Here is a 57671-nt window from a genome sequence, read left to right as displayed (position 1 = left end):
AATTCGCCCTTGTGATCGATCACACACGGGCCGCCCGGGTGGGCGACCAGAAAATTCCGCGCAAAGCGAACATCAACGCGTGTCGGCGACATGGTCTCAGACAGGAAGGGTGACGCGCATCACGAGGCCACCCCCTTCGCGAGGCTGAGCGACGATGTGACCGCCGTGCGCGCGGGCCACCGACCGGGCGATCGACAGGCCTAGGCCCACACCCTTGTCACTGCCGGTGCGCTCGGTGCGCAGCCGCCGGAAAGGCTCGAAAAGATTGTCGACCTCGTACGCGGGAACGACCGGTCCCGTGTTCGACACGATCAGGACCGCCTGGCCGTGCTCCGCCTCGGTGACGACCTCGACCCAGCCGTCCTCCGGCACGTTGTACCGCACGGCGTTCTGGACGAGGTTCAGGGCGATCCGCTCCAGGAGGACGCCGTTGCCCTGGACGATCACCGGATGCCTCTCCCCGCGGATCTTCACGCCCTTCGCGACCGCCTCCGCGTGCACCTGGTCGACGGCCTGCGTGGCGACCTCGGCGAGGTCCACGGGCTTGCGCTCGACGATCTGGTTGTCGCTGCGGGCGAGCAGCAGCAGGCCCTCTACGAGCTGCTCACTGCGTTCGTTCGTGGCGAGCAGAGTCTTACCGAGTTGTTGGAGTTCCACGGGTGCGCCCGGATCGGACAGATGCACCTCCAGGAGGGTGCGGTTGATCGCGAGCGGGGTGCGTAGTTCGTGCGAGGCGTTGCCGACGAACCGCTGCTGGGCGGTGAACGCGCGTTGCAGCCGTTCCAGCATGTCGTCGAAGGTGTCCGCCAGCTCCTTCAACTCGTCGTCCGGACCGTCCAGTTCGATACGCCGGGACAGATCCGAACCGGCCACCGCGCGCGCGGTGCGCGTGATGCGTCCGAGCGGCGACAGCACCCGGCCCGCCATGGCGTAGCCGAACGCGAAGGCGATGACGGCGAGACCGAGGAGGGCCAGCAGGGAGCGGCTGAGCAGGTTGTCCAGGGCGTGTTGACGCTGTTCGTTGACGCAGTCGTTCATCGCGCTGTTGAACACGTCGGGCGAGGCCTTGTCGGGCAGGTTGCACATGGTGCTCGTGACCTTGCCCTCGGTGATCTTGAACGGCAGCTCGCTGCCGACGTTCAGCGCCTGCGCCGCGAGCAGGTAGATGATCGACAGCAGCAGGATGCCGGCGATCAGGAACATGCCGCCGTAGAGCAGCGTGAGCCGTATGCGGATGGTCGGGCGCAGCCAGGGGAACGGCGGCTCGGGACGGGGGTCCCAGGTGGGCTTGGGAGGCGCCGTGGGCGGCGCGGGAGTGGTGGCCACGGCGGATCAGATCCTGTAGCCGGAGCCGGGCACGGTGACGATCACCGCGGGCTCGCCGAGCTTGCGGCGCAGCGTCATGACGGTCACACGGACGACGTTGGTGAACGGGTCGGTGTTCTCGTCCCAGGCCTTCTCCAGCAGCTGCTCGGCGGAGACGACGGCTCCCTCGCTGCGCAGCAGCACCTCCAGCACGGCGAACTCCTTGGGCGCGAGCTGGACCTCCTTGCCGTCCCGGAAGACCTCACGCCGGTTCGGGTCGAGCTTGATCCCTGCGCGCTCCAGGACAGGGGGCAGCGGCACGCTCGTACGGCGGCCGAGGGCACGCACGCGTGCCGTCAACTCGCTGAAGGCGAAGGGCTTGGGGAGGTAGTCGTCGGCGCCGATCTCCAGGCCCTCGACGCGGTCGCTGACGTCTCCGGACGCGGTCAGCATCAGCACGCGGGTGGGCATGCCGAGCTCGACGATGCGGCGGCAGACGTCGTCACCGTGCACGAGGGGGAGGTCGCGGTCGAGGACGACCACGTCGTAGTCGTTGACCCCGATGCGCTCCAGGGCGGCCGCGCCGTCGTACACGACGTCGACGGCCATGGCCTCCCGGCGCAGTCCGGTGGCCACCGCATCGGCGAGCAGCTGCTCGTCCTCGACGACGAGTACGCGCACGTCGCTTGTCCTTCCTCTGTCCACCGGCGCGGCGCGTCTTCGGGCGCCCCGCGGGCAGGTCTGTCACGGATGAGGGCTCCATCCTGCCCTTTTCGGCCATAAACCGGCTGTAAGGCGGGTGGGGCGCCGAGAGTCCCGTGCACGGGACCGGGAATGCCGGATTTTCTCGCCGGGTTGAGGTTTCCACGGAAGAGAGCGGGGGGAGGACGGCTTTACACCCCGCGATCACGCTCTGCACGTGGCAAGCCACCTTGTGGTACGTCCAACCGCTTCCGCAGAGCGGGCGTGGGTGTCCGGCACCGTCGCCGCCCAGCCCGGGCAGCGCTGGGCGGCACCCATTCAGAGACGTGATCGCCCCTTCCGATCGGCACACCCCCGTGCCACCCGACCCACGACCCAGGACGAGGGGGCGCAGCATGGACGCATTCACGGCAGGACTTCTGCAGCGCATAAGGGCGACCGAGACCGACCTGACGCGTGCTCGCGAAACAGGTGACGACTTCCTCGCCGAGGTCGAGCAGGCCGAGCTGGACGACCTGCACCGCCTTGCCGCCGAGCACGGTGTGGAGGTCGGCGCGGGCGCGACGCGCGTCTGATCCGTACGCAGGACAGCGGGGCCCCGGTATCGATCCAGTACCGGGGTCCCGCTTCGTTTTGGTTCTCTGTCGCCGTCCGATGCGCCGCGTTCCGTCGGCGGGCCGACGGCGGGCCGCCGAGGGCCCGCAGTTGCCGCGCGTGACGCGGGCGCTCCGGTCCGTCAGTCGTGCCAGGCCCCGAAGTCCTCCAGGAGCTGCTGGAGGGGCTCGAAGACACCCGGGGAGGCAGCCACCGCGAGATCGCCTCCGGGGCGCTCTCCGGGGCGTCCACCGGTCACCGCGCCCGCCTCACGGGCGATCAGGTCCCCCGCCGCGAGGTCCCAGGGGTGTAGGCCGCGCTCGTAGTACCCGTCGAGGCGGCCGGCCGCGACGTCGCACAGGTCGACCGCGGCCGAGCCGGAGCGACGGACGTCGCGGACCAGCGGGATGAGCCGCTGGACCACGTCGGCCTGGCGGACCTTGACGTCGGTCACGTAGTTGAAGCCGGTGGCGACGAGGGCCTGGTCGAGGGACGGCGACGGGCGGCAGGTCAGCCGCCGCTCGCCGACCCAGGCGCCGGTGGCGCGGGCGCCGCGGCCGCGAACCGCGTGGTAGGTCTCGCCGCGCATCGGGGCCGCGACGACGCCGACGACGGTCTCGCCGTCCTGCTCGGCCGCGATCGACACCGCCCAGGTCGGCAGTCCGTACAGGTAGTTGACCGTGCCGTCGAGCGGGTCGACGATCCAGCGGATGCCGCTGGTGCCCTCGGTGGCGGAGCCCTCCTCGCCGAGGAAGCCGTCGCGCGGGCGGTGCTCGGCGATCAGGTTGGTGATCAGCTTCTCGGCGGCGATGTCCATCTCGGTGACGACGTCGATCGGGCTGGACTTGGTGGCGGCGACCGTCAGGTCCGCGGGGCGGCCGTCCCGCAGCAGCGCGCCGGCGCGGCGGGCCGCCTCGTGCGCGAGCTGGAGCAGTTCGGTCTGCAGGGGCGCGGTCACGGGGCTCCTCATGCGTAGGGGCTGTCGGCGCCCGCGGCGGCGGGCTTGGGCGTGCGGGCAGGGCAGCAGCCCACCGGACACAGGTCGTGGCTCGCACCCAGGGCGCCCAGGACACACGGTGTCACCCTGCGGCCGCTCTCGGCCGCGGCGCGCTCCAGGACCAGGTCACGAACCGCGGCGGCGAACCGGGGGTCGGAGCCCACGGTGGCCGAGCGGCGCACCGGGAGACCCAGCTCGGCGGCCTTGGCGCGCGCCTCCGTGTCCAGGTCGTACAGGACCTCCATGTGGTCCGAGACGAACCCGATCGGCACCATCACGGCGGCCGGGACACCGGCTCCGTGCAGCTCCTCCAGGTGGTCGCAGATGTCCGGCTCCAGCCACGGGATGTGCGGGGCCCCGGAGCGGGACTGGTAGACGAGCCGCCAGGGGTGGTCGACGCCGGTCCGCTCGCGCACCTCCTCCACGATCAGCCGCGCCACGTCCAGGTGCTGGCGGACGTACGCGCCGCCGTCGCCGTGGCCCTCGACCGGTCCTGAGGTGTCCGCCGCGGCGGTGGGGATGGAGTGCGTGGTGAACGCCAGGTGCGCGTCCGCGCGGACCTCCTCGGGCAGCTCGGCGAGCGACCGCAGGACACCCTCGGTCATCGGCTCCACGAACCCGGGGTGGTTGAAGTAGTGGCGCAGCTTGTCGATCCTCGGCAGCTCCAGCCCCTCGCTCTCCAGAGCGGCGAGCGCCCCGGCGAGGTCCTCGCGGTACTGCCGGCAGCCCGAGTACGAGGCGTAGGCGCTGGTGGCCAGGACCAGGATCCGGCGCCGGCCGTCGGTGACCATCTCGCGCAGCGTGTCGGTCAGGTACGGCGCCCAGTTCCGGTTGCCCCAGTACACCGGCAGGTCGAGGCCGTGGTCGGCGAAGTCCTTGCGCAGCACGTCGAGCAGGGCGCGGTTCTGGTCGTTGATGGGACTGATCCCGTCGAACAGGAAGTAGTGCTGTCCCACCTCCTTGAGCCGCTCCTTGGGGATACCCCTGCCCCGCGTCACGTTCTCCAGGAACGGGACCACGTCGTCCGGCCCTTCGGGACCTCCGAACGAGAGCAGCAGCAGGGCGTCGTAGGGGGTGGCATCGAGCACGTCTGGCATGCCTCCGATCCTGCCACCCGGCACTGACATGCGAGAAACGGCGGGGTGGCGAACGAGGAGCGACGCCCGCGGGCCGCGCCGCGAGACGGCGGGACCGCCTGTTCCGGCCGCGGACCGGGGCGAGTTCAGGGGCGCACGGGGCGTGCGGAAGGGCGCGTCGCGGGCGTGCGCTTTAGGGTGCCCTAACCCGTAAGCTGTATCAGCCAGCTTCACGCCTTACCGAAGTTCGGGCCGCCCGCGGTGACCGGGGGGCCGAGCCGAGCCGACGGAGACCCCCGTGCCCAGCCCGTACCGCGCCCTGTTCGCCGCCCCCGGCTCCAAGGGCTTCTCCGCAGCGGGCTTCCTCGGCCGGATGCCGCTGTCCATGATGGGCATCGGCGTGGTCACGATGATCTCCCAGCTCACGGGGCGGTACGGGCTCGCCGGCGCACTCTCGGCGACCATGGCGCTGGCCGCCGCCGCGCTCGGCCCGCAGGTCTCCAGGATGGTCGACCGGCACGGGCAGCGGCGGGTGCTGCGCCCCGTCACGCTGTTCGCACTCGCCGCCGCGGCGGGACTGCTGCTCGCCGCGCACTTCGAGTGGCCGGACTGGGTGCTGTTCGCGTGCGCCGCCGGCATCGGCTGCGTCCCGAGCATCGGCGCGATGGTCCGGGCCCGCTGGGCGGCCCTCTACGGAGGCACCCCTCAGCTGCACACCGCGTACTCCCTGGAGTCCGTGGTGGACGAGGTCTGCTTCATCTTCGGGCCGATCATCTCCATCGGACTGTCCACGGTGTGGTTCCCGGAGGCCGGCCCGCTGCTCGCCGCCTGCTTCCTCGCGGCCGGTGTCTTCTGGCTGACCTCGCAGCGCGCGACCGAACCCGCACCGCATCCGCGCGAGCAGCACGCCCGCGGTTCCGCGCTCCGCTCGGCCGGACTCCAGGTGCTGGTGGCCACGTTCGTGGCGACCGGGGCGATCTTCGGGGCCGTCGACGTGGTCACCGTGGCCTTCGCCGAGGAACAGGGTCACAAGGCCGGGGCGAGCATCGTCCTGGCGATCTACGCGGCGGGCTCCTGCCTCGCGGGGGCCGTCTTCGGACTCCTGCACTTCAAGGGGGCACCGGAACGCAGGTGGCTGCTGGGCATATGCGCGATGGCCGTGAGTATGATCCCCCTCCTACTGGTCGGAAACTTGCCGTTCCTGGCCGTGGCGCTGTTCGTTGCGGGCCTCTCCATCGCTCCCACGATGATCACGACGATGTCCCTCATCGAGCAGCACGTACCTCGCGCGAAACTGACCGAAGGCATGACCTGGGTGAGCACGGGACTCGCGGTCGGGGTCGCGCTCGGTTCCTCCGTGGCCGGCTGGGTGATCGACACCTCCGGTGCGAAGGCCGGGTACTTGGTTCCGGCGGTGTCCGGAGCCGTCGCGGTCGCGGTGGGTTTCCTCGGGTATCGCCGGCTCAGCAGGCCGGTTCCGCAGCGGGGAGGGTCTCATGAGCACCACAGTGAGCGGGAAGAGCGGCACGTGGCGTAACTGGGCGGGAAACGTCACCGCCCGTCCCGTACGGGAGGTCACCCCCGCCTCGGTCGACGAACTGACCGCCGCCGTACGCCAGGCGGCCGAGGACGGCCTGACGGTGAAGGCCGTCGGCACCGGGCACTCCTTCACGGCCGCCGCCGCCACGGACGGCGTGTTGATCCGTCCTCAACTGTTGACGGGCATTCGCGGGATCGACCGTGAGGCCATGACCGTCACGGTCGAGGCGGGCACCCCGCTCAAGAGGCTCAACCTGGCCCTCGCGCGCGAGGGGCTGTCGCTCACGAACATGGGCGACATCATGGAGCAGACGGTCTCGGGCGCGACCAGCACCGGAACACACGGCACCGGACGTGACTCGGCCTCGATCGCCGCGCAGATCAAGGGCCTTGAGCTGGTGACCGCGGACGGCTCGGTGCTGACCTGCTCCGAGAAGGAGAACCCGGAGGTCTTCGCCGCGGCCCGGATAGCCATCGGCGCCTTGGGCATCGTCACGGCGATCACCTTCTCCGTGGAGCCCGTGTTCCTGCTCTCCGCCCGCGAGGAGCCGATGACCTTCGACAGGGTCACCGCCGACTTCGACGAACTGTTCACCGAGAACGAGCACTTCGAGTTCTACTGGTTCCCGCACACGGGCAACTGCAACACCAAGCGCAACAACCGCAGCGCCGGCCCCGAGAAGCCGGTGGGGACGGTCAGCGGCTGGATCGAGGACGAGTTCCTCTCCAACGGCCTCTTCCAGGTGGTCAACCTGCTCGGCCGCGCCGCCCCCGCCACGATCCCGTCGATCGCCAGGCTCTCCAGCCGCGCGCTCTCCGCGCGGACCTACACGGACATCCCGTACAAGGTCTTCACCTCCCCGCGCCGCGTGCGGTTCGTGGAGATGGAGTACGCCGTCCCGCGCGAGGCCCTCGTCGAGACGCTGCGCGAGCTGAAGTCGATGGTCGAGCGCTCCGCCCTGCGGGTCAGCTTCCCGGTGGAGGTGCGCACCGCGCCCGCCGACGACATCACCCTCTCCACGGCGTCCGGCCGGGACAGCGCCTACATCGCCGTCCACATGTTCCGGGGCACCCCGTACCAGGCGTACTTCACCGCCGCCGAGCAGATCTTCACCGCCCACGAAGGGCGGCCGCACTGGGGCAAGGTGCACACGCGGGACGCGGAGTACTTCTCCGGGGTCTATCCCCGCTTCGGCGAGTTCACGGCGCTCCGGGATCGGCTCGACCCGGATCGGCGCTTTGCGAATGACTACTTGCGGAGGGTGCTGGGGTCGTAGCGGTCGTGCTGGGGTCCGGCGTCGGGGTGTCGTCCCCGGCCTCCGGGGCCGAGGACGCGCCGCCGTCGGGCTCCGGCCGTGACGTCGTGCCGCCGCCGCTTCCCGGCTCGCGCGAAGCGCCCCCGTCGTCGTCGCCGGTGGAGGGGGCGGGCCCCCGGGGAGACTCCGGGGTCGACGAGGGCGAGGAGTCCGGCGACGGCGTCGTACCGGAGTCGGAACCGCCCGAACCGGAACTGTGCCCCTTGAAGGCGTCACCGACGGTCGTGCTCGTGCCGTCGCCGCTGAAGCTCTGGCCCGAGACCAGTTCGTACGTGGTGATCCCGGTCATCGTGACGCCGAAGACGAGAGCGGTGGCGACCAGCGGCCGCTTCCAGCTTCTGACCCGGGCGCGGTAGACGGTGCCCTCGGTGAACTCCCCCGGTGCGCCGACCGGCGCGGCCGCCGACACCTGTTGCGACCTCGGTCTCACCTTCGGTTGCACCGTCACCTCGCGTATCTGCTCCCCGGTGCGCTTGAAGAAGTGCTGGAAGAGCGTTCCCCCGCTGGTGGCGACGACACTGACCAGACCCGCGCCCAGGATCGTCCCGTAGACGCCGAAATAGGACGCGAGTTTCGCGGCGACCACCGCGGCGACCGCACTTCCCGCCACCTGAGGGACGCTCAGGTCCAGCCTCTTCTTCCTCGGTTCCGTGTCGGCACCCGGCTCCTCGCCGCCGACACCCGGCTTCTCACGCATTCCCGGACCTTGCCTGCCTTTCCCGTACTTGATCGACCGATCACACGAGAAAGGGACGTACAGGCGAAACGATTAGTTCCGTTTCTGCCGATTCCGTGAAGTGCGCCACGTTCCCCGGCCCCGGATTCACCGTCAGGAGCGGTCAACTAGCACCCCCCACTCGAAGTTGGGCGGCGCGGCGATCCACGCGCGTGGCCCGAATGGAGTACTGTTGCGAGCCCTGGGTCCGGACTCCCGCCAGGGTGTCCGGGGCCTTGCAGGACCGCCGGGAGGGGGCTCGTTGCACAGGGTGATGGAGTTCGTCACTTAGCGTTGCGAATAGGTAACCGTGCCATAACGGCAGCCTCGGGCCCGCGCCCGACACGCCGGGCAACTCGGCAAGGTTGTGGCAGGCTGCACCCGGGCAGGCCACACTCGACTAGCGGAAGCAGCGACGCACGTGACGTCGGCAGGCACCACCCGGGAGGTCCCCATGCCCGAACTGCGTGTCGTGGCCGTCTCTAACGACGGCACACGGCTGGTGCTGAAGGCTGCGGACAGCACGGAGTACACGCTTCCGATTGACGAGCGTCTGCGCGCCGCGGTCCGCGGCGACCGTCCGCGCCTCGGCCAGATCGAGATCGAGGTGGAGAGCCATCTCCGCCCCCGAGACATCCAGGCGCGTATACGTGCCGGCGCCTCCGCGGAGGAGGTCGCCCAGCTCGCCGGAATCCCCGTCGACCGCGTCCGCCGCTTCGAGGGTCCCGTCCTGGCAGAGCGCGCCTTCATGGCCGAGCGGGCCAGGAAGACCCCCGTGCGCCGCCCCGGCGAGAACGTCGGCCCCCAGCTCGGTGAGGCCGTTCAGGAACGGCTGACGATCCGGGGCGCCGAGAAGGACACCGTCCAGTGGGACTCGTGGCGCCGCGACGACGGCACCTGGGAAGTCATGCTGGTGTACCGCGTCGCGGGTGAACCGCACGCGGCGAGCTGGACGTACGACCCGCCCCGGAGGCTCGTCCAGGCGGTCGACGACGAGGCACGCTCGCTGATCGGCGAGTCCGACGACCTCGCGGCGCCCGAGCCGAGCTTCCCGTTCGTACCGCGGATCGCCAGACTCCCCCGTGACCGTCCGCTGGACCGCGCGCTCGACCGGCAGATGGAGCGGCCGAGCCTGCCCCCGGCCCCTCCGGAGCCGGTCGAGGAGACCGGCGACCGGGACTCGCTCACCAGCCTGCTGGAGGCGGTGCCCAGCTTCCGCGGCGACATGGTGGTGCCCGAGCGCCCGGCGAGCACCGAGCGGCCCGCCGTCGAGGAGCCCGTCACCGAGCCCGAGGAGGAGGAGCCCCCGGCTCCCGCCGCCTCGGCCGGCGCCGGTTCCGCCTACGCGGACGTCCTGATGCCTCGTTCGGTCGGCAGCCACCGCGACCGGCTCGTCGGCTCGACCGACCGCCAGGCCGAGGCCGACGGCGTCCGTCCCGGCCGCAGAGCGGCCGTCCCGAGCTGGGACGAGATCGTCTTCGGCACGCGGCGGAAAAAGCAGGACTAGTCAGGTGTACGAGAACGGGGCCCGCACCGGATCGGTGCGGGCCCCGTTCTCGTACCCGAGGCGCCGCGGCGCCCGGACGTCGTTACGGGCCGGGGTCCACCGGGCCCCGCCGTCACTGCGGGGCGGGGACCACCGTGCCCCGTTGTTCCTTCGGGCCCGGGTTCGCGGAGTACCGCCGTTACTGCGGGTCGGGGCCCACGGCGACCGGGCGGGCGTCGTCCTGGGACCACTCCGACCACGAACCCACGTACAGCGCGGCCGGGATGCCGGCCACGGCGAGTGCCAGGACCTGGTGGGCGCCGGAGACACCCGAGCCGCAGTAGACGCCGACCTCGGCCGTGGGCGTGGCGCCCAGCGACTTGAATCGGTCGGCCAGTTCGGGAGCGGGCCGAAAGAGGCCGTCCTCCGCCACGTTCTCCGAGGTCGGCGCGGAGACGGCGCCGGGGATGTGCCCACCGACCCGGTCGATCGGCTCGACCTCGCCCCGGTACCGCTCACCCGCGCGAGCGTCCAGGAGCAGCCCGGACCGGGCGAGCGCGGCGGCGGCGTCCGCGTCGAGCAACGGCCGTGCGCCGGGCGCCGGTACGAACGTCCCGGGCGCCGGCGCGGGGACCTCCGAGGACACCGGCCCGGTCCAGGCGGCGAACCCGCCGTCAAGCACGCGTACCGACGGATGACCCGAATAGCCCAGCAGCCACCAGGCACGCGCGGCGGCCCAGCCCTGCCCCCCGTCGTACACGACGACGTCCCGGTTCCCGGAGACACCGGCGGTCCGCATCGCGGCGCCGAAGACCTCCGGGTCGGGCAGCGGATGACGACCCGCGGCACCGGCCGGACCAGCGAGTTCGGAATCCAGGTCGACGAAGACGGCCCCCGGGATGTGCGCCTCCTCGTACGCGGAGCGCAGGTTGGGTCCGCCCAGCTGCCAGCGGACGTCGAGGAGGACCGGGGGGTTCGGTCCCGCGAGGTCGCTCGCGAGTTCGGGTGCGGTGATGGTGGCGTTCATGGCCACCATCCTCGCGCACGGGGTGGCCGCGTTGTCCAGGTCCGGCTACTCTGCTCCGCCGGGCAGGTCCGGTCACCGCGTGTACGGGATCGGGCACATGCTGTACAACCGATGGACACCACGCGGCAATCGCTCCGAAACGACGGGGCAACGGCAGTCCGGGCATCCTCCGGCCGTGTGCCGCCGAACGGCGGCGCGGCCAGGACGCGCGGCACGACCGGTGGTGCGAACATCGGGCACGGGGCGTGCACGTACACGACTGAGTACGCGTGTTCGTAGGCGGAAGGTGACCGGCCACCGCGAGGGGCCGAGAAGAGAGTGACGATGACCGAGGCACGGGGGTCAGCCGGCCTGAACGGCACCACGCATGCTCGGCACGCGCCCGGCGCACCCTGCTGGGTGAGCCTGATGGTGCACGAGATGGCCGCGACCCAGGAGTTCTACGGAGAGTTGTTCGGCTGGGAGTTCCAGCCGGGACCGCAGCAGCTCGGCCCCTACGCGCGGGCCATGCTCGACGGCCACGAGGTGGCCGGCATCGGTCAGTTGCCGCCCGACCGGCATCTGCCCATCGCCTGGACGCCGTACTTCGCGTCGGAGGACGCGGACCGGACGGCCGCGACGGTACGGCAGAGCGGCGGCACCGTGGGCGTGGGCCCGCTCGACGCGGCCGAGGCCGGGCGCCTCGCGATCGCCTCCGACCCGTCCGGCGCCGTCTTCGGCATCTGGCAGGTCGCCGCCCACCTCGGCACCGCGATCACCGGCGTGACGGGCACCCCGGCGTGGAACGAACTCGTGACGCGGGACAGCGAGAGCGTCGTCAAGTTCTACCAGGGGGTCTTCGGGTACGAGCTGGAGCCGACCGTCTCCGCCGACTTCGACTACGTGACGCTGCACATCGACGGCACCCCGGTGGCCGGCATCCACGGTGTCGGGAACGCCCTGCCGCGCGACCGGGGCCCGCACTGGCTGACGTACTTCGAGGCGGCGGACGTCGACGACACCGTCCGGCGTGTCACGGAACTCGGCGGTCACCTTCTGCAGGCCGCCCACGACTCCCCGCACGGACGGGTGGCTACGGTGGCGGACCCCGAAGGGGCGATGTTCTCGCTGATCCACGCCGTCACGTGATGATCAACACCGTCATGTGATCCATACGGGCGACGCCGTGGGGATCAGACCGGGGCGATCGGGAGGACGTCCGGTGACAGTGCGCTCGCGTGAGCCGTGGCGGCCGTCATACGGCGGCGGTGGTGCCGGCGGCACAGGACCTCGTAGCCGATGTTCTCCGGCTGGTTGACGTCACCGACGACGACCTGGGCGCCCTCGACGACCATCGCGCCGCCTATGGTGCGGGCGTTGTGCGTGGCGCGGGCTCCGCACCAGCACAGGGCCTCGACCTGGAGGACCTCGACCCGGTCGGCGAGTTCGACGAGACGCTGGGAGCCGGGGAAGAGCTTGGAGCGGAAGTCGGTGGTGATACCGAAGGCGAACACGTCGATGTCGAGGTCGTCCACCACACGCGCCAGTTGGTCGATCTGCCCCGGCGCCAGGAACTGCGCCTCGTCCGCGATCACGTAGTCCGCCCGGCCGCCCTGGGAGAGGTGGTCGACGACGTAGGCGTACAGGTCCTGGTCGTCCGCCACCTCGACGGCGTCGGTGACGAGGCCGAGGCGGGAGGAGAGCTTGCCCTCCCCCGCGCGGTCGTCGCGCGTGAAGATCATGCCCTGCAGACCCCGCGCCGAGCGGTTGTGCTCGATCTGGAGAGCCAGCGTGGACTTCCCGCAGTCCATGGTTCCGGAGAAGAACACCAGCTCGGGCATGGGGAGTCGGGCACCTTTCGGCAGCGGGGCAGGGGGACGGGAACGGCGACGGGGGCGGCCGTCAGGAACGGACTTGAAGGAGCGGGACCAGTTGCTCGACGGGGGTCATCGAGCCGTGGTTGCCGACCATCGCCGACTCCTTGGGCTCCCGCTCGGACGCGATGATCAGGACGTCGTCCCGGGCGGCGGCGATGACGTCGCCGAGCCGGGCGTAGACCCGCTCGTCGACGTGCGGGCCGAACCAGCCCGCCGCGATCGCCTCGTCCCGGGACGCGATCCAGAACTGCTCGCCGAGGACCTCGCGCCAGCAGGCGAGCACGTCCGCCTGGGCTCCCGGGACCGCGTACACGTGACGGGCGCGGCCCTCGCCGCCCAGCAGGGCCACGCCGGCGCGCAGCTCCCAGTCCTCGTCGAAGTCGATGCGGTGCTGCTCGTCGAACGGGATGTCGATCATGCCGTGGTCGGCGGTGACATACAGCGCGGAGCGCGGCGGGAGCTGCTCCGCGAGACGCTGGACGAGCCGGTCGACGTACATCAGCTGGCCGCGCCAGGGGTCGGAGTCGATGCCGAAACGGTGGCCCTTGCCGTCGACCTCGGCGTAGTACGTGTAGACCAAGGAGCGGTCGCCGGCGGCCAGTTGCTCGGCGGCGAGGTCCATGCGCTCCTCGCCGGACAACCGTCCGTGGAACGTGCCGCCGCTCAGCGCGATCTTCGTGAGCGGCGTGTTCTGGAAGGTGGGCGAGGAGACCTGGGCGGTGTGCACGCCCGCCGCGTCGGCGAGCTGGAAGATCGTGGGGTGGGGCTGCCACGCGCGCGGGTCGGTCCACGGGTTCCAGCGGAGCTGGTTCATCAGCTCGCCGGTCGCGGGGTTGCGCGCGGTGTAGCCGGGCAGACCGTGCGCGCCCGGGGGCAGACCGGTGCCGACGGAGGCGAGGGAGGTCGCGGTGGTGGCCGGGTAGCCCGCCGTGATCGGACGCCCCGTGCCGCCGCGCGAGGAGGCGAGGAGCGAGGTCATGAAGGGGGCTTCGTCCGGGTGGGCGCGGAGCTGCTCCCAGCCGAGACCGTCGATCAGGAAGACGCAGTTCCGGTCGGCCGGGGCCAGCTCCGGTATGGCGGCGGTCATCCCGGGCACGGACATGCCGGCGGCGAGCGTGGGCAGCACGTCGGCCAGCGATCCGGCGCCGTATTCGGGGACTGGCGCGGAGTCGATGGCGAGCGGTTCCGGGTGGTCCCAGGTGGGCAGGGCCATCAGCGGGTGACGTCCGCGGTCGCTTCGGAGAGGGACTGCGCGAAGGCGAGGGCCTGCTGCACGGTCTCCGGGCCGTCCCCCGCCTCGCTGACGCGCAGGCTCAGGTCGTCGGCCGTCGAGTTGCCCGTGTAGCCGTGGTCGGCCTCGCAGTTGGGGTCGCCGCAGGCGGCGGGCTCCAGGTCGATACGGCTGACGGCGCCCCAGCCGATGGTCAGGACGACCTCGCGCGGCAGCGTGCCCGGGGTGTACGACTCGGGGTTCGCGACGACGCGGCTGACGACGACGGACGAGATCCGGCCGAGCTTCACGGACTCGGTCGACGTCGTGGCGTAGGGGGTGGGAGACGTGGTGTCCGCGTTCTGCTCGTCGGTGTGGCTGACGATGAAGCGGTTGCCGGTGAGGACGAGCACGGTGACGTGGCGCCGCACCTCGTTCGCGTCGAACGTCGTCTCCTGATGGACCAGGTACGACCGGATGGTCTCGCCGCCGATCGCGGCCTCCACCGCCTCGGCCACGAGGGCCGGGTAGTAGCCGCTGCGCTCGATCGCCGCTCGCAGCCCCTGGGTCGTCGTACTGGTCTTGGCCATGACGTCCATCCTACGGGGGCCCACTGACTGCGAGGCACCGCTCGCGCGGGTCGGTCGTGGACGGGTCGCGTCGGACCCGCACGGCGACCGGGGAGGCCGGGCCCGTACGGGCCGGGTGAACGCCCGCCGGGCGGTCTCCGGGGTCAGACGACGGGCAGGGTGCGGGGGCCGAGGTCGTCCCGGATCGGGGCGCGGGCGAGCCGCACCGTGGCGCCCAGGACGCTCACGCCGGTCGGGGCGACCACCACCGGCTCCAGAGCGACCGCCACGACCTCCGGATGGTCGTCGACCAGCCGGGACACACGCAGCATGAGCTCTTCGAGGGCCGCCGTGTCCACCGGCGCGGAGCCGCGCCAGCCGAACAGGAGCGGTGCCGTCCGGATCGACCGGACCAGCGAGGTCGCGTCCCGGTCGGTGACCGGGACCAGCCGGTGCGCCGTGTCCCCGAGCAGCTCGGAGGCGGCTCCGGCGAGCCCGAAGGAGAGCACCGCCCCTGCCGCCGGGTCGATCACCGCGCGGACCACCGTGTCGACGCCGCGCGGCGCCATCCCCTGTACGACGGGGCGCAGCACGGTCGGCGTCCCGAACAGTTCGGTCAACTCCGCGTACGCGCGGCGCAGTTGTTCCTCGTCCGCCAGGTCCAGCCGGACGCCGCCCAGGTCGGCCCGGTGCCGCAGGTGCGGGGCGGTGGTCTTGAGGGCCACCGGGTAGCCGATGGCATCTGCCGCGGCCACGGCGTCGTCCGGGGTGGGAGCGGGCAGCGCGCGGTGCACGTCGATGCCGTACCGCCCGAGCAGCGCGCAGGTGTCCTCGCCGTCGAGGGTCAGTCCCTCTCCGCGCGTGAGGAGGCCGTCGATCAGCTCGGCCGCCCCCTTCTCGTCGATGTCCTCGTACTCGGGGACCTTTCCGGGCTCTCCGGCGTCGAGCCGCCACTGGGCGTACTTGACGGCCTCGGCGAGAGCGCGGACGGCCCGCTCGGCGGCGGGGTAGGCGGGGATGAGCCGGGAGTCCGCGCGGTCGGCGCTCACCTCGGCGGGCGGCGTGCCGTCCGCGGGGTGGAAGCGCTGGGCCGCGGCGGACGCGCCGCCGCTTGCCGCCCCGGCGGCCTGAGGAGCGGTGCTGGCAGCGGCGGAGAGGGCCTCGGCCAGGCCGCCGAGCTCGACGTGGACGACGAGGACGGGCTTGGCGGGGGCCGCCGCGGCGGAGGAGCGGAGCGCCTCGGCGAGTGCGGCGTCCGCGGTGGAGGTCTCCCCCACCGCCGGGATGGCCGTCACGACCACGGCGTCGCAGCCGTCGTCGGCGAGTGCCTCCGACAGCGCCCGGTGGAAGTCGGCCGCCGAGGCGGCCGTGGTCAGGTCCTTCGGCGGCAGCGGCCGCAGGCCCTCGGCGAGGCAGGCGTCGTACGTGAGGAGGCCCAGCGACTCCGAGTTCCCGACGATCGCCACGCGGGGCCCTCTGGGGAGCGGCTGGCGGGCCAGCAGCAGTCCGGCGTCGACGAGTTCGGTGATCGTGTCCACGCGGATCACCCCGGCCTGGCGCAGCAGGGCGGAGACGGTGGCGTGCGGGAGCCGCGTGGCGCGTACGGCGTGTCCCTGGGGGGCCGCTCCGCCGTGCCGTGCTCCCTGGACCACGACCAGCGGCTTCGCCGCGGCGGTCCGGCGCGCGAGACGGGTGAACTTGCGCGGGTTGCCGATGGATTCGAGATACATCAGGGCGACATCGGTGTCCGGGTCGTCGAACCAGTACTGGAGGACGTCGTTGCCGGACACGTCCGCCCTGTTGCCGGAGGAGATGAAGGTCGACACGCCGGTCACGCCGGTGACACCTCCGCCCCGCCGGTGCAGCCGGGAGAGCAGGGCGATGCCGATGGCGCCGGACTGCGCGAAGAGTCCGATCCGTCCGGGACGCGGCATCTCCGGGGCGAGGGAGGCGTTCAGCCGCACGTCCGGGGAGGTGTTGATGACGCCGAAGGCGTTCGGTCCGATGATGCGCATCCCGTACGTGCGCGCGTGCCGGACGAGTTCGCGCTGGCGCTCGCGTCCCTCCGCGCCGCTCTCGGCGTACCCGGCGGAGACCACCACGAGCCCCTGCACCCCGTGTTCACCGCACTCCGTGACGACCTCGAGGACCTGCTCGGCGGGGACGGCGACGACCGCGAGGTCGACGGGTTCCTCGATGTCGCGCACGGAGCGGTGAGCGGGGACGCCGTCTAGCTCCTTCTCCTCCAGAGCCCTGTTCACCGCGTACAGGCGACCGGTGAAGCCGGCTCCGCGAAGGTTGTCGAGGACGCTGCGGCCGACTCCTCCGGGGGTGCGCCCCGCCCCGATGACGGCGACCGAGCCGGGTGCCAGGAGCCGCTTCACGGACCGGGCCTCGGCGCGCTGCTCCCGGGCACGCTGCACGGCGAGCGAGCGGTCGGTGGGCTCCAGGTCGAACTCCAGGCGTACGACGCCGTCCTCGAAGCTGCGTTTCTGGGTGTACCCGGCGTCCGTGAACACCTTGATCATCTTGTTGTTCGCGGGCAGCACCTCGGCGGCGAAGCGGCGGATGCCACGCTCGCGGGCCACGGCCGCGACGTGTTCGAGCAGGGCCGAGGCGACACCGCGGCCCTGATGGGCGTCCTGCACGAGGAAGGCGACCTCCGCCTCGTCGGCGGGCGCGGACGCGGGCAGACCCCGGGCGTCGATCCGGTCGTAGCGCACCGTCGCGATGAACTCGCCGCCGATCGTGGCCGCGAGGCCCACCCGGTCGACGAAGTCGTGGTGCGTGAAACGGTGGACGTCCTTGGCGGAGAGCCGGGGGTAGGGCGCGAAGAAGCGGTAGTACTTCGACTCGTCCGACACCTGCTCGTAGAAGCTCACCAGGCGCTCCGCGTCGTCGACCGTGATGGGCCTGACGCGGGCCGTGCCGCCGTCGCGCAGCACCACGTCGGCCTCCCAGTGCGCGGGGTACTCGTGCCGGTCCGACGGGGTCTGCATGCGCCCCAGACTACGGCTCGCGTACGACAATGGCGCGAGGCAGTCTGTGGGGTGCGGACATCGTACCGGGGCCATGGTGGGAGGCTGCTCGTGGGCGGGAGGCAGGGCCGTCCGGGCACGCTTCACGATATGGGACACTGGTCTAGACAACCCTGAACAGCTGAAGGGCAGCATCACATGGCCGAGCGCCGCGTCAACGTCGGCTGGGCTGAGGGCCTCCACGCCCGCCCCGCCTCCATCTTCGTCCGGGCCACCACGGCCTCCGGCGTCCCCGTGACGATCGCCAAGGCCGACGGCAACCCCGTCAACGCGGCCTCCATGCTGGCGGTCCTCGGCCTGGGCGCCCAGGGCGGCGAGGAGATCGTCCTCGCGTCGGACGCCGAGGGTGCGGACGCCGCTCTCGACCGTCTGGCGAAGCTGGTCGCCGAGGGGCTCGACGAGCTCCCCGAGACCGTCTGAGCCCCCGAGGCACTCGGACATCACACGGCTGAGCCGCGCCATCCCTCGTCGGGAGGCGCGGCTCAGCCGTTTTCGTACCTCCCCCCGCGTTTTCGTACGCCGTCCCGGAATTCACGGCGACACGTCCGGATCACACCCTGCGCGAACGAAAAGAACGCGTGCCCGAAATTCCCGGCACGCGAATAAAACGGCAGCAGAAATAGCTCCCCGCCGAATAACCCTCTTTGTATACGGTGCCCGTGTTAATGACGCTGGCCCGTCATGTTTACGGGATGTTGCGAAGTCCTCACACGGTCCTGCCGGTCCCCGCCGGCCGGAAATCGCAGCCGGTGTGCGGCCGCCGAGCGCTCCGCGTGCAGCGCGGTGATCGCGCGGGCCCGCTCGCCGTCCCCACGGGCGACCGCGTCCACGATGCCGCCGTGCTCGGCCCAGGACTCCGCGGGGTTGGCCGGCGCCTCGACCGCGTACATCCAGGCGATCTTGTGCCGCAGCTGGGACAGCGTCGACGTCAGCGCGGGACTGCCCGAGGCCTGTGCGAGCGTCTCGTGGAACCAGCCGCCCAGGGAGCGCAGATCCTCGCTGTTGCCCCGCCTGGAGCGCTCCTGACCCAGCCTGACCAGCCCGCGGAGCACCTTGAGGTGCGCCTCAGTACGGCGCTGCGCGGCGCGCGCGGCTCCCAACGGCTCCAGCAGCATGCGCATCTCCAGGAGATCCGCACCCTCCTGCTCGCTGGGCTCGGCGACGCAGGCGCCCGCGTGCCGCCGGGTGACCACGAAGCCCTCGGCCTCCAGGGTGCGGAGTGCCTCGCGCACAGGGACGCGCGAGACGCCGTAGCGCCGCGCGAGCAGTTCCTCGGTGAGCCGGCCGCCACGCTCGTAGACGCCCGCGACGATGTCGTCGCGGATCGCCGTGCATACCGAGTGCGCCGGAATACGCATGACCGGACCTCCGCTTTAATCCCCGCGAAACGCCATCGATTGACGCTTGTTCAGTGACTCTATTGCAGGAAGCCTTAATTTCCGATGGCGGGCCTGAATCCATGGATATTTTTTGGACAGACGGCCTCCGGAAACGACGATGCCCCGGCTCGGTGAGCCGGGGCATCGAAACGGTGGAGAAGCCGCGAAGCGGTCGTCAGACGTTCACGCCGTGCGAGCGGAGGTACGCGACGGGGTCCATGTCGGAGCCGTACTCCGCGGTGGTGCGCGCCTCGAAGTGCAGGTGCGGCCCCGTGGTGTTGCCGGTCGAGCCGGAGAGCGCGATCTGCTGGCCCGGAGTGACCGTCTGGCCCACGGAGACACCGATGGACGACAGGTGCCCGTACATGGTGTACGTGCCGTCGTGCATCTTGATCACTACTTGATTGCCGTAGGCGCCGCCCCAGCCGGTCGTGACGACGGTGCCGGCGCCGACGGAGTGCACCGAGGTGCCCGACGCGGCGTGGAAGTCGACACCGGTGTGGCTGCCGGACGACCAGAGGCTGCCGCCGGTCTCGTAGCCGGTGGAGACGTACGAGCCGGTGATCGGCATGACGAAGGTGTTGAGCCGCTTGCGCTCGGCGGCACGGGCGGCGCGCTCCTTGCTCTCGCGGGCCTTCGCGGCCAGCTCGGCGGCCTTCTTGCGCGCGGCTCGCTCGGCCTTCTCCCGCGCGGCGGCCACGTCGGCGGCGTGCTGCTGGGCGGCGGCCTGCGCGTCGATCTGCTCGGCGACGGAGTCACCGATGGTGATGGCCTGGGTCAGCCCGGTCTGTTCGGCGGACGGTGTCGCGGCGAACGCGGGTGCCGCGAGGGTTCCGAGGACACCGGTGGTGGTGAGGGCCGCGACGCCGACGGCGTTCTTCGTGGTGCGCTGCACGCGGCTCGGACGACGATGCTTCCCGGTGCCACAGGTGAACGCCATGTAAGGGCTGATCCTTTCCTTCCTTCTCGCCTACCGGGTTAGCTGACGGGTTCGGAGCAGGAAGGTCTCCTACGGGCCCCCTCCGGGGAGGGCGTCCGATTCACCCCAGGGACTACGTGTGGGTCCCCGGCTCCCCTGGCTCGCGCCATGCGGGGACTCGGCGATGACTGTCCGGTGCCGCGGGCGCGGCGCACTGCCTGACGAACAGCCGGACTGACGCTAAACGCGAGATCTTTCGAACAACAAACGGATCACGGTTTTTGTAGCGCATCCCACAGCACAGAAGGCAACCTCCGCACCAATACGGACATCTTGGGGGCGATGTCCGCGTAAAAGAGGGCCCTGGTGACTCTTCAGTCACCAGGGCCCATCTCGGTCACACGGTCCTACTCGGCGGTGACCACGGTGACTTCACCGATGCCGAGCGCCCTGACGGGCTCCTCGATCTGCGCGGCGTCGCCCACCAGGACGGTCACCAGACGGTCCGTCGGGAAGGCGCTGACGGCGGCCGCGGTGGCCTCCACCGTGCCGGTCGCGGCCAGTTGCTGGTAGAGCGTCGACTGGTAGTCGTCCGGCAGGTACTGCTCGACCTGGTCGGCGAGCGTGCCCGCGACGGCCGCGGCGGTCTCGAACTTGAGGGGCGCCACGCCCACCAGGTTCTGCACGGCGACGTCGCGCTCCGCGTCGGTCAGTCCCTCGGCCGCGAGGGTGCGGAGCACCTTCCACAGGTCGTCGAGCGCCGGGCCGGTGTTCGGGGTGTCCACCGAGCCGCTGATGGCGAGCATCGCGGCTCCGGTGCCGTCCGGCGCGGAACGCAGGACCTGGCCGAACGCCCGCACCCCGTACGTGTAGCCCTTCTCCTCGCGCAGGACGCGGTCCAGACGCGAGGTGAGGGTGCCGCCGAGGCAGTACGTGCCGAGCACCTGGGCGGGCCACACACGGTCGTGGCGGTCGGCGCCGACCCGCCCGATGAGCAGCTGCGTCTGGACGGCGCCGGGGCGGTCCACGATGATCACGCGGCCCGTGTCGTCGGCGTGCACCGGCGGTACCGGGCGCGGCTCGGCGGTCGAACCGGTCCAGGAGCCGAGGGTGTCACCGAGCAGCGCGTCCACGTCCACGTCGGTGAGGTCGCCGACCACCACGGCGGTGGCCGTCGCGGGACGCACGTGCTTCTCGTAGAAGGACCGTACGGCCGCGGAGTCGATCTTCTGGACGGTCTCCTCGGTGCCCTGGCGCGGGCGCGACATGCGCGCCGTCGGCGGGAACAGCTGCCGGGAGAGCTCCTTGGCCGCGCGGCGGGCCGGGTTGGCCGTCTCGTGCGGGATCTCGTCGAGCCGGTTGCGCACCAGCCGCTCGATCTCGCTGTCCGCGAAGGCCGGTGCGCGCAGGGCGTCCGCGAGCAGGCCGAGGGCCTTGGGCAGACGCGAGACGGGCACTTCGAGGGACAGCCGGACACCGGGGTGGTCGGCGTGCGCGTCGAGCGTGGCGCCGCAGCGCTCCAGCTCGGCGGCGAAGTCCTCGGCCGAGTGCTTGTCGGTGCCCTCGGAGAAGGCGCGCGCCATGATCGTGGCGAGGCCGTCCAGGCCCGCGGGCTCGGCCTCCAGCGGCGCGGCGAGGTTCACCTCGACGGCGACGACCTGCTGGCCGGGGCGGTGGCAGCGCAGGACGGTCAGGCCGTTGTCCAGGGTGCCGCGCTCGGGGGCGGGGAACGCCCAGGGCTTCGGCTGGCCGGCCTGGGGCTGCGGATGGAAGTCCATGGTGGCGAGCTCGGTCACTTCGCCGCCTCCTCGTCGGTGTCGTCAGCGGCGTCGGTGGCTTGGGGGGCGGTGGGTTCGTAGACGAGCACCGCGCGGTTGTCGGGACGCAGGCGGGCCTTGGCGACCTCCTGGACCTCCTCGGCGGTGACCCCCAGGACGCGCTGTACGGCGGTCAGGGCGAGCTGCGGGTCGCCGAACAGGACGGCGTACCGGCACAGTTCGTCCGCGCGGCCCGCGACCGTACCGAGGCGGTCCAGCCACTCGCGCTCCAACTGGGCCTGCGCGCGCTCCATTTCCTCGGCCGTCGGGCCCTCCTCGGCGAACCGGGCGAGCTCCTCGTCGACGGCGGCCTCGATGACCGGGACCTCGACGTCACCGGACGTCTTCACGTCCAGCCACCCCAGAGAGGGCGCACCGGCGAGCCGCAGCAGGCCGAAGCCGGCGGCGACGGCGGTGCGGTCGCGGCGCACCAGCCGGTTGTAGAGCCGGGAGGACTCGCCGCCGCCGAGGACGGTGAGAGCCAGGTCGGCCGCGTCGCACGCGCGCGTGCCGTCCTCCGGGAGGCGGTAGGCGGCCATCAGCGCGCGCGCCGGGACCTCCTCCTCGACGACCTCGCGCAGCTGCTCCCCGATGGTCTCGGGCAGCGAGCCGTCCCGCGGGGCGGGCTTGCCGTCGTGCCCGAGGACGGAGCCGAAGTACTTCTCGACCCAGGCGAGCGTCTGCTCCGGGTCGATGTCGCCGACGACCGACAGAACCGCGTTGTTGGGCGCGTAGTACGTGCGGAAGAACGCGCGGGCGTCCTCCAGGGTCGCCGCGTCCAGGTCCGCCATCGACCCGATCGGGGTGTGGTGGTACGGGTGGCCCTCGGGGTACGCGAGCGAGGTCAGCTTCTCGAACGCGGTGCCGTACGGAACGTTGTCGTAGCGCTGGCGGCGCTCGTTCTTCACGACGTCACGTTGGTTCTCCATGGACTCGTCGTCCAGCGCGGCGAGCAGCGAGCCCATGCGGTCGGCCTCCAGCCAGAGGGCGAGCTCCAGCTGGTGGGTGGGCATGGTCTCGAAGTAGTTGGTGCGCTCGAAACTCGTCGTGCCGTTGAGCGAGCCGCCGGCGCCCTGGACGAGTTCGAAGTGGCCGTTTCCGTGGACCTGCTTGGAGCCCTGGAACATCAGGTGCTCGAAGAGGTGGGCGAGCCCGGTCCGGCCCTTGACCTCGTGGCGCGAGCCGACGTCGTACCAGAGGCACACCGCCGCGACCGGGGTCAGATGGTCCTCGGAGAGCACCACACGCAGGCCGTTGGCCAGGCGGTGCTCGGTCGCTGTCAGGCCGCCGGAGCCTGCCTCAGCTGTGGCCGTGTGACCCATGGGCATGTACGTCCCTTCGATCGCGGAACTGCGTCATTCCTGTCGGTCCTGCCACTGTATGCAAGCGCGCGGACGCCTGGCGAAGTTCCCGCACCTCGTACGCCGAGAGCGAGAACCGCGAGCGCCCCCCGCACGCCCCCGGGAACCTTCCGGACACCGGGCGGGACGGGTGCGGCAGGGGTCCGGCGGACGCCACGACGACGGCTCGGGAACGGTCGCTCCGGGGCCCGCGGAGCGCTCCGGGAGGCCGCTACGGACGGGTCGCGGTCGGCGTTGTCAGCGGGGCGGTCCACAATGGTCCGCGTCAGAACCCGTTCATGCCCCGGCAGAGACTGTGAAGGAGCCGCAGCAGCGATGGCCCGCCGCAGCACGAAGACCCCGCCGCCCGACGACTCGTACGAGGAGAAGATCCTCGACATCGACGTCGTGGACGAGATGCAGGGCTCCTTCCTCGAATACGCGTACTCGGTCATCTACTCGCGAGCCCTGCCGGACGCCCGCGACGGCCTCAAGCCGGTGCACCGTCGCATCGTGTACCAGATGAACGAGATGGGCCTGCGCCCCGATCGCGGCTATGTCAAGTGTGCCCGCGTCGTCGGCGAGGTGATGGGTAAGCTCCACCCGCACGGAGACGCGTCGATCTACGACGCCCTGGTGCGACTCGCACAGCCCTTCTCGATGCGCCTGCCGCTGGTCGACGGCCACGGCAACTTCGGTTCGCTCGGCAACGACGACCCGCCGGCCGCGATGCGGTACACCGAGTGCCGGATGGCCGACGCGACGTCCCTGATGACCGAGTCCATCGACGAGGACACGGTCGACTTCTCGCCCAACTACGACGGCCAGGAGAAGGAGCCGGTGGCCCTGCCGGCCGCTTTCCCGAACCTCCTGGTCAACGGCTCGTCGGGCATCGCCGTCGGTATGGCCACCAACATGCCGCCGCACAACCTCGGCGAGGTCATCGCGGCCGCCCGGCACCTCATCCGGTACCCGGGGGCCGACCTCGAGACCCTGATGAAGCACGTCCCGGGCCCCGACCTGCCCACCGGCGGCCGGATCGTCGGCCTCTCCGGGATCAGGGACGCGTACGAGACGGGCCGCGGCACCTTCAAGATCCGCGCCACGGTGTCGGTGGAGGACGTCACGACCCGCCGCAAGGGCCTCGTCGTCACCGAACTGCCCTTCACCGTCGGCCCGGAGAAGGTGATCGCCAAGATCAAGGACCTGGTCGGCGCGAAGAAGCTCCAGGGCATCGCCGACGTGAAGGACCTCACCGACCGTGCGCACGGGCTGCGTCTGGTCATCGAGATCAAGAACGGCTTCGTGCCGGAGGCGGTCCTCGAACAGCTCTACAAGCTGACGCCGATGGAGGAGTCCTTCGGCATCAACAACGTGGCGCTGGTGGACGGTCAGCCACTCACCCTCGGCCTCAAGGAACTGCTGGAGGTCTACCTCGACCACCGGTTCACCGTCGTACGCCGTCGCAGCGAGTTCCGGCGCGGCAAGAAGCGCGACCGGCTGCACCTGGTCGAGGGCCTCCTCGTCGCCCTCCTGGACATCGACGAGGTCATCCGCCTCATCCGCTCCAGCGACAACTCCGCTCAGGCCAAGGAGCGCCTGATCGAGCACTTCTCCCTCTCCGAGATCCAGACGCAGTACATCCTGGACACGCCGCTGCGCCGCCTGACCCGGTTCGACCGCATCGAGCTGGAGTCGGAGCGCGACCGCCTGATGGGCGAGATCGACGAGCTGACCGGGATCCTGGACTCGGACGCGGAGCTGCGCAAGCTGGTCTCGGGAGAACTGGCCGCGGTGGCCAAGAAGTTCGGCACCGACCGGCGCACGGTGCTCCTGGAGTCCGCCGGCTCGCCCGCCGCGACCGTCTCGCTGCAGGTGGCCGACGACCCGTGCCGGGTGCTGCTGTCCTCGACGGGCCTGCTGGCCCGCACGGCGAACGGCGACCCCTTCGAACAGGACCCGGACGGCAAGCGCACCAAGCACGACGTGATCGTCTCGGTGGTGCCGGCGACGGCACGCGGCGAGATCGGCGTCGTCACGTCCCTGGGCCGCCTCCTCCGTCTGAACGTGATCGACCTCCCGCGGCTGCCGGAGACGGCGTCGGCGCCCAACCTCTCCGGGGGCGCTCCGGTCTCGGAGTTCCTGTCCGCCCTGGAGCCGAACGAGACGGTGATCTGCCTGACTACGCTCGACGAGGCGTCGCCGGGCCTGGCGATCGGCACGGAGCAGGGTGTCGTCAAGCGTGTGGTGCCCGACTACCCCTCGAACAAGGAGGAGTTGGAGGTCATCACCCTCAAGGACGGGGACCGGATCGTCGGCGCGGTGGAGCTGCGTACCGGCGAGGAGGACCTGGTCTTCATCGCGGACGACGCCCAGTTGCTGCGCTACCAGGCCTCACAGGTCCGTCCACAGGGGCGTGCCGCGGGCGGCATGGCGGGCATCAAGCTGACCGACGGCGCGAAGGTGATCTCCTTCACCGCCGTCGACCCGGCGGTGGACGCGGTGGTGTTCACGGTGGCGGGCTCGCGCGGGACGCTGGACGACTCCGTCCAGACCACGGCCAAGCTGACCCCGTTCGACCAGTACCCCCGCAAGGGACGCGCGACGGGTGGCGTGCGCTGCCAGCGCTTCCTGAAGGGCGAGGACTGCCTGTCCCTGGCCTGGACGGGCCCGACGCCGGGACGCGCGGCGCAGAAGAACGGCACGCCCGTCGACCTGCCGGAGATCGACCCCCGCCGCGACGGCTCGGGCATCTCCCTGGGGCGGACGGTGTCGGTGGTGGCGGGCCCGGTGTAGCCCGGGTCAGCTCTCGGAGTCGGGTTCCCGCACGTAGCGGAGGACGCCCCACATGCTGTGTTCGTCGGCGTGTGGGGCGTCTTCCTTGCACGCCTCCAGCTCCTTGTCGAGAGCCGCCGTGTCGATGCCGGACCCGATGAGCACGAGCTGGGTCAGCCGCCGGTCCGCGTCGGCCCAGGGCTCGGGGTAGAACCTCAGGAACCGCCCGACGGCGTGCACGGCGTACCGGTTGCGGGTGTCCTGGACGCCGAAGTCGACGTACCCCTTGATCCGGTAGAGCCCCTCGGGCCTGCTGTCGAGGAAGGCCATCAGGCGGCGGGGGTCCGTCGGCACGTCGGAGGTGAACGAGAGGGACGTGTAGGCGGTGTGCAGGTGGCCCACGTGCGGGCCCTCCCGCCGGCCGTCCTCCGCCTGCCGACCGTCGCTCTCCTGGTCGTGGAGATCGTCGAAGGACAGCTGCCCGACGCGCTCCTCGCTCGGCCTGCAGTCGAAGAGGAACTCGGGGTCCACGCGGCCGTAGGTGGCCGGGACGACCGCGGCCCCGTCGGCCAGTTCACCGACGACGCGCAGCACCCTCTCCCCGTCCTCGGCCCGGTCGATCTTGTTCACGACGACGAGATCGGCGAGGGCGAGGTGCCGGTCGATCTCGGGATGCTTCTCGCGCGTGGCGTCGAACTCGGCGGCGTCGACGACCTCGACTAGTCCCCCGTAGACGATCTCCGGGTGCTCGCTGGCCAGCACCATACGGACCAGTTCCTGGGGTTCGGCGAGCCCGCTCGCCTCGATGACGATGACGTCGATCCGGGCGGAAGGTTGAGCGAGCCGATCAAGATATTGATCAAGTTCGCTGACGTCGACGGCGCAGCACAGGCAACCGTTGCCGAGCGAGACGGTCGAGTCGCCGAGCGCTCCGGCCACCGCCATCGCGTCGATCTCGATCGCCCCGAAGTCGTTGACGACGGCTCCGATGCGGCTGCCTCCGCTGCGGTGCAGGAGGTGGTTGAGCAGCGTGGTCTTACCGGAGCCCAGGAAACCTGCGAGGACGATGACCGGGATCTGCCGTGGACTCGACTGACTCAACGTGCGCCTCTCTGAGACCTGCGCGCGCACCGGCTCACGGGACCGGCGCTCACGCGGGGAACGAATACCGACCCAGCATACGAGCGGGAGGAAACGCCCCTAACTGAACGATTGTCCGCGGCGCTCGCGGGGCACACGTTGGGCATGGCGCCGGGAAACGAGACCCGCTTGTCCCTCCGTGCGCCTCCTCTCCGCCTCCCTGCCGATCAGAGCCGCTCGGCAAGACTGGGAGACGGCAAGCGCGCCGCCCACCGCTCGCCGGTCCGCTCCCTGTCGCCCCACAACCGACGACCGGCGGACGGTCGCCTGATTCGGGGGTTGACATGGTCAAACGGATAGCCAACGTGCACAGGTTGAGCTCCACCGCCGCCGCAGCGGTCGGTCTTCTGACCGGCGCTGCCCTGACACTCGTCTCGCAGAGAGCCACACTCGACGCGCTCCATGCTCGGATCGAGTTGCTCGAGCGGTCGGCTCAGACTCAGCGTCAGGCCAACCTGGCTCACCAGCAACGGCTGCACTGGGAGCTGTTGAGCAAGGCCATGGACGATCCCGAACTCGCCGAGGTGCTGGACACCTATGAGGGAACCGTCTCCCAGAAGAAGCAGCGCCAGTTCCTCTTCACCAACGCCCTGTACACCAACGCGCTGTGCTACTACCGCATGGGGAACATGACCCGCGAGGAATTCTTCGGTTTCGCCCGGGGGATGCTTCAACACCCGATTTTTCGAGAGTACTGGTATGCGACGCGCCCTCACCGGGCGACTCTGATCAGCACGTCAGACGAAGCTCAAATCGGACGTATGGTCGAAGACCTACTCGTACAGTTGGATGAAACGGACACGGACGAGTGGTGGGTCGTAGGTGAACCGCCGAGTGAGTAGCGCCATTCACCTGCCGCGCTCCGGCGCGAGCGCGTCGACGTGCGCCACCCGGCCGGGCACATCACACTGACGGGCCATAACGAAGTCGTAAACCACAGCGTTTTCTCAGTTGCCAACACGGTTGACTGCTGCGTTACCGCGTAATCCGTCGACCTCAACCTGACGCCGCTCCACGCTGCCCGGTCGTCGAGGCTGCAGCCCCCTGGGCCGCGTCGCGCCGCGCAGCGGCAGCGCGCGCATGCATGCATGCGCCACAGCCTCGAGATCAAAGGGAATCAAGAACAGTGAGCCACATCATCCGTCGGATTGGCACTCCTCCCACCCTGCGGGGAAGCACAACCGGTGCCAATTGCCCTGATATTTTCGAACTGTCCGACGGAAGGTTCGCTGTCATCGGTGAGGACCTCACCGAGAAGCTCGATGCCGAGCTCCCGGCCGACGCATCCCGGGCAGACTACGAAAGAATCGTTGTAGTCACCCGGGAAACCCTTATTCACGCGAAGGTGGATATTCCCGACGCATAGACGGCCGGACAGGCAACCCTTTTGCCCAGGACCCATTCCTAGCCCATCGCACGGCGGCGGAAGACTCGCCGCCGATTGGCATGTGTCCGCTCGCAACGGGAGACGCAGTCTCTTCAGCACTCCGGCGACAGCGGCACGACGCTACTGTCGCTGCGGGCTTGGCACCGATCCGGTGCCGAGCCCGCTTCACCCCACACTCACCCCACCACCGGCACCGCCACCGGCGGAACCGGCCCCACATAACGCGCCGCCGGGCGGATGATCTTCGAGTCCTCCGCCTGCTCCAGGATGTTCGCGCTCCAGCCGACGACGCGGGCGGCGGCGAACGTGGGAGTGAACATCTCCCGGGGAAGCCCGCAGAGTTCCATGACCACACCGGCATAGAACTCCACGTTGGTGTGCAGCTCGCGGCCCGGCTTCAGTTCGGCGAGGATCACCTCCACGCGGTGTTCCACTTCGACGGCGAAGTCGACGAGCGGGCCGCCGAACTCCTGCGCGATACCTCGGAGCATCCGCGAACGCGGGTCCTCCGTACGGTAGACGGGGTGCCCGAAGCCCATGATGCGGTCGCCGGCGAGGACCCGCTCACGGATCCAGCCGTCGATACGGTCGGGCGTCCCGATCGCGTCGAGCGTGTCCAGCGCACGACTCGGAGCACCCCCGTGCAGGGGCCCGGACAGCGCTCCGACCGCACCCACGAGGCAGGCTGCGACGTCCGCGCCTGTCGACGCGATCACCCGTGCCGTGAACGTTGATGCATTGAATCCGTGATCAATGGTTGAGATGAGGTATTGCTCAACCGCACGGGCGCGGTGCGCGTCCGGCTCCGAACCCGTCAACATGTACAGGTAGTTGGCCGCGTATCCCAGGTCCTCACGCGGTTCCACCGGTTCCAGTCCCTGCCCGATCCGGTACAGCGCGGTGAGCAGGGTCGGGACGGCGGCCGCCGCCGCGAGGCCGTCGCTGCGACGCCGCCCCGCATCGATGTCGTAGACCGGCCGGAACCCGAGCGAGGCACCGAGCAGCGACAACGCGGTGCGCAGCCCCGCGAGCGGCCCGGAGAGACCGGTCGCCGCGGCGATGGCCGGCAGTGCGGAACGCACGTCGTGCGGCAGCCTGCGCAGCCCGGCGGTCCGCCCCGTGAAGGTGGCGCGCTGCGCCGCGTCGGGCAGCTCACCGTGCGCCAACAGGTGCCAGACGTCCTCGAAGTCACGGGTTTGCGCGAGTTCGACGGCCGAGTACTGGCGGTAGTGGTAGAAGCCCTCCAGACCTCTGACGTCACCCAGTTCGGTGTCGGTGACGACGACGCCCGCGAGTCCTCGCGGTACGTCGACAGAGGTGGACGCGGCACGGTTGATCGGCATGTTTCCTCCCTGAACTTGATTCGACTGTCCATGCTTGACTGTGTGACTGTCAATATTGATCCAATCAATATAAAGATCCACAGATACGGTGGCGCCCATGAGGGATCGAGAAGCGGCAACGCCAGCGCACGAGGGCCGACGACTCAGCACCAAGGAGACGGCCGAGCTGCTCGGCGTGAAGCCGGAAACCGTCTACGCCTACGTGAGCCGTGGACAGCTCGGCAGCCGGCGCGAGTCGGGAGGGCGCGGGAGCACCTTCGACGCCAAGGAGGTGGAGGCGCTCGCCCGTCGCAACAGGCGCGAGAGTGGCGGTAGTTCGGGAGGCTCGGGCGAGCTGTCCGTCCGCACGCGCATCACCCTGATCGACAAGGACCGGTACTACTTCCGGGGAGTCGACGCGACGGAGCTGGCGGCACGCCACTCCTACGAAGAGATCGCCGAATGGCTCTGGACCGGCGAGCTGCGCCCGGGTGTCACGTTCACGGCCCCGGAGGCGTCGGTGACCGCCGCTCGGCACAGCGTCGACGCGTTGCCCGAGCACAGCGGTCCCACCGACCGCCTTCGCGTCGCCGCGATCGCCGCGGCGGCAACCGACCCGCTCCGCTTCGATCTCTCCGAGAACGCCGTCCTCGGAACCGGGCGAACCCTCATCCCCACCCTCGTCGCCGCACTGCCCCCCGTCCGGCGCGACCATCGCGACGAGGGCCCGCTGGCCCGTCGGCTGTGGGCGAGACTCACCGGTCGCGCACCCGACGACCCGTCACTGCGCTTCCTGGACACGGCACTCGGGCTGCTCGTGGACCACGACCTGGCCGCGTCGACCCTGGCGGTCCGGGTAGCGGCGTCGGCCCGCGCACACCCGTACGCGGCCGTGTCGGCGGGACTGGGCGTCCTCGAAGGGCCGCTGCACGGAGCGGCCAGCGGCCTGGCGCACCGGTTGCTCCTCGACGTGCTGGACCAGGGAACCGCGGCCCCCGTCGTCGCGGACGAGCTGCGCGCAGGGCGCCGTGTCCCCGGACTCGGCCACCGGCTGTACACGGGCGAGGATCCCCGCGCGCGTGCCTTGTTCGCTCTCCTGGAGGACGTGCCCGGTGCGGCGCCCGCCGTGGCGGCGGCGCACGACGTCGTGGCCACCACCGCCCGGCACGCACCCCTGCACGCCAACGTCGACCTCGCGCTGGCCGCCTTCACCGTCTCCTCCGGCATGCCGGCCTCCGCCGGGGAGACGATCTTCGCCGTCGCCCGGACGGCGGGCTGGATCGCGCACACCCTGGAGGAGTACGCGGAGCGCCCACTGAGGATGCGCCCGAGCGGCCACTACGTGGGCGAACGACCACCGCGCCCCCTCCCCAGCAGCCCCTAGGGCCCCGCCCGCCGCGCAGGGGAAAAGCACCGCCGGTCGCCGCCCCTGCGCCCGCCCTACTCCCCCATCCGGACGGCCACCCCACCGCCCGGAACGCGCCGGGTGTGTACGCGACGGAGAGTCGCCCGGGCCGAAGTCAGGTTAGGCTCACCTCTGTGAGTACGTGCACGAGCGCGTCGCGGCATCTCGACGAGCCCCTGGCGGGGACCGCGGCCACCGCGAGGACATGGCTGCTGATCGAGCAGCCCGGGCCCTGGGGCGCCAAGGCGCTCACTTCGAGCCACCTGGACCCCGCCCTCGGCCGCGCCCTCGAGGCGGCCGCGCAGGGCACGGGCGTGCGGATCGCGCTCATCCGGCGCCCCGGGCGCCACGCGGACTGCGGTACACCCGCCGAGCGACGCGTCTACGCGGCCCACACGGCTCCGGGAAACGTATGGCTGCACGGCGCCATGGCCTGCGATCCCGAGGTGCTGCTCGGCCTCGACTTCGCCGCACTCGGGCAGGGCGACCCACAGTCCTTCGCCGAGGTCCTCGACGCGCGACCCCACACGGAGGAACCGCTCGCCCTCGTCTGTACCAACGGAAAACGCGACCGCTGCTGCGCCCTGCTCGGCCGGCCCCTCGCGGCGGAACTGGCCGCTTCCGGGGTGAACGGTGTTTGGGAGGTCACCCATCTGGGCGGTCATCGGTTCTCCCCCACCGTTCTCATGCTGCCGCACGGCTACGCGTACGGCCGTGCCGAAGCCCATGCCGTCAAGGAAATCCTCCAGGGCCTCCGGAAGGGCCGGATCGTCACCGAGGGCTGCCGTGGGAACTCCGCCTGGGAGCGGCCAGGACAAGCGGCCGAACTGGCCGTACGGACTGCGGCGGGTGAACACGCCGCCGGCTCTCTGGCCGTGGTCCGCACCGACGGAACCGCTCCGCGCTGGGACGTCACCGTGGCCCATGCCGACGGTCGGCTGTGGAGGGTCGTCGTCGCTCAAGGAACCTCGCTGCCGCCTCGCCCCGAGAGCTGCGGCTCGGCACTGGGTTCCCCGGCCCGGATGGACGTGGTGGCAGTGCGGCAGTTGCAGGAGACGGCCGTCGCCGTGTCCTGCTGACCACCGGAATCCGTGCCCGTCAATCATTGATCGGTCGACGAGCACCGGCACTCCGTCATTCCTTGATCAATCCCTGCCTCGCGTTGATCCCAGAGATCTCCGAGAGATCTCCGAGCCGGCACCCCTTGAACGTTGATCAAGAGATCCATGCCACAACCCCTTCGGCGTGCCGGGCCTGCCCCCGTACGGTCATACGCATGAGCCCCACTCCCCCCGCACGACGACTGCGGCTCGGTATGCCGCGGCGGGTGTTCTCGCAGGTCCTGCTGATGCAGATCGCGATCGCGGCGGGAGTCGCCGTCCTCGCCACCGGGCTGTTCCTGGCACCGCTCAGCGCGCAACTCGACGACCAGGCCATGCAGCGCGCCCTCGCGATCGCGCAGACCACAGCCGTCCAGCCGCAGATCGCCGAGGATCTCAGACGCACGAGTCCCTCCACGACCGGGCCGGTGCAGACCGAGGCGGAGCGGATACGGAAGGCCAGTGACGCCGAGTACGTCGTCGTGATGGACACGCGGGGCGTCCGTTGGTCGCACACCGACCCGGAGGAGATCGGCCGGAAGGTGTCGACGAACCCCCGCAAGGCCCTGGAGGGCCGCGACGTCATGGAGATCGACACCGGCACCCTCGGCCGCTCAGCGCGCGGCAAGGTCCCGTTGCGCGACGCCGACGACCAGATCATCGGCGCGGTTTCGGTGGGCATCCGGTACGACAGTGTGCGGGCCAGGTTGATCGACGCCATCCCGGGGCTGTTCGCTTACGCGGGCGGAGCCATGGCCGTCGGCGCGCTGGCCGCGTATCTGATCTCCCGCAGAGTCCAGCGGCAGACCCGCGACCTGGCGTTCTCCGACATCTCGGCGCTGCTGGCGGAGCGCGAGGCGATGCTGCACGGCATCCGGGAGGGCGTGGTCGCCCTGGACCGCGACGGTCGCGTACGCCTCCTGAACGACGAGGCGCAGCGTCTGCTGGGAGTCGGCTCCGAGGTGATCGGGCAGCCGCTGGACGACGCGCTCGGGGCGGGCCGTACGACCGACGTGCTGGCCGGGCGGGTCACCGGCACCGATCTGCTCACCGTCCGCGGCCAGCGCGTGCTGGTCGCCAACCGGATGCCCACCGACGACGGCGGTGCGGTCGCCACGTTGCGCGACCGCACGGAGCTGGAGCAGTTGGGCCGCGAACTGGACTCCACCCGCGGCCTCATCGACGCCCTGCGGGCGCAGGACCACGAGCACGCCAACCGCATGCACACGCTTCTGGGGCTGCTCGAACTGGAGATGTACGACGACGCCGTGGAGTTCGTCGGAGAGGTGGTCGGCGACCACAGGGTCACCGCGGAACAGGTCACCGAGAAGGTCCACGATCCGCTGCTGGCCGCCCTTCTGGTGGGCAAGGCGACGGTGGCCGCCGAGCGGGGCGTGGCGCTGTGGATCTCGGACCGGACGATGCTGCCGGACCGGCTGGTCGACCCGCGTGGACTCGTCACCGTCGTGGGGAACCTCGTCGACAACGCGCTGGACGCCGTCGCGGGCACGCCGCACGCGCGCGTGGAGGTCGAGTTGCGGTCGGTGGAGCGCACCGCCGTGCTGCGCGTCCAGGACACCGGACCCGGCATCCCCGCGGCGCGACGGGAGTTGATCTTCACCGACGGATGGAGCACGAAGAAGCCCCCGGCCCACGGCAAGCGAGGCATCGGCCTCTCCCTGGTGCGCCGGCTCGCCGAGCGGCAGGGCGGCAGCGCGGAGGTGGCCGACGCGGAGGGCGGGGGTGCCGAGTTCACCGTCGTCCTGCCCGAGGCGCTCACGGAGGCACGGGCAGAGACGTTCGGGGCCGCACCGGCGAGCGTGGATCCCGCGCGCGCGACGGTCTCGGACACAGATGAGGCACGGGCAACCGGATACTCCGAGGAGGAGGCGCGATGATCGAGGTCCTGGTCGTGGACGACGACACACGGGTCGCCCGGGTCAACGCCGCCTACGTGACGAAGGTGCGGGGTTTCCACGTCGCGGGTGAGGCGCACAGCGCCGCTGAGGCACTGGGGCTGATCGAGGAGCTGCCGCACCTGGACCTGGTCCTCATGGACCACTATCTGCCCGACGAGACCGGCGTGGCGGTGGTCCAGGAGATGCGCCGACGCGGCCATCAATCCGACGTGATCATGGTGACCGCGGCCCGTGACATCTCCACTGTCCAGGCGGCCATGCGCCAGGGGGCACTCCAGTACCTGGTCAAGCCGTTCGCCTTCGCCGGACTGCGCACCAAGCTGGAGGCCTACGCGGAACTGCGGCGCACCCTGGACGGCGGTGGCGAGGCCGAACAGGCCCAGGTGGACCGGATCTTCGGAACCCTCTCGGCGAGCGCCGAGCCGGATCTGCCCAAGGGGCACTCTCCCCCGACGGCCGGGCTGGTGCGGCGCGCCCTGATCGACGCCGAGGGCCCGCTGTCGGCACAGGAGGTCGCCGAGGAGACCGGCCTGAGCCGACAGACCGCACAGCGCTATCTGAAGCTGCTGGAGCGCACCGGGAGGGCCACGCTGACCCTCAGATACGGCGACGCGGGCCGCCCGGAGCATCGCTATGTCTGGGCGACCCGCGTCTGAGGACACGGCACGGTCGGGCGGCCTGCGCCCGCGGGATCAGCCGGCGGCCTTGTCCACGAACTCCGTCGTGTACGTCTTGCTCAGGTCGACATCGGTGTTCTGGATGTTGGGGTTGAACGCCTTGAGGACCTTCTCGACGGTCTCGGGACCGTTCTTGGGCATCACGCCGTCCTCGGTGAACATCGGGAGCGTGCTCTGGATGGCCTCGGCGTAGAGCTTCTTGTCACCCTGGGAGTAGTCCGCGGGCATCTTGGCGGCGATGTCGGACGCGCTGTGCGTGGACATCCACTGAAGCGTCTTCACGAAGGCGTTGGCCAGCTTCTGGACCGTCTCCTTGTGACCGTTCACCCAGTCCGTCTGCATGTAGAGGCTGGACGAGGGGTAGGGCCCGCCCAGCGCCGCCTGCGAGCCCTCGGGCGTCCGCATGTCGACGAGCACCTTGCCGAGCTTCTTCGCCAGGACGGTGGCGACGGTGGGGTCGGTCGTCATGCCGCCGTCGATGGCACCCTGCTGGAGAGCTGAGACGAACGTGGGGCCGGCGCCGACGGCGACCGGCGTGAAGTCGCTGACCTTCACGCCGTTCTTCACCGCGAGGTACTTCGTGAGGAAGTCGGTCGAGGATCCGAGCCCCGTGACCCCGAGCTTCCTGCCCTTGAAGTCCTTGGGTGACGTGATGTCACCCGCCCGCTTGTCGGAGACGATCTCGACCTCACCGGGAGCGTGCGAGAACTGCACGACGGACTCGACCGCCTTGCCCTTGGTCTGCAGGTCGAGCGTGTGGTCGTAGAAGCCGACGGCCGCCTGCACCTGTCCGGACACGAGCGCGGTCTCGGCCTGGACACCGGCCGGCTCGCTCAGGAGCTGGACGTCGAGACCCTCGTCCTGGAAGTAGCCGAGCCGCTGCGTGAGCATCGCGGGCATGTAGATGACCTTGTCGAGGCCACCGACCATGATCTTGACGTGCTCCCCCTTGCCGCCACCGCCGTTGCTGCCGGAGTCGGCCGTCGAGCCGGCCGCGTCGTTGGCGCAGGCGGTGAGCGAGGTGAGAGCGAGCAGTCCGGCGGCTGCCAACGCGGGGTATCGGGCGGTGATGCGCATGCGGATTCACGTCCTTGTGAAGGGGTGGAAAGCAGTACGGGGGGAGGTCACGGGTCGGATGGGCCCGTGGCGGGTCAGCGGTCGGAATCCGACGGCTTCCAGCGGAAGATGCGGCGCTCGGCGAAGGTGAGCAGTCCTTCGGCGAGGAGGGCGACGACGGCGAGGATGACCATCGCGGCGTACACACCGGCCGCGTTGAAGGTCCCCTGTGACTGCGCGACGAGCAGGCCGATGCCCTTGGTCGCGCCGATGTACTCACCGACGATCGCGCCGATGAGGGCGAAGCCGAAACTGACGTGAAGGCTGGTGAAGATCCACGACGTGGCCGACGGGATGACGACCTGGAGCGTCACGCGACGGTCGCTCGCGCCGAGGATCCGGGCGTTGGCGACCAGGTTGCGGTCGACCTCGCGGGCGCCCTGGAAGGCGTTGAAGAACACCGGGAAGAAGACGAGCACCACGGCCGAGGCGACCTTGGAGGCCGGTCCGAGCCCGAACCAGATGACGAAGATGGGCGCGAGCACGATCCTCGGTATGGAGTTGAGCACCTTGATGTATGGACCAAGTACGTCTGCGAGCAACGTGATCCGCCCCAGCGCGATGCCGAACACCACACCCGCGACGACTCCGATGATCCAGCCGAGCAGCGCCTCGTACAGCGTGTACCAGATCTGCTCACCGAGGGAACCGAGCGCGGTCCCGTGGGTCATCCAGGTGTAGGTCTGGTCCCAGATCTTCGAGGGCATCGAGAAGTTGAACGGATCGATGACCTTGGCCCGCGAGAGCACCTCCCAGAGGCCGAGAACGGCGATCAGGAGCACGACGCGGGCGGCATTCACCATGATCTTGCGCTTGCGCGCGGCACGGACGCGGGACTGCTCGCGACCCGGCGCCTTCACCGTGTCGACGACCGGAGTGCTGAGAAGCTCAGGCGACATCGGCGGCACCCCTCTCGCGGGTGATGCGGACCTCTTCACCGAGGGACTCCCAGATCTCGCGGTAGATCTCGACGAACCGCGGTTCCAGCCGCACCGATTCGACCTTGCGCGGGCGCGGCAGGTCGATGTCGAAGACCTGCTTCACGGTGGCGGGGCCCGCGGTCATCACGACGACCTTGTCGGCGAGCGCGATGGACTCCTCCAGGTCGTGGGTGACGAAGACGACCGAGGCGCCGGTGCCCTCCCACAGTTCGAGGAGCTCGTCCGACATCAGCGCCCTGGTCTGCACGTCGAGCGCCGAGAAGGGCTCGTCCATGAGCAGGATCTCGGGGTCGTTGACGAAGGTCGCGGCGAGGGCGACGCGCTTGCGCTGACCGCCGGAGAGCTGGTGCGGGTAGCGGTCCTCGAAAGCCGTCAGACCGACCCGGGACAGCCACTCACGGGCCCGCTCCTTGGCCTCGGCCTTGGGAACACCCCGGAAGCGGGGCCCTGCCATCACGTTGGCCAGGACCGTGCGCCAAGGGAAGGTGGCGTCCTGCTGGAAGACGAATCCGACCTTGTTCCCGACGCCTGCGACGGGCTCCCCGGTGACGAGGACCTCGCCCTCGGTGGGCTCCTCGAGACCGCTCACCAGGGTCAGAGTGGTGGACTTCCCACAGCCGGTGGGGCCGACGACGGCGACGAACTCGCCGCGTCCGACGGTCAGGTCGAGTTCCCGCACCGCCGTGTGCAGACCCCCCGACGGGGTCTTGAAGATCTTGCTCGCGCCCCGCAGCTCGATGGCGGGGCTGGTGTCTGCGCTCATGGGCCGGGACCGTAGATGTGGCGCGGGCCACAGCATCAGTCTTCTGGGCGCAAGGTCTACTTCTGCTTGCAGGAGTCTGTTGTGCTCGTTTTGCTCGCGCTACAACAGCGGAGCCGAAACACGGGCTCAACGCTCGCCGGGCCTTGAGAGAAAGAGGCCAGATGATTGACGTCCTGGTCGTCGACGACGACTTCCGCGTCGCCGAGATCAACGCGCGATACGTGGGGAAGGTGCCCGGATTCCGGGTGGCCGCCCGCGCGCACAGCGCCGCCCAGGCCCTGGCCGCCGTGGAGCGGGCGCCCGTGGACCTGGTGCTGCTCGACCACTATCTGCCGGACCTGACAGGCCTGGAACTCGTCCACCGGATGCGCGAACAGGGCCACGGCACCGACGTCATCATGATCACCGCGGCCAGCGACGTGACGACCGTCCGGGCCGCGATGCGTCTGGGCGCCGTGCACTACCTGGTCAAGCCGTTCACCTTCGCCGCGCTGCGCACCCGCCTCGACTCGTACGCCGCCCTGCGCCGCACCGTCGACCGGGTGGGTGGCCGAAGTGTGACCGGCCAGGAGCAGGTCGACCGGATGTTCGGCGCCCTGCGTGCCGCCCCCGCGCCGTCCTCCCCCGGGCTGCCCAGCGGCCACTCGGAGCCGACCACCGACCTCATCTGCGGCGTACTGCACCGCGCGCACCAGCCGCTGTCGGCCCACGAGGTCGCCGCAGAGACGGGCCTCAGCCGGTCCACCGCCCAGCGCTACCTGCGCCACCTGGAACAGGCCGGCCGACTACGCCTCACCCTCAAGTACGGCGACACGGGCCGCCCGGAACACCGGTACGCCTGGGTGTCGCCCTAGACCGGGGTAACCGGGCCGTCTCACCCGAGCCGATGAGACGCTGACCGGTACAACCTGCCTGGGCCGCTCCGCCGAGCAGCCCAGGCACTTCGTGACGACCTGTTCGAGCCGTCTCAGACGGCCCCGGCGCCGGTGAGCGCGCGGACCTCGATCTCGGCGTGCTTGGCCTCGTCCGGCGGTTCGTGCGAGGTGACCGTGCCGAGCCAGCCCGCGATGAAACCGAGCGGAATCGAGACGAGCCCGGGGTTCTCCAGCGGGAAGTACTGGAAGTCCACACCGGGGAAGAGCGATCCGGGACTCCCCGACACCACCGGGGACAACAGGACGAGCAGCAGCGAGGGCACGAGTCCGCCGTACACGGCCCACACCGCGCCGCGGGTCGTGAAGTTGCGCCAGAACAGGGAGTACAGCAGCACGGGCAGGTTCGCGGACGCGGCGACCGCGAAGGCGAGACCCACCAGGAAGGCCACGTTCAGATCGCGGGCCAGAAGCCCCAGGGCGATGGCGACCACGCCGATCCCGACCGACGCCGCTCGCGCCACCGCGACCTCGCTGCGCGGCTTCGCATTCCGTCGGCGCATCGAGGCGTACAGGTCGTGCGCCACCGCCGCCGAGGACGCCAGGGTGATCCCGGCGACGACCGCGAGGATCGTGGCGAAGGCGATGGCGGCGACGATCGCGAACAGAACCGTTCCCCCCGTGGAGTTGACTCCGCCGCCGAGGTCGAGGGCCAGCAGGGGTACAGCGGTGTTGCCCGCCGCGTTCGACCCGCGGACCGCCTCAGGACCGACGATCGCCGCCGCGCCGAAGCCCAGCACGATCGTCATCAGATAGAAGCCGCCGATGAGTCCGATCGACCACACCACCGAGCGGCGGGCGGCCCGGGCCGTCGGCACGGTGTAGAAGCGCGACAGGATGTGCGGCAGCCCGGCCGTCCCGAGCACCAGCGCGAGCCCGAGGCTCATGAAGTCGAAGCGCGCCGTCCAGTCCCCGCCGTACCTCAGTCCCGGCACGAGGAATGCCGTGCCGTGCCCGCTGCGCGCCGCGGCGGAACGCAGCAACTCGTTGAAGTCCCCGTGGAAGCGCACCAGGACGAGGACGGTGAGGGCGACGGACCCGCCCAGCAGCAGAACCGCCTTGACGATCTGGATCCACGTGGTCGCCCGCATCCCTCCCATCGACACATAGATCACCATGAGCGCGCCGACCCCGATGACCGTCCAGTTCCGCGCCGCCTCGCTCGTGCCTCCGAGCAGCAGCGAGACCAGGCTGCCCGCGCCCACCATCTGCGCCACCAGATAGAGAACGGACACCGTCACGGAGGAAGTTCCCGCCGCGATCCGCACCGGCCGCTCGCTCATGCGGGCGGCGACGACGTCGGCGAGCGTGAACCGGCCGCAGTTGCGCACCAGTTCGGCGACCAGGAACAAGACGACCAGCCAGGCCACCAGGAAGCCCACGACGTACAGCAGGCCGTCGTAGCCATAGAGGGCGATGAGTCCGGTGACGCCGAGGAACGACGCGGCCGACATGTAGTCCCCGGAGATGGCAAAACCATTCTCCATCGGCGAGAACAGCCGCCCGCCGGCATAGAACTCCTCCGCCGAACCATGCCGGTTGCGGCTCACCCACGTCGTGATGGCCAGCGTCACCGCGACGAACGCGCTGAACAGCAGCAGTGCCAGGGTCTGATGGTTCCCGCTCACCGGTCACCACCTCTGACGTTGCGCGTCAGCTCCTGGGTGTCCCAGCGCAGGTCCAGCGCGGCCCGGTCCCTGCGCAACCGCGCGTGCCGCGCGTACGCCCAGGCCAGCACGAACGTCGTGAGGAACTGCCCGAGCCCCGCGACCAGCGCCACATTGACCGCACCGGCCACCGGCCGCGCCATGAACCCCGGCGCCGTCGTCGCGGTCACCACATAGCCCACGTACCAGGGGAAGAAGACGGCTACGGCCGGGATCACGAACCTGCGGTACCGGCTGCGCACTTCCTGGAAGGCAGCACTTCGCTGGACTTCCAGATAGACGTCGGCGGCCCCGCCCGTCCGTCCTTCGTGCTCCGAGCGGGCGGGCGGCACGGCCGGAGCGGGTGCCCCCGTGCCGTCCAACTCACCCCAACCGGAAGCCAGCGCGTCGTACCAGGGGTCGTCGAACCGGACCTCCCCGGTGTCGCCGCCGTCGTGCTTCTCCACCGAACTCTCCTTGTCCGCGACCCGTTTCGGCCGCGTGCCCAAGGATGTGCAGATCGGGAAGATCCCGGACTCTTCTCTCCGCGCTCTTCACCCCATCAGGTGACTCAGCCCGCCGGTGGCCGTACGAGACCCTTCCCATAGGCGTAACGGACCGCTTGAGCGCGGTCCTTGAGCCCTGTCTTGGCGAAGAGGTTGTTGATGTGGGTCTTCACCGTGGCCGTGGACACATGGAGTGTCCGGGCGATCTCCTGATTGCTGAGCCCCTCGGCGATCAGCAGGAGCACCTCGGTCTCGCGCGACGTCAGCCCGTCCGGCGCCTCCGGCGGCGGGCCGGGCTCCGGTTGCGGATCCGACAGGCGCTCCAGCAGTCTTCGTTGCACGCTCGGCGACAGGCCGGCGTCCCCGGAGAGCACGCTCTCCACGGCCCGCACGATCTCGTCACCCCCGGCGTCCTTGGTGAGGTAGCCGCGGGCTCCCGCTCTGAGCGCGGGGAACAGCGACTCGTCGTCGGCGTACGTCGTCAGGACGACCACCTGTGTCCCAGGGTGCTCGGAACGGATGCGCCGGGTCGCCTCGACTCCGTCGCAGCGGGGCATCCGCAGGTCCATCAGCACGACGTCCGGGGCGAGTCTGGCCACCAGCTCCACCGCTTCGTTCCCGTCACCGGCCGCGCCGACGACCTCGATCCCGGGCAGGAGGCCCAGCAGCATCACGATGCCCTCACGCACGACCGTCTGGTCGTCCGCCACGACGACTCGGGCCGCCTTCCCGCCTTCCTCCCGCTCGTTCATACGGGCACCCTCAACGTCACCACGAACCCCTCCTCGCCCGGCCCGGCCTCCAGCGAGCCGCCCAGCAGCTCGGCACGCTCCCGCATGCCCAGGAGACCGTACCCGGCTCCCGAACCACTGAGCTCGCCCGGCTTTCCTCCCGAGTCCCGCACATCCAGGGTCACTTCGTGCTCGGCGTAGTCCAGCCGGATGTGGACCTCGGCGCCCGGAGCATGCTTGCGTACGTTCGTCAGCGCTTCCTGAGCGACTCTGCGCACCGCCTGCGACGCCTCCGCCGGCAACAGCTGACGTTCGCCCGTCACGGTGACGTCGGCGCCCTCATTGGTGATGACGAGCTCGCTGAGGAAGTCCTCGACCGGCGACATCTCACCCCGTAGCGCGGAGAGCGCCTGCCGGGTTTCCGCCAGCCCCTCACGCGCCATGCCCCGGGCCGCCACGACCCGTTCGAGAACCGTCTCCTGGTCGGCGCCTCTTTCGATCAGCAGCCGCGCCGCCTCGAGGTGCACCAACTGCGCGGACAGACTGTGGGCGAGCACGTCGTGGATCTCCCGAGCGATCCGGGCACGCTCCGCGAGCGCCGCCGACTCCGCCTCGGCCACCCGTGCCGCGCGCTCCTGAGCCAGCAGCCGCTGCGCACTCCCTCGCGCCTCCGCGTCGAGGCGCAGGACGTACCCGGCGAGGGCCAGGCCGGCAGTGGTGGCCGCTGTGGTCAGCCAGACGTCGTTGTTGACCGCCGCGAACGCGGACAGGGCCACAGCCGTGGCGGGCAGCGCGTACGCGAGGGGCAACCGTTCGATGGCACTGATGGCACAGCCGCACAGCAGGACGAGAGACGGAACCCGGAACCCCACGCCCTGTCCCACCGTCGCGATCGTCAGCAGCGCGGCGAGCAGCCCCAGGGACGGCAGCAAGCGGTTCTCGAGCGTGGTCTGCCAGAAGGCCCAGGCGAGAAACCCGCACACCACGATGCCCACGGCGCCTCCGGCGAGGGCCCAGCCGTTCAGCTCGGTGTTCGTGAGGGTCGTCGCGATCAGGATGCCGAGGGCGATGGAACGCGTGACGCGGCCGAGCACGCGGCGGGCCGTGTGCACGCCCTCGCGGGAGAGCGCCTCCCGGGAGGGCCATCGTGTCCACGCGTTGTCGGTCACACGCGCTCCTTCCACCGGGCCTGAGCCACGCCGTCACCGTACGCCGGGGCCTGCCCATAAGCCGTCGGCTGCAGGGACTGCGCCCGCCACATCACCACTCCGGCACGAACCAGCAGGGTGGCCGCCAGTCCGAGCATCAGGGCGGAGGAGTCCTGGTGCACGCCCAGCAACGCGCCGAGGCCGAAGAGTCCGCCCCGCAGGCATATCCCCCCGATCCAGATGGCACCGCTCGCCTTGGTGCTCTTGCTCCACAGAGCGCCGTCCGGCTCGGCCCATATGCGGGTCGTCCACGCCCAGCCGGTTCCGATCGCCAGTCCGATCACCAGCTCGGTACCCAGCAGCACAGACGCCTCGACCTGGTGATGCGGGTCGATCAGCCCGGGTTCGCGCAGAGCGATGAAGGCGAGAACGGCGGGCACGAGCCACCAACGCCTGCCCGTGCCGATCCGGCTGGCACGGAACTGGCGCGCGATCACCAGGACGACGACGGCGCAGATCACGACTGCGTTCATGAGCCCGGACATGCGCGGCCTCCGTGGACGAGGAGCGGATGTCGGCGGCGGGTGCTGCCGACATCCACGACGCTACGGAAATCGCCTGCTCAGCAGATCGGAGCACAGGTGGATCGCGGGTGGATCCTCCACGCCCTCGCACCTCCACCCACGGGTGGAGCCCCCGCCCCCGACCAGCTCACAGACTGACCGAGAGCCCCCTCCGCCCCTACCCGTCCCGACCTGGGGCGCCGCCCCAGACCCAGCTCCTCAAACGCCGGAGGGGCTGAATTTCCGAGCGCCGGAGGGGCTGAAATCCACGCACCCGGCCACGCACGGCCTGCAGACGGCGTCCGGCGGGAGGGGCCGTGCCGGTACATCAGATGCCCGTCGCTTACGCCCGGATCGAGCAGCTCCGCGTTGGTGAGTGAGGTCTGATCCAGCGGCGACGGGCGGATGTACCGGCACGGCCCCGACCCACCCACCGGACCGGAACCGCACCCGCACCCGCACCCGCACCCGCACCCGCACCCGGAGGGCTACGCGTCGATGCGCGACCGGTCCAACGTCGCAGCCGAGCTGGAGATGAACTCCTTACGCGGAGCCACATCGTTCCCCATCAGGAGGTCGAACACCTGCTCGGAAGCCTCCAGGTCGGAGATGTTGATCCGCCGCAGCGTGCGGAAACGCGGATCCATCGTCGTCTCGGCCAGCTGATCGGCGTCCATCTCACCGAGACCCTTGTACCGCTGGATCGAGTCCTTGTAGCGCACACCCTTGCGCTGGAACTCGAGCAGCGTCTCCCGCAGCTCTCGGTCCGAGTACGTGTAGACGTACTTGTCCTGCCCCTTCTTGGGCTGGCTGAGCTCGATCCGGTGCAGCGGCGGCACCGCTGCGAACACCCGCCCCGCCTCGACCATGGGCCGCATGTAGCGCTGGAAGAGGGTCAGCAGCAGGATCCGGATGTGCGCGCCGTCCACATCGGCGTCGACGAGAAGGATGATCTTCCCGTAACGCGCCGCGTCGATGTCGAAGGTCCGGCCTGACCCGGCTCCTATGACCTGGATGATCGCGCCGCACTCGGCGTTCTTCAGCATGTCCGTGACGGACGCCTTCTGAACGTTGAGGATCTTGCCGCGGATCGGCAGCAGCGCCTGGAACTCGGAGTTCCGGGCCAGCTTCGCGGTACCGAGCGCGGAGTCGCCCTCGACGATGAACAGCTCGCTGCGCCCCACGTCGTCGCTGCGGCAGTCTGCGAGCTTGGCGGGGAGCGAGGAGGACTCCAGGGCCGTCTTCCGGCGCTGGGCGTCCTTGTGCTGGCGGGCGGCGATCCGCGTACGGGCGGCGGAGACGGCCTTCTCCATGACGACCCGCGCCTGGGCCGCGGCGTCACGCTTCGTGGTGGTCAGAAAGGCCTTGAGTTCCTTGTTGACCACGTTCGTCACGATGCGGCGGGCCGCCGAGGTCCCGAGGACCTCCTTGGTCTGACCCTCGAACTGGGGTTCGGCGAGACGCACGGTCACGACGGCGGTGAGGCCCTCCAGGGCGTCGTCCTTGACGATGTCGTCCTCGGCGACCCGGAGCATCTTCTTGGCCCGCAGGACCTCGTTCATCGTCTTGGCCACCGCCTGCTCGAAGCCGGCGACGTGGGTGCCGCCCTTGGGGGTGGCGATGATGTTCACGAAGGACTTGAGGGTCGTGTCGTACCCGGTGCCCCAGCGCAGCGCGACGTCGACGCCGAGCTCGCGAGTGACCTCGGTCGGGGTCATCTGCCCGTGGTCGTCGAGGACGGGAACGGTCTCCTTGAAGCTGCCCTGACCGGAGAAGCGGAGTACGTCGCACACCGGCTTGTCACTGGCCAGATACTCGCAGAACTCGCTGATTCCGCCGTCGAAGCGGAACGACTCCTCACCCTTGCTGCCTCCCTCACCGAGCCCGAACTCGTCGCGGACGACGATGGTGAGCCCCGGAACCAGAAAAGCGGTCTGGCGGGCACGCTGGTGGAGGTGCTCCAGGGAGAGCTTGGCGTCCTTGAGGAAGATCTGGCGGTCGGCCCAGTAGCGCACACGCGTGCCGGTGCGGTTCTTGGGGATCCGCTTGATCTTGCGCAACCCGGTGGTCACGTCGAACGCGGAGTCGGGCCCGTCGGCCTTGAAGGCTCCGGGGGTCCCGCGCCGGAAGCTCACCGCGTGCGTGTTGCCGCTGCGGTCCACCTCGACGTCGAGGCGGGCGGAGAGGGCGTTCACCACGGACGCGCCCACACCGTGCAGACCGCCGGAGGCCGCGTACGAGCCGCCTCCGAACTTTCCACCGGCGTGGAGCTTGGTCATGACGACCTCGACGCCGGAGAGCCCCGTCTTGGGCTCCACGTCGACGGGGATGCCACGGCCGTTGTCCTTCACCTCGACGGAGCCGTCGTCGTGCAGGATCACGTCGATGTGGTCGCAGTAGCCCCCGAGGGCTTCGTCCACGGAGTTGTCGATGATCTCCCAGAGGCAGTGCATCAGACCACGACTGTCGGTCGAGCCGATGTACATGCCAGGGCGCTTGCGGACGGCTTCGAGCCCCTCAAGGACGAGCAGGTGCCGCGCGGTGTAGTTGGAACCGTCCCGGTCTGCTCCGGTCAGCAGCGCTGTGGACGGCACGGACGTCTCGGCGGTCACGCGGTTCGCTCCTCGCTGAATTTCAGATGGGACCCTTTTGGGTAAGGGCCCGGCTTCGGTTGCCGCTCAGAGGGTACCGAGGCCTGGTAGAGCCGTTGTAACGCCACCCTCGCACTAAACTCACACTAGTCCAGGGTCGTATGGGTGTTCGATCCCTCGATGGAGTGAAGTACATATCACGTTCCCTTCGAGGCATGAACCATTTAGGCTCCGGGCACGTCCTCAAGAACAACCGGCAACCCAGCCGGGAGGACAGACCCCCTGACAGACAGCGCGAACCCGTACAGACACGAAGACACGCAATACGGCTCATTCGCCGCCAACCGGCAGCAGACAACCGGCTCGAAAGAAAATTTCGAGGAAAAGCCGCGAGCGGGAACGTTTTCGGCCTGGTTGGATGTTGACCCTGGTACGACAGCTCGTCGAGCTAGAGAAGAGGCGACGTGACTACTGTTCTGACCCCCGCGAGCCCGCTGACGGCCGCTGACCGCTGCGACCGTTGCGGCGCCCAGGCATATCTGCGCGTCGTCCTCCTGAGCGGCGGAGAACTGCTCTTCTGCGCCCACCATGGTCGCAAGTTCGAGCCGGAACTCAAGAAGATCGCCGCTGAGATACAGGACGAGACGGAGCGGCTCACGTCCGCTCCCGAAAGCGTCAACGACGAAGAACACTGACCTTCGCATCAACGACGAGCGGGTGCCGGCGACAGGCCGGTGAGTGGGCGGTCGCTTCCTGGACTCCAGGGAGTGACCGCCCACACTCGTACCACGGGGCCTGAAGGCCTCAGCGAGCGGCTCCCAACGCCTGGGCGGCCTCCGATACCCGCGTATAGACGCCGGGGCTCCCAGGGCGCCCACAGCCGCTTCCCCAGGACACGAGGCCGATGAGGCGCCCCTGGGCGACCAGCGGGCCGCCGCTGTCCCCCTGGCAGGCGTCACGGCCGCCCCCGGGTTCCCCGGCGCACACCATGGACGCCGCGTCGTACGTGCCGTCCGCACTGCCCGGATACGCCCGCTTGCAGGCGTCGTCGGCCAGCACGTGCACGTCCGCCGCCCGCAGGCTGCGGGCGTAGTCGCCACCCCCGGTCGTGTCGCCCCAGCCGTAGACCTTGGCGGCCGTCCCGGCCTCGTACGCGGGATCCCCGGAGGGCGCCATGCGGATCACGGAGGCGGCGGGCAGTGGCTCGGAGAGCGTCAGCACGCCGAAGTCGCCGGAGTTCGAGTAGCTGTCATAGTGCGGATTGACCCAGATGTCGCTTACCGGGATCTCCTTCCCGTCACTGGCCAACAGGTCCCCGCGGCCGGCGATGACCTTCAGATCGCGCGCTTGGCGAGGTGGCGCGCCCAGCACATCACTGCCCAGACAGTGGGCGGCGGTCAGGACGGTGGTCGGGCCGATGACCACCCCTCCACAGAACTGTCCCGCGCGCGTACCCCCGAACCGGTCACGGCTGGACAGCGCGACCGTCCATGGACTCTCGGAGATCTGGACCGGGTAGCTGCCGACGACAACGCTGTCGACCGCTGCCTGGGCGGGGGAGGACAGCGGTATCACCGCTGCGGCGGCCGCAAGGGCCAGGACGGGGGCAAAGGGACGACGCATGCGCGCTCCTCACACTGGGATGACCATGGAACACCCACAGTGATCCAGCGGACACGGGCACGCACGCCGCGCACACACCGAGGGCCCGGCTCCCTTGCGGGAAACCGGGCCCTGGGTGACAGGCGGCAGAGGCCTAGTCGAGGTAGTCGCGCAGCACCTGGGAGCGCGACGGGTGACGCAGCTTCGACATGGTCTTGGACTCGATCTGGCGGATCCGCTCACGGGTCACGCCGTACACCTTGCCGATCTCGTCGAGGGTCTTCGGCTGACCGTCGGTGAGACCGAAGCGCATCGAGACGACGCCCGCCTCGCGCTCGGAAAGGGTGTCGAGAACGGAGTGCAGCTGCTCCTGGAGGAGCGTGAAGCTGACCGCGTCGGCCGGGACGACGGCCTCGGAGTCCTCGATGAGGTCACCGAACTCGCTGTCACCGTCCTCGCCCAGCGGGGTGTGCAGGGAGATGGGCTCACGACCGTACTTCTGGACCTCGATGACCTTCTCAGGGGTCATGTCGAGTTCCTTGGCCAGCTCCTCCGGGGTGGGCTCGCGGCCCAGGTCCTGGAGCATCTGGCGCTGCACGCGCGCGAGCTTGTTGATGACCTCGACCATGTGCACCGGGATACGGATGGTGCGGGCCTGGTCGGCCATGGCGCGGGTGATCGCCTGCCGGATCCACCAGGTGGCGTACGTGGAGAACTTGTAGCCCTTGGTGTAGTCGAACTTCTCGACCGCGCGGATCAGACCGAGGTTGCCCTCCTGGATGAGGTCCAGGAAGAGCATGCCGCGACCGGTGTAGCGCTTGGCCAGGGAGACCACCAGGCGGAGGTTGGCCTCCAGGAGGTGGTTCTTGGCGCGGCGCCCGTCCTCGGCGATGATCTCCAGCTCGCGCTTGAGCTTGGGGGCGAGCTTGTCGGCGTTGGCCAGCTTGTCCTCGGCGAACAGGCCGGCCTCGATGCGCTTGGCGAGCTCGACCTCCTGCTCGGCGTTGAGCAGCGGGACCTTGCCGATCTGCTTCAGGTAGTCCTTGACCGGGTCAGCGGTGGCACCGGCGGCGGCCACCTGCTGCGCGGGCGCGTCGTCCTCGTCCTCGTCGGACAGGACGAAGCCCTGGGCGCCGTCCTCGGTGGGCTCCTCGGTACCGGCCTTGGCCGGAGTCTCCTCGGTCGCCTCGTCGTCGCCGAGCTCGGCGTCGTCCTTCTTGGCGGTGGTCTTCTTGGCCGCGGTCTTCTTGGCGACCGTCTTCTTGGCGGCGGCCTTCTTGGCCGTCGTCTTCTTGGCGGCAACTGCCGTACCGGCGGACTCGCCCTCGGCCGGGTCGCCTGCGAGGGCGGCCGGAGCCGCGGTGGCGGTGGCCTTCTTGGCGGTCACCGTCTTCGCCGCCACTGTCTTGGTGGCGGTGCGCTTGGCCGGACTCTTCGCTGCGACGCTCTTTCGGGTGCGCTTGGGCTCCGCGGCACTGACCATCAGCGTCACACCCTCTTCCTCGAGGATCTGGTTGAGGCTGCGCAGTACGTTCTTCCACTGAGTGGCCGGAATCTGGTCAGCTTCGAAGGCCCGACGCACGTCATCGCCGGCGATCTGCCCCTCAGCCTTTCCCCGCTCAATGAGCGCCATGACAGAGACGGACTCGGCGATCTCCGGCGGGAGCGTACGGGATGTGCTGGCCGACACGAACAACCTCTCGGAACGTTGGAAAACGGCTTCCGGCCCCGTCCGCTGTGGACAGGAACCGACGACCGCCGACTTGGGGATGGGCCGACGGCGCGGGTGGGTGCCGGGGAGAGGGACAGCGCCATGAACGGCGTCTGTATTCCCTCCTCGAGTATCACCTCTTAGGTCATCGCGCTGCCCGGTTGAGCGTTACGCCCAATCTACGTGGCCCGAGTCACACCCCGTAAGCGCTCAAAAGAGGTCAGATCCGGTCGGACCAGGTCAGTCCATGGTCCACCACGCGGTCACACCGTCGGGACCCTGCCGGATCGGGGAAGGATCCGGCAGGGTCCCGACGGGAGATGGAGATGGTTTCGCCGGCCGATCGACGACCCGGACACGCACACACCCCGGACCGCGTCACCCTCGGTGCGCGATCAGTGCTCGCGCGGAGCGGGCACGACGCGCTCCACCTCGGGGTGGACGGTGAGCAGCTGCCGCATCGCCGTCTCGGCAGCCGTGCCGTCGGCGGCCGCGAGGCCGTCCACGATGCGGCCGTGATGCCCCAGTGAGGCCTCGGTCGGACGGTCACAGCCGGTGACCGGAGCTCCGGAGACCTGCAGAGAGGACGACACGATCCCCGAGAGGTGCTCCAGCATCCGGTTGCCCGCGAGCTGGATGAGCAGCGAGTGGAACTCGGCGTCGGCCCGCGAGAACGTGAGGGAGTCACCCTGCGACATGGCGTGGCCCATGATCTCGACCATGTCGCCGAGCCGCTGCTGGATGTCCTCGCGCCCGTGTCCGGCAGCCAGTCGCGCGGCGAGCGGCTCGATGGTCCAGCGGAGCTCGGCCAGCTCACGACGCTGGTCGTCCCGCTGAGGGCCGAAGGCGCGCCACTCGATGATGTCCGGGTCCAGAAGGTTCCAGTCGCTGACGGGACGCACGCGCGTGCCCACGTTCGGGCGGGCGCTGACCAGCCCCTTGGCCTCAAGGACGCGGAGCGACTCACGGACGACGGTCCGGGAGACCTCGAACCGCTGGCCGATCTCCTCGGGCACGAGCGGACGGTCCGCGCCGAGATCTCCGGACACGATCATCTGACCGAGCTGCTGGACGAGTTGGCCGTGCAGTCCGCGTCCGCGGCTGCCCGCGGCGCGCCGGCCCACGCGGCCGAGCTCGGGCTCGGCGCTCTCCCACACGGGGGCACTCACGCGGTCGACACCAGGAGCGTCGGCATAGGGGTAACGGTCGAGTTCGCCCGGGCCTGCCAGGCCGGAGTCGGAGGAGCGGGCGGCGGTCATCATGGTCTGCGCAAGGGTACTCACGGGTCTTTTGTCGGCGTCCGCCCCAACTCCCTTGAGGTCTTTGGTGAAAAGCACACGAAAGGGTGATCGCTCACCCCGTCGCAATTGACGCCTTATCGGAAAGAAATGGGCGTTCTTCGGGGAGTTGTGTACACAGCAGGAACGGAAGGGCGCGGACGGTCGTCACCGGACCCGGCTCCGCAGGGTCGTGAGCAGATATGCGCAGAGCAGAGCGGTCAGCGACAACGTCAGAGCTCCGCCCACAGGTTGGGCGAGGACCTCCACACCGGCCGCCAGATACCGTCCCCCGCCGAACGGCCACTGCACCAGAACCAGCTCCCGCAACCGCTCCGAGAACCCGGCCGCCGTCCGCACAGACGGCCCCTGCAAGACCTTTTGTACGAGTGGTACGACGACGATCGGCACGGCGAGAACGGCGGCGAGTCCGGCGGCGGTCGAACGGAAGATGCCGGCGGCCAGCACACCGGCCCACGCGCAGCCGACCACCAGGCCGATCCAACTGGCGCCGAGGGAGAGCCAGTCTGCGGGAACGCCCGTGAGCTCCCGTCCGTAGACGAGGTAGAGCATTTCGAGGTCGCATCCGACCGTGAGGACGGCGAGCAGCAGGGCGACGCCGGAGGCGACGAGGAGCTTGGCGGTGAGCAGTCCGAGCCGGCGGGGGACGGTGCCGCGGTCCGTGGCCAGGGCGGGGTGACGGAACTCCTCTCCGAACGCGAAGGCACCCAGCAGTCCCGCGCCCAGTGCGGCGGGCGGCAGCGGGAGTTCCAGCGGCCATGCGGCCAGCAGCCGAGCCTGAGGCGTGTGACCGATACGGGCGAGGAGGACGGACAGGAGGGCCGACGTGACGAGAACGGCCGCAGTGGCGAGGTAGCCGGTGCCGATCCCGGCGGATCGACGCAGCTCGTAGCGGAGGGGTCTCAGCGGACCCGGCGCGTGGCGAACCGCGATGGGGGGCGGGAGGGGCGAAAGGTCGTTCGCGGCCAGTGCTCGGACAGGACGCGACTCCTGAGTCGGGGGCTCGTCCACGTCGCCATTCGGCTGCTTCTCCGCCGCATCTGACGCCTGCTCCCCCGCTTGGGAGGGATTCGCGGACGTGGGCCCCATGTCGCCCACCTCGTCGGCGAGTTGGTGGACGAGGATGCCGTTCCGAAAGGCGGTCTCTCCGACGTCGGCACAGCTGCTGCCGTACACCGAGAGCCGGTTGCCTTCTTCACGCACCACTTCGACGGAGCGCTGCGCGGTGCGGGCTTCCTTGGTCAGGAGTGCGCCGAGCCGGGCGGCATGCGGGCTGCGGACGACCACGCGCGGGCGCAGCCGGGTGCGGGCGAAGTCCGCGGCCTCCTGGTCCGCGACGAGGCGCCCCTGCTCCAGAGTGACGACCCGGTCGGCGGTCCGGGCGGCTTCCTTGGGGTCGTCCGTGGTGAACAGCACCGTGCCGCCCTGCGACGCGTGGGCGCGCAGAATCCCGTGCAGCCAATGGGCTTCTCTCGGGGAGAGCCCGTCCGCGGGATCGTCGAGCACGAGGGTGTGCGGGTCGGACAGCAGCGCGGACGCGAGCCCGAGGCGGCGGTCCATTCCACGGGAGAGCGTGCCCAGCCGCTCGTCGCGGAGACTGCCGAGCCCCACCACTTCGAGCACGTCGTCCGCTCTGCGTACCGGCACACCGACGGCGGCGCACAACATGCGGAGTTGACCGCGGACCGTGCGAGCCGGATGGCCGGGCACCTCACCCATGACGACGCCGACCTCGCGCGACGGATGGGCGATCCGGTGCAGTGGCCGCCCCCGGAAGTAGGTGATTCCGCGGCCCTGTTGGAGTTCGAGCATCAGCTTCAACGCCGTCGTCTTGCCCGCGTCCGGGGCTCCGAGGAGCGCTGTGACTTGGCCCGCGCGCGCATCGAAGGACACGTCGTCAACGGCGGGCGGATGCTCCTTGCGGGTGTTGCTGGTCAGTCCGATGGCCTGGATCACCCAAAGCAAGATAGCGCGACATAAAGGAAATTCCGGGCACCATGCGGATCGTCCCGAACATGCTTCGCGGCACCTGCGTGCATGTCGAGGCGCCGGGACCCGAAACGGTGTGCGCTTCCTGCCCGTCAGACCTCGGGGCGCAGCATCGGCGGGTTGAGGAGCGTGGCACCGCCCGCGCGGAACAACTGGGCGGGGCGGCCGCCCTGGCGGGTGGTCGTGCCGCCGGTGGGGACCAGGAAGCCCGGCGTGCCCGTCACCTTGCGATGGAAGTTGCGCGGGTCCAGCACCACGCCCCACACCGCCTCGTAGACACGGCGCAGCTCGCCGACCGTGAACTCGGTCGGGCAGAAGGCGGTCGCCAGGGACGAGTATTCGATCTTGGAGCGGGCGCGCTCCACGCCGTCCGAGAGGATCTGCGCGTGGTCGAAGGCGAGGGGCGCGGCCTGCTCGCCGTCCCGCCCGTAACCACCCTGCTGGAGAAGCTCCTCGACCGGTGCCCAGCGGGCGCTGTTCGCGTCGCCGCCGGCCCGGGGCGCGGGCAGATCGGGAGCCAGTGCCAGGTGCGCGACGCTGACCACCCTCATCCGGGGGTCGCGCTTGGGGGCGCCATAGGTCGCGAGCTGCTCGAGATGCGCGCCGTTGTCCTGGGTGGGCACGGAGGGGTCGTGGGCACTCAGCCCGGTCTCCTCGACCAGTTCGCGCGCCGCGGCCTGGGCGAGATCCTCGTCGTCCCGTACGAAACCGCCGGGCAGTGCCCACCGTCCCTGGAAGGGCTGCTCCCCCCGCCGTACCGCCAACGCGCACAGGGCATGGCGGCGCACGGTCAGCACGACGAGATCCACGGTCACGGCGAAGGGCGGAAAGGCTGACGGGTCGTAGGGCATGCGGCGATCATAGTCGTCTGCCTGACGATAAACATCTCGTTCGTCAGCTCCGACCATGGTTGATCGACTTCTGTCCGGTAACACACCCCGGCCGTCGAGGGGCCCCTGCCGCAGTGCGCGTTCCAGAGCGTCACAGTCCCAACTGCAGCCCGTCACCCGCCTCCTCGACCATGGCGAGCCCCAGCCTGCTGACGCGCACGGAGAAGGGGGCTCCCGAGACCCGCAGGCCGGTGAGCCCGATCTCGCCCAGAGGCGCAGCGCGCAACGGACGCAGAGTCACCGTCCCGGCCGGCGCATCGGGGCGGATCCCGGCCAGGGTGCTGAGCAGCAGCACCCCGGCCGCCGCCGAGACGGCGGCCGGCCGTGAGGCGGCTGGGTGCGGCAGCGGGGTGCCGCCCTCCGTGCGCTGCTCTCCGGCGTACATGTCCGGGAGGCGGTGGCCGAAGGACCGGGCAGCCGCAAGGGCTCCGGACAGCAGCGAGGCCGCCTCCTTCTCGTAACCCGCGGCGGCCAGCCCGGCGACCGCCACAGCCGTCTCCTGAACGCGCACGGCCCCCGCGCGGTGACCGAACGGGTTGTACGCCGTTTCCTTCGCCCCCAGGCTGCGCAGCCCCCAGCCGGAGTCCATGGCCGGGCTTCCGAGCAGCCGCGCAAGCTGCTCGGTGCGGACCTTGTCGAGGAGGCCGGGAGCCGACTCACCCGAGCCGAGCAGACCGGTGTCGAGGAGATGGGCAGCACTGGAGGCGAGCTGGGTCGCCAGGCGCCCGTCCGGTGCTCGGGCGGCGGCCGGTCTGCCTCCGCCCAGGTCATCGGCCCAGAAGTCGTCGCGGAAAGCCGTCCGCACCTCTTGAGCCCACTGCCGCAGTCCCAGACCCCCCGTCCGGCCGTACGCGTCGAGCAGATCGGCACCGAGCAACGCCGCGCGGTGCGCGTGGGCCTGTGTCTCGCAGCGAAGCGGCCCGGTCGGCTGAGCGTCGGAGAGATACGTGCCGTCGCCGACCGTGGTCCGCAGCCATTCGAGGCAGCGCTCGGCCGCGGGGAGCAGTTCCTCCACCTCCTGTTCTGGGAGTCCCCATCGCCGGGCCTCGGCGAGGAGCACCGGGAAGAGGAGCGTTGCCTCGGTCGCTGTGCAGCCGGGCGGCAGGTGTGGTCCAGCGTCCCGGAGCGGTCCCGGGATCAGCCCGGAACGCGGTCCCGGTCCGGCGAGCTGGGTGCGGGCCAGGGTTCGCAGTGTGCCGACGGCGAGACGCGTCCCGAGGGGCAACGTCATCCGGGCGGCCACCAGGGCGTCGGCCGGTGCCAGCCCGCACCGCCACGGCGCGCCCGCCGCGAGGTGGATGTCGGTCGGGTGCCGGGGATCGCGCAGCAGCAACGCCTGGAGATCCTCGACGGACGTCCGCAGGAGGGCTTCCGCGCCGAGCCTGTCGCTCGCTGCCCGCGCCGGGGCGAACGGGCTCGCCGCGCCCCGGCCGACAGCCCTGATCGGTCCCGCGCCGTCCAGGCGGACCCGCAGCTCCGCACTCCAGGTACCGCCGGGTGGCAGTTCGACTTCCCATCGCAGCAGACCCGCGGAGGCCAGCGCGTCGGTGGGCGGCGGGTCGGCGGTCACCGCAGCGTGCCCCGTGGGAGAAGACCAACGCAGTCCGGCGGCATGGACGCTGGCCGCCAGCTCGGGCACTGGGCGGCCGGACGCGATGGAACCCAGTTCCGCGAGATCCGTCCCGAGCGCGATCTCCACGGGCAGGCGCAGCGTGCGCGGGGACGAACTCCGCAGGGTGATCCGCTCGGTTCCGTCCGCATGGCGTGTCCGCTCGACGACCACGTCCGGGTCGGGCCCCACGTCGGGAGCCACACGCAAGGTGCCCACGAACCGAGCCACGTCGGCCGCGACCATGCGTGCCTGCACAGGGAGCGGCTCCCGGCCGGCGACACTCAACCGGCAGCGCGACAGCAGGCGGCGCCCCGCCCGATAGAAACCCTCCAGTCCGCGGCCGTTCAGCTGTCCCTCTTCTGTGGAGATCGCCAGCCCGGGAAGCGCGACACAGATCAGGGCGGTGTGGGCGGGCGGCAGCTCCCCCGTCCGGCCAGGTGCTCCAAGAGCTGCCTGCGGAACGGTGGGGCCGCGCCCTCCTGGAAGGGAGGACGCTCCGGTGTCCCGGCCCGCTCGGGGGGCCACCGGGTCGACCCTGCGTCTGGCGGGTGGTGCGGTGTCGGTCGCGGACGGGTGTGCGTCGTCGTGGGCAGAGGACGGACTGGTCATGGGCATCGGATGGCTTCCTCCGCGCTCGGTGCGCCTGGAGCGCGTTCGGCGCCTGGTGGGTGGCTCCGTGGAGTCGGGGGTGTTGCTGCGGCGCAACCCGGCCCCGGACTCCGCCACTCAGGTGAACGGGGCAGTCCCGCCCGGGGTCACGCTCTCGCCCTGCCATGCCGACCGAATGGCGGCGGCCGGGGTGCCGAGCGGCACCCTCGCCGACCCTCATGGCTCGTACGGCCGTCGCCTCCCCCGGGCGAGCACGAGGCATCTTCACCCCCGAGCTGCTCTCACCGTTCCGACGATCTCCCAGACGGGTCCGGCCGCGCGGGAGGACGGCCCCGGTGCGCTCCCGCACGCGCGCACGCCCCCACTGCGCGGGTGCCCAGCTCACCCGTCCTCCCCCGCGCCCCACCCGCCATCGTCACCGGACGTGTGCAGGTGGCCGCCCGCCCTCTCCCCCTCTCGTCCCGTACGGTCCCCGGGCCGGGAGGCCTCACTGACCGGTCGGCTCCCCTGCCCACCTGCCGTCCCCGGGCCGCGTCGCGTTGGACGGCCACCGCTGTTCACGCTCGTACGGGTCCGCCGACGACGCCGAGACGCGGGCAGCGCGGTCGGTGCGCCGGGCCCGTGGGACTCCGCTGCCCGGCCTCCAGGGGAAAAGGGCGCACCGGAATCGAGTGACCGGACCTCCTGCACCGGGCCACGACCGGTCCGTTCCGCGCGCAGGCAGCGGCGGATGGACTCCGGGTCCAGTCCTTCGTTGCACGCCTGGTGAAGGAGACGGGCGAACAGGTAGTCGGGGTCGGAGCCGAGGGCCATCGCGAGAGCCTCTCGAGCCTCCAGTTCGTCGCCGGTGGACCAGGCGACCCATCCGGCGAGCGTGAGCGGTGCGGCGGCATGCTCGCGATAGGGGCCGACACAGCGGCGGGCCAAGGCTCGCCACAGACGCAGCGCCGGTCCCGCTTCGTCGCCCTCCATCCACTCCGCGGCGCGGTCGCGAGTCGTGCGGTCCTGGAGAGCGAGGATCAGTGTCGCGGCCTCCTCGTCCTCCAGGAGTCCGTCGTCACGCAGGTCGGCCGGACGCATCCCGGGCACGGAGGGCGCGGCCGCCAGTCGGTCCCTGATCCGCCGGGCCAGTGTCAGGGCTTCCTCGGCCACCTCGGCGCGGCCGGCGTCTTCCAGGATCCTCGGCACGAGAGCCATGCTGGCGGTGTCGAGGGCCACCTCCTGGCCCGGCGCGGCGGTGGTCTCCCAGGGGGTGAGCCTGGCCGTCAATTCCCGCAGGGAACCGCGCACCTGAAGGCCCGCGTAGGTCGCGGCCGCGGCCAGGACGGACGTGCCGGGAAGCCCCATCGACGAGCCTTCCAGCGGACAGCACCCTTGGCCGGGGCAGGTGTACGACCAGAAGCGGCCGTCGGAGATGCACAACGCTTCGATCACCGGAACGTCGAGACGCCCGCAAGCCGTGCGCAGCAGCTGTGCGAGCGGGCGAAGCCGTTCCATGACGTCGCGCCCCGACTCACCGGCTCCGGGTTCCTGGCAGAGGTAGGCGACCATGCTTTCGGGCCTGGCTCCACGGCGCTCGCTCCCTTTGATCAGGCCTTGTGCCAACTGGTCGGAGACGGACGGCCAGTCCTCCGCGTGCGCCGGGATGCCCAGGCGGGCCCGGCCACCGAACCGGCCCCGCCGCTCCCGGTCGTGCAGCGCGACCAGCACGATGCTGTCCTCTGGGCGGTACCCCAGGAGATAGGGCAGCGCGTCGGCCAGTTCTGCCGGGGTCCGCAGGGTCACCTGATGCGTGACCTCGTGTTCTCCGCCGGCATCGTGGGCGAGCACCGGCCCGCCCGGGCCCGTCGACTCGTCGGGAATCGGCCTGCTCGCGATCGCAGCGTCAGCCGACCCGAGCGCGTCACCCGCACCCGGCTGGCCGTCCGTGTGACCGTCTCCGGCGGCTTGGCCCGCGCCTCCCAGGCGCTCCGCGCCAGGGCCAGCGATGCTGCCGGAGTTCGCCGGGCGCCCGGCGTGGCGTCCGGGCAGGGCGGAGCCCTCGCCGTCCGATCGGCCGTGCGGGGCGCTCCAGTCGTCGGAGGCCTTTCGGTGACGCGGCCGGCTTCGGCATCCGTCCGTGTCTCCTTCGGTGGGACGGTCGTGGGCGAGGCGTGCGCCGATCGCGTTGCTGTTCTCGTCACCGGACATGTCGGTCGCTTCGTCGTGATTCGTCATGCGGTGACCATCTCGCGGATCACAGGATTCCGGTTCGGCCTGTGGATAACCACGGCCATGATCACGCCAAGGTTGTCCACAGGCAGACGGTCTCGTTCGCGGTTTGTCCGACCCATCGGGTTGCATGGAGCCATGACCAACGAAGACCCGCGACCCACAGCCACTGATATCGCACCAGGCGCTGCCCGCGAAGAGC

Annotated in this window: 48 protein-coding genes and 1 riboswitch (1 of these 49 only partly in view); of the genes, 16 read left to right on the top strand and 32 right to left on the bottom strand. The window is 70.4% G+C overall.

Features of this window, described 5'->3' with window-relative positions; translation table 11 throughout:
* Nucleotides 1-96: 96 nt before the first annotated feature.
* Both AB0C62_RS22535 and AB0C62_RS22530 read right to left on the bottom strand, forming a co-directional pair.
* A complete protein-coding gene (locus AB0C62_RS22535) occupies nt 97-1326 on the bottom strand; it encodes a HAMP domain-containing sensor histidine kinase (RefSeq protein WP_362975713.1) in 1230 nt (409 codons plus the stop codon).
* Between the two features lie 6 nt (nt 1327-1332).
* Entirely contained in the window at nt 1333-1986 is a 654-nt protein-coding gene (locus tag AB0C62_RS22530) for a response regulator transcription factor (protein WP_164375176.1), read from the bottom strand.
* Between the two features lie 416 nt (nt 1987-2402).
* On the opposite strand from AB0C62_RS22530, the gene AB0C62_RS22525 reads away from it, so the two are divergent.
* Entirely contained in the window at nt 2403-2582 is a 180-nt protein-coding gene (locus AB0C62_RS22525; protein ID WP_081219847.1) for a hypothetical protein, read from the top strand.
* A 161-nt stretch (nt 2583-2743) separates the two neighbouring features.
* Here the strand turns inward: AB0C62_RS22525 and AB0C62_RS22520 are convergent, their stop codons facing one another.
* Nucleotides 2744-3559 carry an inositol monophosphatase family protein gene (locus AB0C62_RS22520; RefSeq protein ID WP_362975711.1) on the bottom strand — a complete coding sequence of 272 codons (816 nt, stop codon included), beginning with the start codon at nt 3557-3559 and terminating at the stop codon, nt 2744-2746.
* A gap of 8 nt (nt 3560-3567) precedes the next feature.
* Entirely contained in the window at nt 3568-4695 is a 1128-nt protein-coding gene (locus AB0C62_RS22515; protein WP_362975709.1) for a ferrochelatase, read from the bottom strand.
* Between the two features lie 277 nt (nt 4696-4972).
* Here AB0C62_RS22515 and AB0C62_RS22510 point away from each other — a divergent pair, with 277 nt between their 5' ends.
* Nucleotides 4973-6211: an MFS transporter gene (locus AB0C62_RS22510; RefSeq protein WP_362975707.1), complete on the top strand. Its 1239-nt coding sequence runs from the start codon at nt 4973-4975 to the stop codon at nt 6209-6211.
* On the top strand, nt 6171-7490 hold the full coding sequence (locus tag AB0C62_RS22505) for a D-arabinono-1,4-lactone oxidase (RefSeq protein ID WP_362975705.1): 1320 nt from the start codon (nt 6171-6173) through the stop codon (nt 7488-7490). Before AB0C62_RS22510 ends, AB0C62_RS22505 begins: the two co-directional genes overlap by 41 nt.
* On the opposite strand, the gene AB0C62_RS22500 is transcribed toward AB0C62_RS22505, so the two are convergent.
* Entirely contained in the window at nt 7414-8226 is an 813-nt protein-coding gene (locus AB0C62_RS22500) for a hypothetical protein (protein WP_362975703.1), read from the bottom strand. The two genes, AB0C62_RS22505 and AB0C62_RS22500, sit on opposite strands and share 77 nt — an antisense overlap.
* A gap of 439 nt (nt 8227-8665) precedes the next feature.
* On the opposite strand from AB0C62_RS22500, the gene sepH reads away from it, so the two are divergent.
* Nucleotides 8666-9751: a septation protein SepH gene (gene sepH / locus AB0C62_RS22495; RefSeq protein ID WP_362975701.1), complete on the top strand. Its 1086-nt coding sequence runs from the start codon at nt 8666-8668 to the stop codon at nt 9749-9751.
* 178 nt (nt 9752-9929) lie between these two features.
* On the opposite strand, the gene AB0C62_RS22490 is transcribed toward sepH, so the two are convergent.
* Nucleotides 9930-10757, bottom strand: a complete 828-nt coding sequence (locus tag AB0C62_RS22490) for a sulfurtransferase (RefSeq protein ID WP_362975699.1) — start codon at nt 10755-10757, stop codon at nt 9930-9932.
* Nucleotides 10758-11081: 324 nt separating this feature from the next.
* On the opposite strand from AB0C62_RS22490, the gene AB0C62_RS22485 reads away from it, so the two are divergent.
* Nucleotides 11082-11885, top strand: coding sequence for a VOC family protein (locus AB0C62_RS22485; RefSeq protein ID WP_362975697.1), 804 nt, complete (start codon nt 11082-11084; stop codon nt 11883-11885).
* 44 nt (nt 11886-11929) lie between these two features.
* Here AB0C62_RS22485 and AB0C62_RS22480 read toward each other — a convergent pair whose 3' ends face one another.
* The 4 genes from AB0C62_RS22480 to AB0C62_RS22465 form a co-directional block, all read right to left on the bottom strand.
* Nucleotides 11930-12577, bottom strand: coding sequence for a thymidine kinase (locus tag AB0C62_RS22480; protein ID WP_362975695.1), 648 nt, complete (start codon nt 12575-12577; stop codon nt 11930-11932).
* Between the two features lie 61 nt (nt 12578-12638).
* Nucleotides 12639-13826 (bottom strand): nucleotide pyrophosphatase/phosphodiesterase family protein, encoded by a 1188-nt coding sequence (locus AB0C62_RS22475; RefSeq protein WP_362975693.1) that lies wholly within the window; start codon nt 13824-13826, stop codon nt 12639-12641.
* Entirely contained in the window at nt 13826-14413 is a 588-nt protein-coding gene (locus AB0C62_RS22470; protein WP_362975691.1) for a DUF5998 family protein, read from the bottom strand. Before AB0C62_RS22470 ends, AB0C62_RS22475 begins: the two co-directional genes overlap by 1 nt.
* A gap of 143 nt (nt 14414-14556) precedes the next feature.
* Entirely contained in the window at nt 14557-17391 is a 2835-nt protein-coding gene (locus AB0C62_RS22465) for a GNAT family N-acetyltransferase (RefSeq protein WP_362975689.1), read from the bottom strand.
* A gap of 177 nt (nt 17392-17568) precedes the next feature.
* Between AB0C62_RS22465 and AB0C62_RS22460 the strand changes: the two genes are divergently transcribed.
* Nucleotides 17569-17850: an HPr family phosphocarrier protein gene (locus AB0C62_RS22460; RefSeq protein WP_081219834.1), complete on the top strand. Its 282-nt coding sequence runs from the start codon at nt 17569-17571 to the stop codon at nt 17848-17850.
* 242 nt (nt 17851-18092) lie between these two features.
* On the opposite strand, the gene AB0C62_RS22455 is transcribed toward AB0C62_RS22460, so the two are convergent.
* The 4 genes from AB0C62_RS22455 to AB0C62_RS22440 all read right to left on the bottom strand — a co-directional run bounded on the left by AB0C62_RS22455 (nt 18093) and on the right by AB0C62_RS22440 (nt 22867).
* On the bottom strand, nt 18093-18788 hold the full coding sequence (locus tag AB0C62_RS22455; RefSeq protein WP_362975687.1) for a GntR family transcriptional regulator: 696 nt from the start codon (nt 18786-18788) through the stop codon (nt 18093-18095).
* A 196-nt stretch (nt 18789-18984) separates the two neighbouring features.
* Complete coding sequence (locus AB0C62_RS22450; RefSeq protein WP_362975685.1) at nt 18985-19749, bottom strand: M23 family metallopeptidase; 765 nt, start codon at nt 19747-19749, stop codon at nt 18985-18987.
* Between the two features lie 13 nt (nt 19750-19762).
* Nucleotides 19763-19922: riboswitch (cyclic di-AMP (ydaO/yuaA leader) on the bottom strand.
* Nucleotides 19923-20135: 213 nt separating this feature from the next.
* Nucleotides 20136-21524: a pitrilysin family protein gene (locus tag AB0C62_RS22445; protein WP_362975683.1), complete on the bottom strand. Its 1389-nt coding sequence runs from the start codon at nt 21522-21524 to the stop codon at nt 20136-20138.
* Nucleotides 21521-22867, bottom strand: coding sequence for a pitrilysin family protein (locus AB0C62_RS22440; RefSeq protein ID WP_362975756.1), 1347 nt, complete (start codon nt 22865-22867; stop codon nt 21521-21523). Before AB0C62_RS22440 ends, AB0C62_RS22445 begins: the two co-directional genes overlap by 4 nt.
* A 354-nt stretch (nt 22868-23221) precedes the next feature.
* Here AB0C62_RS22440 and AB0C62_RS22435 point away from each other — a divergent pair, with 354 nt between their 5' ends.
* Nucleotides 23222-25681 (top strand): DNA topoisomerase IV subunit A, encoded by a 2460-nt coding sequence (locus AB0C62_RS22435; protein ID WP_362975681.1) that lies wholly within the window; start codon nt 23222-23224, stop codon nt 25679-25681.
* A 6-nt stretch (nt 25682-25687) separates the two neighbouring features.
* Here AB0C62_RS22435 and AB0C62_RS22430 read toward each other — a convergent pair whose 3' ends face one another.
* Nucleotides 25688-26761 (bottom strand): GTP-binding protein, encoded by a 1074-nt coding sequence (locus AB0C62_RS22430; RefSeq protein ID WP_362975679.1) that lies wholly within the window; start codon nt 26759-26761, stop codon nt 25688-25690.
* Nucleotides 26762-27105: 344 nt separating this feature from the next.
* On the opposite strand from AB0C62_RS22430, the gene AB0C62_RS22425 reads away from it, so the two are divergent.
* Together AB0C62_RS22425 and AB0C62_RS22420 are read left to right on the top strand one after the other, a co-directional pair.
* Nucleotides 27106-27642, top strand: a complete 537-nt coding sequence (locus AB0C62_RS22425) for a DUF6082 family protein (RefSeq protein WP_362975677.1) — start codon at nt 27106-27108, stop codon at nt 27640-27642.
* A gap of 284 nt (nt 27643-27926) precedes the next feature.
* Entirely contained in the window at nt 27927-28166 is a 240-nt protein-coding gene (locus tag AB0C62_RS22420; protein WP_362975675.1) for a hypothetical protein, read from the top strand.
* 197 nt (nt 28167-28363) lie between these two features.
* On the opposite strand, the gene AB0C62_RS22415 is transcribed toward AB0C62_RS22420, so the two are convergent.
* The gene (locus tag AB0C62_RS22415) at nt 28364-29530 is read right to left on the bottom strand and encodes a citrate synthase/methylcitrate synthase (RefSeq protein WP_362975754.1); all 1167 of its coding nucleotides are present in this window, start codon (nt 29528-29530) and stop codon (nt 28364-28366) included.
* 97 nt (nt 29531-29627) lie between these two features.
* Here AB0C62_RS22415 and AB0C62_RS22410 point away from each other — a divergent pair, with 97 nt between their 5' ends.
* The 4 genes from AB0C62_RS22410 to AB0C62_RS22395 all read left to right on the top strand — a co-directional run bounded on the left by AB0C62_RS22410 (nt 29628) and on the right by AB0C62_RS22395 (nt 34589).
* A complete protein-coding gene (locus AB0C62_RS22410; protein WP_362975673.1) occupies nt 29628-30893 on the top strand; it encodes a citrate synthase in 1266 nt (421 codons plus the stop codon).
* A 155-nt stretch (nt 30894-31048) separates the two neighbouring features.
* On the top strand, nt 31049-31993 hold the full coding sequence (locus AB0C62_RS22405; RefSeq protein ID WP_362975671.1) for a sucrase ferredoxin: 945 nt from the start codon (nt 31049-31051) through the stop codon (nt 31991-31993).
* A gap of 197 nt (nt 31994-32190) precedes the next feature.
* A complete protein-coding gene (locus tag AB0C62_RS22400; protein WP_362975669.1) occupies nt 32191-33912 on the top strand; it encodes a sensor histidine kinase in 1722 nt (573 codons plus the stop codon).
* Nucleotides 33909-34589, top strand: a complete 681-nt coding sequence (locus AB0C62_RS22395; RefSeq protein WP_362975667.1) for a response regulator — start codon at nt 33909-33911, stop codon at nt 34587-34589. The genes AB0C62_RS22400 and AB0C62_RS22395 overlap by 4 nt, the downstream gene beginning before the upstream one ends.
* Before the next feature lie 36 nt (nt 34590-34625).
* On the opposite strand, the gene AB0C62_RS22390 is transcribed toward AB0C62_RS22395, so the two are convergent.
* The 3 genes from AB0C62_RS22390 to AB0C62_RS22380 form a co-directional block, all read right to left on the bottom strand.
* The gene (locus tag AB0C62_RS22390) at nt 34626-35687 is read right to left on the bottom strand and encodes an ABC transporter substrate-binding protein (protein WP_362975665.1); all 1062 of its coding nucleotides are present in this window, start codon (nt 35685-35687) and stop codon (nt 34626-34628) included.
* A gap of 74 nt (nt 35688-35761) precedes the next feature.
* Nucleotides 35762-36625, bottom strand: coding sequence for an ABC transporter permease (locus AB0C62_RS22385; protein WP_362975663.1), 864 nt, complete (start codon nt 36623-36625; stop codon nt 35762-35764).
* A complete protein-coding gene (locus AB0C62_RS22380; protein ID WP_362975661.1) occupies nt 36615-37430 on the bottom strand; it encodes an ABC transporter ATP-binding protein in 816 nt (271 codons plus the stop codon). The genes AB0C62_RS22385 and AB0C62_RS22380 overlap by 11 nt, the downstream gene beginning before the upstream one ends.
* A gap of 161 nt (nt 37431-37591) precedes the next feature.
* On the opposite strand from AB0C62_RS22380, the gene AB0C62_RS22375 reads away from it, so the two are divergent.
* Complete coding sequence (locus AB0C62_RS22375) at nt 37592-38284, top strand: response regulator (protein ID WP_362975659.1); 693 nt, start codon at nt 37592-37594, stop codon at nt 38282-38284.
* A gap of 113 nt (nt 38285-38397) precedes the next feature.
* Here AB0C62_RS22375 and AB0C62_RS22370 read toward each other — a convergent pair whose 3' ends face one another.
* From AB0C62_RS22370 to AB0C62_RS22345, 6 genes are all read right to left on the bottom strand, one after another.
* Complete coding sequence (locus tag AB0C62_RS22370; protein WP_362975657.1) at nt 38398-39990, bottom strand: cation acetate symporter; 1593 nt, start codon at nt 39988-39990, stop codon at nt 38398-38400.
* The gene (locus AB0C62_RS22365) at nt 39987-40475 is read right to left on the bottom strand and encodes a DUF485 domain-containing protein (RefSeq protein WP_081219816.1); all 489 of its coding nucleotides are present in this window, start codon (nt 40473-40475) and stop codon (nt 39987-39989) included. The genes AB0C62_RS22370 and AB0C62_RS22365 overlap by 4 nt, the downstream gene beginning before the upstream one ends.
* Nucleotides 40476-40579: 104 nt before the next feature.
* The gene (locus AB0C62_RS22360; protein WP_362975655.1) at nt 40580-41266 is read right to left on the bottom strand and encodes a response regulator transcription factor; all 687 of its coding nucleotides are present in this window, start codon (nt 41264-41266) and stop codon (nt 40580-40582) included.
* Complete coding sequence (locus AB0C62_RS22355; protein ID WP_362975653.1) at nt 41263-42414, bottom strand: histidine kinase; 1152 nt, start codon at nt 42412-42414, stop codon at nt 41263-41265. The genes AB0C62_RS22360 and AB0C62_RS22355 overlap by 4 nt, the downstream gene beginning before the upstream one ends.
* Complete coding sequence (locus AB0C62_RS22350; protein ID WP_362975651.1) at nt 42411-42938, bottom strand: DUF1453 domain-containing protein; 528 nt, start codon at nt 42936-42938, stop codon at nt 42411-42413. The genes AB0C62_RS22355 and AB0C62_RS22350 overlap by 4 nt, the downstream gene beginning before the upstream one ends.
* A gap of 506 nt (nt 42939-43444) precedes the next feature.
* Nucleotides 43445-45568 carry a DNA topoisomerase IV subunit B gene (locus AB0C62_RS22345; protein ID WP_362975649.1) on the bottom strand — a complete coding sequence of 708 codons (2124 nt, stop codon included), beginning with the start codon at nt 45566-45568 and terminating at the stop codon, nt 43445-43447.
* 443 nt (nt 45569-46011) lie between these two features.
* Here AB0C62_RS22345 and AB0C62_RS22340 point away from each other — a divergent pair, with 443 nt between their 5' ends.
* A complete protein-coding gene (locus AB0C62_RS22340; RefSeq protein WP_081219811.1) occupies nt 46012-46242 on the top strand; it encodes a hypothetical protein in 231 nt (76 codons plus the stop codon).
* A gap of 109 nt (nt 46243-46351) precedes the next feature.
* On the opposite strand, the gene AB0C62_RS22335 is transcribed toward AB0C62_RS22340, so the two are convergent.
* The 7 genes from AB0C62_RS22335 to AB0C62_RS22305 form a co-directional block, all read right to left on the bottom strand.
* Nucleotides 46352-47170: a serine protease gene (locus tag AB0C62_RS22335; RefSeq protein ID WP_362975647.1), complete on the bottom strand. Its 819-nt coding sequence runs from the start codon at nt 47168-47170 to the stop codon at nt 46352-46354.
* 133 nt (nt 47171-47303) lie between these two features.
* Nucleotides 47304-48839, bottom strand: coding sequence for an RNA polymerase sigma factor (locus AB0C62_RS22330; protein WP_362975645.1), 1536 nt, complete (start codon nt 48837-48839; stop codon nt 47304-47306).
* 416 nt (nt 48840-49255) lie between these two features.
* On the bottom strand, nt 49256-50143 hold the full coding sequence (locus AB0C62_RS22325; RefSeq protein WP_362975643.1) for a FadR/GntR family transcriptional regulator: 888 nt from the start codon (nt 50141-50143) through the stop codon (nt 49256-49258).
* 162 nt (nt 50144-50305) lie between these two features.
* Nucleotides 50306-52114: an ABC transporter ATP-binding protein gene (locus AB0C62_RS22320; protein ID WP_362975641.1), complete on the bottom strand. Its 1809-nt coding sequence runs from the start codon at nt 52112-52114 to the stop codon at nt 50306-50308.
* Between the two features lie 125 nt (nt 52115-52239).
* Nucleotides 52240-52998 (bottom strand): NUDIX hydrolase, encoded by a 759-nt coding sequence (locus AB0C62_RS22315; RefSeq protein WP_362975639.1) that lies wholly within the window; start codon nt 52996-52998, stop codon nt 52240-52242.
* Between the two features lie 130 nt (nt 52999-53128).
* Complete coding sequence (locus AB0C62_RS22310) at nt 53129-55069, bottom strand: glycogen debranching N-terminal domain-containing protein (protein WP_362975752.1); 1941 nt, start codon at nt 55067-55069, stop codon at nt 53129-53131.
* Nucleotides 55070-55639: 570 nt separating this feature from the next.
* A complete protein-coding gene (locus AB0C62_RS22305) occupies nt 55640-57475 on the bottom strand; it encodes a DUF4192 domain-containing protein (protein WP_362975637.1) in 1836 nt (611 codons plus the stop codon).
* Nucleotides 57476-57607: 132 nt separating this feature from the next.
* On the opposite strand from AB0C62_RS22305, the gene AB0C62_RS22300 reads away from it, so the two are divergent.
* On the top strand, nt 57608-57671 hold the beginning of the coding sequence (locus AB0C62_RS22300) for a RecQ family ATP-dependent DNA helicase (RefSeq protein WP_362975635.1). The gene runs 2141 nt beyond the window's last position; the window shows 64 of its 2205 coding nt (coding positions 1-64); the start codon lies at nt 57608-57610; its stop codon lies beyond the right edge, outside the window.

The sequence above is a fragment of the Streptomyces sp. NPDC048643 genome (assembly GCF_040650615.1).
Lineage (GTDB): Bacteria > Actinomycetota > Actinomycetes > Streptomycetales > Streptomycetaceae > Streptomyces.
The sequence above is the reverse complement of the archived record's forward strand: the minus strand, read 5'-3'. Positions and strand labels throughout refer to the sequence as shown.

Coding starts and splice junctions, on each gene's coding strand:
- AB0C62_RS22525 (WP_081219847.1), top strand. CDS start 2,403: ATGGACGCATTCACGGCAGGACTTCTGCAGCGCATAAGGGCGACCGAG.
- AB0C62_RS22515 (WP_362975709.1), bottom strand. CDS start 4,695: ATGCCAGACGTGCTCGATGCCACCCCCTACGACGCCCTGCTGCTGCTC.
- AB0C62_RS22505 (WP_362975705.1), top strand. CDS start 6,171: ATGAGCACCACAGTGAGCGGGAAGAGCGGCACGTGGCGTAACTGGGCG.
- AB0C62_RS22500 (WP_362975703.1), bottom strand. CDS start 8,226: ATGCGTGAGAAGCCGGGTGTCGGCGGCGAGGAGCCGGGTGCCGACACG.
- AB0C62_RS22490 (WP_362975699.1), bottom strand. CDS start 10,757: ATGAACGCCACCATCACCGCACCCGAACTCGCGAGCGACCTCGCGGGA.
- AB0C62_RS22485 (WP_362975697.1), top strand. CDS start 11,082: ATGACCGAGGCACGGGGGTCAGCCGGCCTGAACGGCACCACGCATGCT.
- AB0C62_RS22480 (WP_362975695.1), bottom strand. CDS start 12,577: ATGCCCGAGCTGGTGTTCTTCTCCGGAACCATGGACTGCGGGAAGTCC.
- AB0C62_RS22475 (WP_362975693.1), bottom strand. CDS start 13,826: ATGGCCCTGCCCACCTGGGACCACCCGGAACCGCTCGCCATCGACTCC.
- AB0C62_RS22470 (WP_362975691.1), bottom strand. CDS start 14,413: ATGGCCAAGACCAGTACGACGACCCAGGGGCTGCGAGCGGCGATCGAG.
- AB0C62_RS22465 (WP_362975689.1), bottom strand. CDS start 17,391: ATGCAGACCCCGTCGGACCGGCACGAGTACCCCGCGCACTGGGAGGCC.
- AB0C62_RS22460 (WP_081219834.1), top strand. CDS start 17,569: ATGGCCGAGCGCCGCGTCAACGTCGGCTGGGCTGAGGGCCTCCACGCC.
- AB0C62_RS22455 (WP_362975687.1), bottom strand. CDS start 18,788: ATGCGTATTCCGGCGCACTCGGTATGCACGGCGATCCGCGACGACATC.
- AB0C62_RS22450 (WP_362975685.1), bottom strand. CDS start 19,749: ATGGCGTTCACCTGTGGCACCGGGAAGCATCGTCGTCCGAGCCGCGTG.
- AB0C62_RS22440 (WP_362975756.1), bottom strand. CDS start 22,867: ATGGGTCACACGGCCACAGCTGAGGCAGGCTCCGGCGGCCTGACAGCG.
- AB0C62_RS22435 (WP_362975681.1), top strand. CDS start 23,222: ATGGCCCGCCGCAGCACGAAGACCCCGCCGCCCGACGACTCGTACGAG.
- AB0C62_RS22415 (WP_362975754.1), bottom strand. CDS start 29,530: ATGCCGATCAACCGTGCCGCGTCCACCTCTGTCGACGTACCGCGAGGA.
- AB0C62_RS22410 (WP_362975673.1), top strand. CDS start 29,628: ATGAGGGATCGAGAAGCGGCAACGCCAGCGCACGAGGGCCGACGACTC.
- AB0C62_RS22400 (WP_362975669.1), top strand. CDS start 32,191: ATGAGCCCCACTCCCCCCGCACGACGACTGCGGCTCGGTATGCCGCGG.
- AB0C62_RS22395 (WP_362975667.1), top strand. CDS start 33,909: ATGATCGAGGTCCTGGTCGTGGACGACGACACACGGGTCGCCCGGGTC.
- AB0C62_RS22390 (WP_362975665.1), bottom strand. CDS start 35,687: ATGCGCATCACCGCCCGATACCCCGCGTTGGCAGCCGCCGGACTGCTC.
- AB0C62_RS22385 (WP_362975663.1), bottom strand. CDS start 36,625: ATGTCGCCTGAGCTTCTCAGCACTCCGGTCGTCGACACGGTGAAGGCG.
- AB0C62_RS22380 (WP_362975661.1), bottom strand. CDS start 37,430: ATGAGCGCAGACACCAGCCCCGCCATCGAGCTGCGGGGCGCGAGCAAG.
- AB0C62_RS22375 (WP_362975659.1), top strand. CDS start 37,592: ATGATTGACGTCCTGGTCGTCGACGACGACTTCCGCGTCGCCGAGATC.
- AB0C62_RS22360 (WP_362975655.1), bottom strand. CDS start 41,266: ATGAACGAGCGGGAGGAAGGCGGGAAGGCGGCCCGAGTCGTCGTGGCG.
- AB0C62_RS22350 (WP_362975651.1), bottom strand. CDS start 42,938: ATGTCCGGGCTCATGAACGCAGTCGTGATCTGCGCCGTCGTCGTCCTG.
- AB0C62_RS22335 (WP_362975647.1), bottom strand. CDS start 47,170: ATGCGTCGTCCCTTTGCCCCCGTCCTGGCCCTTGCGGCCGCCGCAGCG.
- AB0C62_RS22315 (WP_362975639.1), bottom strand. CDS start 52,998: ATGCCCTACGACCCGTCAGCCTTTCCGCCCTTCGCCGTGACCGTGGAT.
- AB0C62_RS22305 (WP_362975637.1), bottom strand. CDS start 57,475: ATGACGAATCACGACGAAGCGACCGACATGTCCGGTGACGAGAACAGC.